Here is a 55,497-nt window from a genome sequence, read left to right as displayed (position 1 = left end):
TTCGTGACGGCGGCCTGGAAGTCCAGGCTGGCGACGATGGCGCCACCGGCTTCATCAAGCGTTCGGACCTCGGCCGCGACCGCGACGAGCAGCGCCCCGACCGCTTCCAGGTCGGCCAGAAGCTCGACGCCATGGTCACCGGTTTCGACCGTTCCAAGAAGCCGAACTTCTCGGTCAAGGCTCGCCAGCTTCACGAAGAAAAGGAAGCTGTCGAACAGTACGGTTCGTCGGACTCGGGCGCTTCGCTCGGCGACATCCTTGGCGAAGCTCTCAAGAACCGTTCGTAAGAACGTTCAGAGCTTCACCGCACGGTGAACACGTAGAGGCCCGCCCGGAGCGATCCGGGCGGGCCTTTGCTTTTGGGCGCGCGCGAATCCAATCCCCTTCCCCTCACCACGCCGAGCGCCTAGATCCCTTCGCAAGGAGAGATCCCATGCTCGAAGTCCACCAGTTCCCATGCCTCAGCGACAACTACGGCTACCTGCTCCACGATCCGGCGAGCGGCCAGACCGCCTGCATCGACACGCCCGATGCCGACGAATATCTGCGCCAGGCCGCGCACAAGGGCTGGCAGATCACCCAGATCTGGAACACCCACTGGCACCCCGACCACGCGGGCGGCAACGGCGCCATCAAGGCCGCCACCGGCTGCACGGTCATTGCCCCCGAAGGCGATGCCGGGAAGATCGCAGGCGTGGACCGCACCGTCGAGCAAGGCGACGTGGCGTTGCTGGGCGACTGGAAAGCCCATGTCCTCGACGTAGGCGGCCATACCATGGGCCACTGCGCCTACCACCTTCCCGAAGCACAGATCGCCTTCGTCGGCGATTCGGTCTTCGCGCTGGGCTGCGGGCGCATGTTCGAAGGGCAGCCTGCGCAGTTCTGGGAAAGCCTTCAGCGCATCAAGGCCCTGCCGGTCGATACCATGCTCTACTGCGCGCACGAGTATACGGCCGCGAATGCCAAATTCGCGCTTCATGCCGATCCCGAGAACGAAGAACTCGCCGCTTATGCCGACGATATCGCCCGCGCGCGCGCAGCGGGCCTGCCGACCGTCCCGACCAAGCTCGGCCGGGAACTTCTGACCAATCCGTTCCTGCGCGCCGACGATCCGGCGATCCAGGCACGCTGGGCGCCCGAAGGCGCGCGCGGCGACGCCGTGGCGACATTCGCGGCACTGCGCGAGGCCAAGAACAGCTTCTGAAAAGCAATGAGGCGGGCGCCGCTAGCCCCCGCCTCATTCGATCATTCGTAGACGATGCGGACCTTGCCCGCCGCCTCGGCCGCGACGCGGCGCGCGGTGTCGGTATCGTCCGCGAGTGTCAGAGCGACGCCCATGCGACGATAGGGACGCGTCACGGGCTTCGCGAAGACCCTCAGGTCCACTTCCGCGCCCGGTGTCGCCAAAGCCTCTGCCTGCCCCTCATAGGCGAAGGAATCGCTGTCCCGGTCGGCCAGGATCACCGCCGAGGCGCTCGCACCGTGCAGGACCACTTGCGGGATCGGCAGGCCGAGGATCGCCCGGGCATGGAGATCGAATTCTGAGAAATTTTGCGAGATCAGCGTGACCATCCCGGTATCGTGCGGACGCGGGGAGAGTTCGGAGAAGATCACTTCCTCGCCCTTCACGAAGAACTCCACGCCGAACAGGCCGTAGCCGCCGAGATCGTCGACCACCTTGCGCGCCATGTCCTGCGCCGCGGCAATGGCGGCGGGCGCCATCGGCGTCGGCTGCCAGGATTCCTGATAGTCGCCGCGTTCCTGCCGGTGGCCGATCGGCGGGCAGAACGACACGCCTTCGCGGCTTCGCACGGTGAGCAACGTGATCTCGTAGTCGAAAGCGACGAATTCCTCGACGATCACGCGCTTGCGGTCGCCGCGCATGTTGGCGACGGCGTAGTCCCAGGCCTTCTCCAGATCGGCGGCATCGCGCACCGTGCTCTGGCCCTTGCCGGACGAGGACATGACCGGCTTGATGACGCAGGGCAGGCCCGTGTGCTCGGCGCCCGCCAGCACTTCATCGAGGCTTTCCGCATAGCGATAGCGCGAGGTGCGCAGGCCTAGGTCGACGGCCGCCACTTCGCGGATGGCGTCGCGGTTCATGGTCATCTGCGTGGCCCGCGCAGAGGGCACGACGCAGAAGCCTTCCGCCTCGACTTCGGCCAGCACTTCGGTGCGGATGGCCTCGACTTCGGGAACGATGAAGTCCGGCTTGTGCTTCTCGATGGCCGCGCGCAGACGTTCGCCGTCCAGCATCGAGAAGACCTCGAAACGGTCCGCCACCTGCATCGCGGGAGCGCCCTCGTAAGCGTCGCAGGCAATGACTTCGCAGCCGAGCCGCTTGGCCGAGATCACGAATTCACGCCCCAGTTCGCCCGAACCGAGCAGCAGGATCTTCGCGGTGAATGCCATGGCGGCGCTCCTTTCGTTTGATTGCCCGGCCCTAGAGCAATGTCCCCGAGAGTATGGCAAGGGCGATAGTGAAATAAATGACGAGGCCGGTGACATCCACCAAGGTCGCCACGAAGGGCGCCGAGGCGCTGGCCGGATCGAAGCCCAGCTTCTGGAGCAGGAAGGGCAGCATCGAGCCCGCCAGCGATCCGAAGGTCACGATCCCCACCAGCCCCGCCGAAACGGTGGTGGCGATCAGGACCCAGTGGCTTCCGTAGTCGTAAAAGCCCAGCGCCTGCCAGGCGGCGATACGCACAAATCCGACCGTGCCGAGTATCGCCCCCAGCACCATGCCCGCAGGCAGTTCGCGCAGTGCCACGCGCCACCAGTCGCGCAGGCGCACTTGGCCCACCGCCAGCGCCCGGATGATCAGCGAGGTCGCCTGGCTGCCGCTGTTTCCGCCCGAACTCATGATGAGCGGGATGAACAGGGTCAGCACAACCGCGCGGGCCAGTTCGTCCTCGAAGTGCTGCATGGCACTGGCCGTCAGCATTTCGGAGAGAAACAGCACGCTCAGCCACCCTGCCCGCTTGCGGATCATCGCCAGGAAACCGGTTTCGAGGTAAGGCTTGTCGAACGCCTCCACGCCGCCGAACTTCTGCACGCCTTCGGTATGTTCCTCGACCAGCGCGTCGAGCACATCGTCCACGGTAACGATGCCGATCGGGCACCTGTTCCGGTCAACGACCGGCAATGCGAGCAGATCGTGGCGGCGAATCAGGTCGGCCACTTCCTTGCGATCCGTCTCCGGCGCGACAGCCACCGGGTCGCGGCCGCGTCCGAGATCGAGCGCAAGGTCATCGGGTTCGGCAGCAATCAGCCGCCGAAGCGAAATCGTCGCTTCGAGCCTGCCTTCACGGCCGACGAGGAACACCGAATAGACCGTCTCGCGGCTGCGCTCCACGGTGCGGATCAGGCGCAGAACCTCGCCCACGCTGGCATAGGAAGGGGCAGCGACGAACTCGGTCGTCATCATGCCGCCCGCGCTGTCTTCCGGCCAGGCGAGCAGGCTGGAAAGCGACGTGCGCACATCAGGCGCCAGCGCCGCCAGGAAGCGGTCCGCCGTATCCTCGTCCATTTCCGCCAGGACGTCGGCCGCCCGGTCTTCCGCCATTTGCGATACCAGCTGTACCGCGCGCGGGAACGGCAGCATCTCCAGCACATCGGGGGCGCTGGCGAATTCGGGCCGATCGAGGGCCGCCACGGCGCGCACATCCGCCATGCGACCGAGCTTTGCTGCGGCCTCCGCGGGAGACAGCGCCTCCAGCTTCTCGACGATATCGGCAATATAGAGCCCGCGCGAGACGGGCTGGGGACCGGCGATCACGCCGGCGAGCAGGTCGTTCACCATCTTCAAACCTTTCGTCCGCACGACCCCGGCGGACGATGGCCAGCGAGAACTAGCCAGCGCCCTTGGGGCGTGCGGTCCTACTGGTACTGTCGCTTGACATGTCCTCGCTTCCTGAAACACCGCAGCAACAAAGGCTGCGCGGCCGCCCTGTGATCCCGAACGCGGCCAAGGTCAACACCCGATTGCAGTTGCCCCTTTCCGGCACACAAAAAAGCCCCCGTGCAGCGCACGGAGGCCTCTTTGCTTTGCGGCAGATCCGAAAGGATCAGATGCCGGCGATCGCCTGATCGACCAGTGCCTTGTCGGCATCGGCCGAGTGGTTGGCCTTGATCAGCCCGCTGGCGGCGGCGGCAGCGGCCGCAGCAGCCTGCTGGCGCAGTTCGGTCACGGCAGCGCGTTCGACGGCGCCGATCTTGTCCTGTGCCATCTTCTCGCGGCGGGCGATGACGTCGGTCGTGTCGGCCTGAGCCTTGGCGACGATCGTCTCCGCTTCGTGGCGAGCATGCTCGAGCAGAGCAGCGGCGTCCTTTTCGGCGCCGGCGATCTTGTCGGCATATTCCTTGCGCAGGGCTTCCGCCTCGGCGCGCAGGACTTTCGCCTCTTCGAGCTGGGCCTTGATCTCGGCGATCTTGCTGTCGAGACCGCCGGAGATCATCTTCGGCAGGCCCTTCCAGACCATGATCGCGATGAGCACCAGCATCGAGGCGCTGACGACCGCAACCGGCGGGGCGACGCCCAGCAGCAGCGGTTCGGCGTGATGCTCGACCGAGGCGTGTTCCTGCGTTCCAGCCATCTCGGCAGCCTCGTGGGACGTGCCCTCGGATACGGCGGCGTCGGCAGCGGTCAGCTCAGTGTTCTCAGCCATGGACCAGGTTCTCCTTCACGGCGGAACGAACCGCGCCGTCGTCGAGCGTCAGGCCGGCAATGCGGCTGACGATCTCGCGCGTGGCATCGGCGGCGACGTCCTCGATCTCGGCGGCGGCCGAACGGCGCGCCTGGGAGATGCGGGTTTCGGCTTCCGCGAGCGTGGCGTCGATCGCAACCTGGGCGGTCGCGAGACGCTCGGTCGTGACGGCAGCGGCCTGGGCGCGGGCTTCCGCGATCAGGGCCTGCGCCTCGGCGCGGTTGGCGTTCTCACGCGTGCGCCAGGCTTCCTCTTCCGCATCGGCCTGGGCGCGGGCGCGCTCGGCAGCGGCGAGGTCGTCGGCAATCTGCTTGTCGCGCTGCGCAACTGTATCCATGACCTTCGGCACCATGCCCCGTCCGACGACGAAGAAGGTGAAGCCGAAAAAGATCAGCATCCAGAAGATCTGGCTGGAATAAGTCGCGGCTAGCTGTGCGATCTGAGGCATGGGTCAGCCCTGTCTCGAAGTGGCCGGTAGAATTCTTGCGTCCTCTCCGGCCGCCCAACCAAAGGGTTCGGGCAGCCGGAGGGGATCAGTGCGCGCGATCAGGCGAAGATCAGCAGCGCGGCAACGACGAACGACAGCAGGCCGAGAAGTTCGGCGCCGGCGAAGCCGATGAAGAGGCGGCCCTGCTGGGCGTCAGCGGCGCCCGGGTTGCGCAGCGCGCCTTCGAGGAACTTGGCGAAAACGCTACCCACGCCGATCGAGGCGAGGCCGCAACCGATAGCAGCGAGACCGGCACCAAGCAGCTTTGCAGCTTCTGCGTCCATTTCAAAAACTCCCTTTGGAAAACTCGAGTGAGACTGAAAATCAGTGAAGGTTCTCTGCGTCGTTCAGATAGACGCAAGTGAGAAGAGCGAAAACATAGGCCTGGATGCCGGCGACGAGCAGCTCGAGAGCGCAGATGCCGACCATCAGGATGAAGCTGGGCAGACCGGCGATGGCGAAGAGGCCGATGCCGGCATTGCCGGAGCTGATGACGAAGCTCGAAAGAACCTCAAGAAGGACGTGGCCGGCCATCATCGCGACGAAGAGACGCAGGCCGAGGCTGAACGGGCGCACCAGGAAGGAGATCAGTTCCACGCAGAAGATCAGCGGGATCATGATCACCGGGGTGCCGTGCGGCACGAACAGCGAGAAGAAGTGCAGCTTGTGCTTCGCGAAACCGACGATGAGGACGATTGCGAAGGAAAGCACCGCGAGAACGCCCGTGGCCGAGAAGTGGCTGGTGAAGGTGAAGGCGTGGAGGCCGATCACACCCAGCGGCAGCAGGCCGAGGAAGTTCGCGAAAAGAATGAACATGAACAGCGAGAAAATGTACGGAACGTACTTCTTGCCGCCGGGGCCGACGTTGGCGGCCAGCATGCCGTCGATGAAGCCGGTGAAGCTTTCGACGGCCATCTGCCAGCGACCGGGCACGAGCTGGCGCTTCATGCCGCCTGCGACGAAGAACGCCAGCGTCACGGCGGCGATCGCCATCCACAGCGTGCTGTTGGTGAAGGCGATGTTGTAACCGGCGATGCTCCAGCCTTCCGAGCCGAACAACGGCTGGATGCTGAACTGGTGCATCGGATCGACCTTCGCTTCGGCTGCCACGCGAATATCCCTGTCGCCAATGAACGACAGCGCCCCTGCTTATCCCTTTCGGGTCAATCCGGGCGCCGGTTCGAATTCCTGATAATGTTCCTGAAGGCGACGAATATTCCTGCGAACAGCATCACCATCAGACCCCAGGGCGATGTTCCGGCGAAGTGATCGATCACCCAGCCAAGAAACAGACCACCGGCAACCCCACCGAGCAAGTCGGCCAGGACGCGGTTACCGGCACGATAGGCATCGTCGGTTTCCGCACCCGCGACCGGCTTCTGACGCTGCGCTTCCCGCTCGCGAAGGGCTTTCAGCCGATCGTCCAGCGAATCGAGGCGCGCATCCTCGCCGACAGGGTCCCGTGCGGACGGCTCGTCGTTCATGTCAGGGCTCCTCCTCAATCGAATAGGAACGAATGACGCGTTCAACGGCTGCCCGCCGAGGGCGCCGACCCCTTAGGGTGGGGGCCTTCCCGAGTCAACCATGGCAGGAAACGCACGGCCACAGTTGTTCACACGCCAAGCCGTGTGTCCAAGTGCCCGTCAGCGCTTCGAAAGTGGTAATGCTCCGACAATACCGCAAGGACGATGGCGAAGAAAAATCGTCGCCAGGCGCCCCGCCATCGATCGCCGCGTCAAGCTCCGGGGCGCCTCGTCGATTTCCGGTCATCGGTGCGTCAGGCTTTTGACATACAAAAGGAGCGGCCGGAAATTCCGACCGCTCCTTATTCAAACTTGCATTGATCGCCTGCCCGAAGTCTCGAAAAGTGGGCCGGGCCGGGAAACAGCTTGTCAGGGACAACGCGCGTCCCGCTCCGGCGCGCCGGCGCCGCGGGTCTTCCAGGAGCCGTCGGGTGCCTGGTACTTTTCGCCGGGCTGGGTCTGGGCGATCAGGCGGCAGGCCGTTGCGAAGGCATATTCCTCGATCGTGCTCTTGCCCGCGGCCTTTTCGGTAAAGATGGCGCGGCGGCGGTTGTTGATGTCGCGCACCATGGCGCGGACTTCGGCGGACGGGCTGCCGATCACGCCGAGATAGCCGTCCTTCTGTTCACCGACCTGCCCCGCCGCGCGCGCGGCGGCATAGGCCGGATCGCGGCCCTCCTGCGCCACCGCGCCGCCGCTGGCCGCCATCGTCAGGACCACCGCGCCGAGAACGGCCACCGGGTAACTGAAAAGGATCTTGGTCATCAGAATACGCCTTCGTTTTGCTTGATCGTGTTCTCCGCGTCCTGGGAGAGCCGATAGATCACTTCCTGCCTGATGTTGATGTTGAGTTCGATGACGATCGGCTTGTCCGGGGCGGATACGTTCACGCATCCTCCGAGGGCCGATCCGAAACCCAACGCCAGCATCGCGGCGCAAACGGCGCGCCCACCGAACCGGAAACCCTCGTGCTGCGGGTCGTGCTGTGCCTGGCTCATCATGGCCGGGCTTGTCGCAGCCGGAACGTTTCCGGTCAATTCCAGGGCCTTCATGGATTATTCTCGCTGACTGGAGGCTGAATGGTGTCTGGCACGGGACGAGCCGTTTCCGCCTTGCCCGAATTCATGCCTGAGGGAGATCCCGGCACGACCAGCGGCACACCTTTGTCGATGCCGAGCGCGCGGGGATCGGTAACGTATGTGGGATCATAGAGCGACCGCATCGAGCCGAACAGGCTGAAGAACGGCGCCTTGATCTTGACGACGAAGCGGATCGGCAGCTTGGCGATCTGCCGGGTAAGGAAGTTGCGCTGTGCCGTATCGCCCTGGCTCAGCCCGTCGAACGCCAGGCGCGTGAAGATATCGCCCGAGAGCGAACCGCCCAGGCCGATTTCCATGTGCCTGTAATCGACCGACTTGAGCGCCCCGAAGGCGAAGTTACCCATCGCCGACAGGTCCTTGTAGGTAAGCGCGCCGAGATAGCTGACGTTTCCGCCAGGATCGCGCGAGGCAAGGTAGCCGTCGACGATCCGTCCGCCCTGCTCGTCGAACACGATCGGCACCTCTCCGTCGAAAACGCCGGTGGCACTGATATTGGTCAGTTCGAGATGCTGCACGAAAGTCGCCGCATCGAGGCCGCTGACGTTGAGCTTGTAGTTCCGCGTCTCGGTAGCGCCGATTCGCATCGTCGCGGGGTCGAGCGTCAGCGTGCCGGACATGAAGGGCCAGCGCGCGCCGTTTATACGCAGCAGATAGCCCGGTTCCATCTGGAACCCGAGCACGCCGTCGTTCACTTCGATGCCGGGATTGACCGAGGCGATCCTGAGCTGCTGGTCCGGGGCCGTGACGAAACCGAGCAGGTCGGTGAAAACGACCTCGCCGCTCAGCCCTTTCACCGGGCCGAAGGCAGCTGCGAAATCCAGTCCTTCAGATGCGAACCGGCCATTGCTGGTCACCCCGCGCACGTTCCAGTCGATGCGCCCCTTGCCGTGCAACGAACCGCGCAAGTCCGAGACGATGCCAAGCAGCAGGGGCGAAAGGGTTTCCGCCTGCACGTCCTTGTCGAAAGTGACACCGGCAACGGCAAGATCGGCATGCCCGCTGGCGTCGCCCAGGTCATGGACGATATCTGCGCGCACCACCTCCCGGTCGCTTTTCGGCTCACGCAGCAGCGCCTCGGCGGTGATCACGTTGTTTTCCAGCCTGAGGGTAGCGTCGCGCGCGACGAGAGGCTGGAAACGCGGCACCTGCTGGCGGTCCACGAGCGTGAAATGCGCCTGGACGATCCGCAGCACGCCACCGCGATAGCTCCAGTTCCCGGCCGTCTGCCGCAGATCGAGGGGAACGGCGGCCAGGCCGATATCCGCCTCGTCGAAGGTCCCGGCGATTTCCTTGCCCACTTGCGCGTCGAGCCTTGCCAGCCGGAATCGCGAAGGCGCCTCGTCCGGTCCGAGCGCAACATCCACCGTCTTGGCCGTGAGACTGCCGGGGCGCCCAGCCAATTGGGCATAGCCCAGCGGCCCGCTGGCGATTCGGATCGGCGTTTCGCCGAGGCGCCCCGAAAGATCGAGCCCGGGAATGCCGAAGGCGATGTCGATACCGCTGCCCCGGCTGCGCAGGACCGCCCCGCCGGGTGCGGGACAGACCTGCAGGCTGCGGCGGTCCAGCGTGAGATTGGCCAGGGCGAGCCGTTCGAAACCGACCTTGGTGCAGGCGCTCCAGACGGCCAGCGCACCGTCGGCACCCCAGCGCCCGTCGATCGGCAGGACCAGCCCTTTCGCGCCGCCGCCCGGCAAGGCGCCGGATATCCGGGTTTCTCCGGTGAAGCGCATGGCGCCGTCCGGCGACTGGGTAAGCGCAAGGCGCGGCACCGCGAGGCGCGAATCGCCCGCCGCATATTCCTGCATCTCGACCTGAAGCGCGAGATGCCCCAGCGCATCGCTTTCCATGCGGCCCGAGACTTGCGGCAGCCCCTGCCCGCCGCTGGCGAAATTACCAGTCACGACGGCCCGGTTGCGGCCCTTTCCGCTAGCCAGCTGGGCCTGGACCCGGGAGAACGACAGCAGGGATGCGCCGCTGGTGCCTTTCACGTTGCCGCGCGGGACGACCAGCGACAGGCCTTCATCGCCGCGGCGCAGGACAAGGTTCGCATCGAGCGTGCTGCCGCGCGTTTCCCGCGCCAGGGCACTGCGGAATTGCCGCAGGAGCGGCGAAGCCAGTGTCCCCTCGCCGGTCCTGCTCCATTCGGCCAGCAGCGAATCGGTCGATTCGCCCGTCGTCAGCTGCTTGCCGGTCACATCGCCGTCGAGATCGAATCGCGCGAAACCATGGCTGGAGCGCATGCGCCCTTCGAACCCGATCACGCCCACGCGCACCTGATCCGTCACGACGCCATTGGCACCGACCCGGAAATTGGCGTTGAGAGCATCGCGGCGATAGGAAAACCGTCCCGACCCGGCGAGACTCTTGAGGGCATTGCGGCCCAGACGCGCCGCCCCGGTGTCGAGACCGATCCCGCCCTCGCCCCCGTCGAGCCGTCGATCCAGCGTGACATCGATCTGCGCGCTGCCCGCAGCAAGCCGCAAGTCCTGCTCTCGGCAATGCAGCGACGCCGTCCGCAGCGGCCCCTGCAAGCGGGGGCGGCCGCTCGAAACCGAGAGCTTGCCGTAAAGCGTCGTGCGTCCCGCCTCGCAGCCCGCAGCGGCCAGCCGGGGCGAGACGACCGCCAGTTCGCCGCCGAAACCTTCGGCCCCGAAGCCGCCGACGGAATCGCCTCGCAAGGCACCTGCACCCGTGAGGCTTGCAGCCAGTCGGCCATAGTCGCTTTCGATCAGCGCGCGGCCGTCGACAATCGCCAGATCCAGGTCCGGCAGGGCATAGTCCTTGTCCCCGCCCCCGCCTTCGAGCGCCTTGTCGAGTACCCCCAGTCGCAGTTTGCCGTCGTGGAACGAGCCGAACAGGCGCGGGCGAATCACCGTGATCCGCCCGATGACCGGCCATCCCCAGTTCAGCCGCGTTGCGATGTGCAGTTCTTCGATAGTGAGATCGGGCCGCTTCGGATCGCCGATCACCAGATTGCGGATCACCTGCTGCGAAGGTCCGATCTGGACGATCTCGTAACGCGCCGGAATCCCCAGCTTGCGCAGTTCTCCGGCGATCAGGTTTTCTGCAATGTCCTTGCGCAGAGCCCAGGCACCGGCAAGGCTGATCGCGACCAGTCCCAGCGCGCCAAGCGCCAACACGCGCCGCCTGCTGCGACGATCCGGCTGCTGCGGCATATCCGCCGAGGGGGTAGGCTGCTCATGATCCTGCGACATCCGGTCCATCACTTGCGCTTGCCTTCCGGGAAAGGCAATTGTCTGCGGGCGTTATGCCCGATCAGGACCGACTCTTCGATGAACCCGCCGAAGCGGGCACGCCCGTTGCCGGCGAGCCGGTTCCCGGCAAGGATGCCGGCAACGACCCCAGCGGCCATCGCGCACGCCTTCGCAAGAGGCTGATCGAAGGCGGGGCGGAAGCCCTGGCCGATCACGAGGTGGTTGAACTCCTGCTGATGCAAGCCGTTCCCCGCAGGGACATGAAACCGTTGGCCCGCAGCCTGATCCACCGATTCGGCTCGCTCGCAGGCGTGCTGCAAGCCGACCCCCATGCACTGGGCGGCCATCCCGGCATGGGCGAGGCAACCGTGGCGGCCTTGCGCGTGGTCACCGTCGCCGCCACCCGGCTCGCCCGCCAAAAAGTGCGCGAGGCACCGGTGATCGGCTCGTGGCAGGCGCTGATCGACTACCTGACGATCGACATGGCCCACCTCACGCTGGAACGCGTGCGCGTGCTCTATCTCAACACGTAAAAACGGGTTGTGCTGACACACGAAAGAAGCGCAATTGCGGGGGAAAGGAGCCTTCCGCAAATGCCATATGCTGTTCGCTATCACCGCTTTTCCACAAAGCGCCAGGACAAGGGTGTGTCGCTAGATCGGCAAAACGAACTGACCGCAGCCCTCTGCGAAAAGAATGGTTGGACGATCATCGACACCCTTGAGGACAAGGGCCGCTCCGCGTGGAAGGGCGACCACCTGAGAGTTGGTGAACTCGGGAAGTTCAAAGTCCGTGTTGATGCCGGAGAGTTCGAACACGGCACCTTCCTCGTCATCGAAAATCTCGATCGCCTCTCACGTCAGGATGTGAAATTAGCTCGGCGTTGGATCGAGGACATCACTGACCACGGCATCAAGGTGGCGGTTTGCTCACCGGAAATCGTTCTCGACTCGGAAGCCCTTTCCGGCAGCAACATCGTATCTATGGTGCAATATCTGCTCGAAGCGCAGCGCAGCACAGGCGAGTCGAGCCGCAAAAGCCAGATGTCGCAAAAGAACGTCGCTGAAAGCCTAAGAAAGGCACGAAACGGGATTGTCTACTCGGCGCGCGCACCAATGTGGCTGCGCGGCACCAAGGGCACTAAGTTCGAGGTCATCGAAGAACGAGCCGCACTCGTGCGGCAGATTTACGAATGGTCTGCCTCTGGGCTTGGCTATCACGCGATAGCTTCCAGATTAAACGGCAGCGTCGAACCATGGACAAAGGCCAGCAAGAAGGGAGATGGATGGAAGGTCGGGTATATCCGGGACATTCTGCTGCTTCCTGCCGCCGAAGGCGAATATCACGTTGAGGAAGGCGGGAAGCGAACGGGCGAGGTCATCCTAGCATACTATCCCCGGATCGTTGACGCCGATCTTGTGCAACGCGCGCGTGACGCGATTAGGCGACGAGATGGAACTGGCGGCGCCGGACGGCGTGAGGCGCGCAATTTGTTCGCAGGCCGTGTAAAGTGCGGTCACTGCGGCGACGGTATGGTGAGGATCGTTCAGCGCAACCGACAAAAAACTCAATATGAGTATCTGAAATGCACCCGGTTCAATGCTGCGGGTGCGCCGAAACCCGAGGACGATACTGCTGCTCGCAAGCGGCGCTGCACCAACGCCACGATGTTTCGTTATGACCTATTCGAAAAAGCTGCGCTGAAAGAAATCCTGCACCTTGCGTTGGACAACAGCTTTTTCATCAAGACTGACGATATAAGCCCGCTCGCCGGTAAGGTGGCCGATCTCAGCAAAACCGTCGAACTTAAAGAAGCAGAGCAGCGGAGGCTTCTCGCCTTCATTATGAAGGTGGATGACGCACCAGAGGCCGAAGAAATGCTCGAACAGCTACGGCCCGAGTTGCGGAAGCTAAAGGCAGAATTGGAAGCGGCTCAGCAGGACCTCGATGCAGCCAAAGGCAAGGTAAGCCCGGACGAGCATCTGCGCCGCGTCCTTGAGGTCAAGGAAGCGATCTACAGCAAAGACCCTGAGGAGCAGGAGCAAGCCCGTCGTAAGGTGCGTGACGCCATTCAATCCGTCGTTACTTCGGTCGTTTGCTACTCACGCCCTCCCCTCCCTGGCGTCAAGAGACCGGAGCGAGAAATTCAGATGGCGCTTGCGGGCGGCTACCTTGCTTATCAGTTCGATGGAGAAGGAAATCTCCTCAAGAAGATCAGCTTACAAGGCATACCTGACATGATGCGAGGCATCGCGGCGACTGACGGCGGCGCCTTGGTAGAGACTATTCGCCAGCGGCGCTTGCAAGCGGCTGATGCAGAAACGGGGCAATGATGCCCCGGCCCTGCCCACTCCGATAGGTTTCTCTTAGGGACAAATTAGATGCGGGGCAGGAACACCACGTCATCTTCGTGACCTACTTCGACCCGGAACTCATCGCGATAGCGTTCGACGTAGCAACGAACACCGCTGAATGTGACTGCGAACTGGTCATCTTCGTATTCAGCCGAGCAATCAATCTCACAAACAAGATAATCTGCGAGTGCGCTAAGTTCGGTGTTGTTAAGCAGCATCGTCGGGCTCCGTTGTCTTCGTTGCCCGCTCTATCAATAGCCAAGTGACAGCCGCGTCATCCTGTTTCTTGTCTGCCGAACCGCCTTTTATCTAATCTATTAACCCCTCTGTTCTTGCTCTTCTTGTCTAACGGCTTTTGATGCTCTTGGGCCACAACAAGGAGTTGGCTCATGATAGAGAGTTACCAAGCTGCTAGTCTTGAGACAGCAGCGTGTATTTGGGAGCATGTGCTCGACGTGCTTCACAACGGTGCTGGCTCTAAGGGCCTACGAGGGCAAGCAGAACGCATCCGCGAGGAAATGGGCACCAGCGCCCTCCGCATCACTGCAATCGGCTGGACGGCCCTTGCAGACGCAGATTGGGGATTGGTGAAGGACGACTACGACCAGCCGTTTGATTGGGCGTTCATTCCCGCTTGGGTGCGCGCCAACGTGGATTGGTCAGGTTGCACGCCCGAAGTGCGTTCCACTCGCCTCATTCCAGGGAGGGACGTATGACCGATTGGACGGAACTGCTCCGACCCGAGACGCGTATCCAGCTGCTCAAGAACCATAAGGAACAGGAGCCGCGCAAAGGCCGCGATGAGATCGACTTCAATCCTGTTGCGAAGCTGTTTGTGCCTTGGGGAGCGGCTACCTTCCTCATCAGCGAGTGTGATGGTGATGGCCTTGCGTTCGGGTTGTCGGACCTAGGGTTCGGAAGTCCAGAACTCGGATACATCTCGCTCGATGAGCTGGCCGAAATCACTGGGCCAGGAGGCTTGAGGGTCGAAGAGGACATTCACTTCCGCGCCGATAAGCCGCTGAGCAAGTATGCAGAGGATGCGAGGGCTCATGGCCGCATAAGGGCATAAGCTAAATAGGCAGATGCCCCGGTAGGTTTCTCCCTCCTACCGGGGCTTTGTCATGTCAGGCCTTTTTCTTGTCAGCACGGCGCTTGTATGCGGCGTCGATGTCTTCCTTGGTGAAGCCTTCCTTGAGCAATGCTTCACGGATTTCCTTTTCCGACTTGGGATTTGCGCCACGGCTCAGGCCGTTGATCTTGAAGCTGGCCTTCGTCACATTGTCGTAGACCCGCGCAGTGCCCGACTTGGTAGCCGACCTAGCAGGAGTAGCGGCTACAGGCCTCGTGCCCTCGTATGCTGCTTCGATCTGGTCGTCATAAGCACCAGCTTCCACGGCGGCGGTGAACTGCTCGACCAGAGCACCAAACTGCTGGGTGGTCGTCGGGAAATAGTCCGTCTTCTGAGCCGGGGAAACACGGATGGGCTTGCCATTCAGAACTGGCTTGTAGCGGATGCGCCCCTCGTGACCGATCACCCAATCTGGCTCACCACGAACGCCTACTTCTTTGTTCACCTGTCTAAGCGAACGAGCGGCATTCTTTACGAGGGTTGCGCGCCCCTCGCTGGGATCAAAAGGCTTGAAGTCAAACAATGCGTCTTCGCTCTCGTCCAGCATCAATGCGTCTAGGGGATTTGCCTGCTGTTCAGCCATTGATTGTCTCCTTGGGAATTTGGCGCTTGTTTACCGTGCTTCCGTTAACAAAGCTACACAGATAGCACAGACAAAGAAAAGGAGCCCCGAAGGGCTCCTGAGGGTGTTTGAGGTGTCCCGCTTTAAGCGGAGGGCTTTTCCTTTGCAGCCTTGTTCGCTGCCCGAGTAGCCTTCAATTTGGTCCGTCGAGCGGTAATCGCCTTGTCGGCATCCGCAAGCTGCGCGTCGAACGCTCCCTTTTCGATCTCGGCCTTGTAGTGGGTCATCGCCGCCTCGAAATGCTCATTCGGGACAGTGACCTTCGTTTCTTCACCGACGATCTTAATGGGCTTGTTGTTGACGCGGAGCGAAATAGCCGTCTCCTCCTTACCGACGACAAACCACCGCTTGCCCTCTGCCTTCACGTCCTTGCTTAGCTCAATCTGGCGTTTGATGCCGTCGATGAGGATGGTCTTTGCAGTCCGCTTTTCATCAGGGGTCGCGTTGAACTCCTTCGACTTGCTGGCGGGAACAATCATCGACGGGTTGAAGGGCTTGGTCATAGTCTGCTCCGATCTTTGTCGGGGCAAATTACCTCCGACTTCAATCGTCTGTTTCCAGACTATTCAAAGGACAAGAGTTGATTTGATCAAGGCCGCCAGCTTGGCTCAGGGCTATTTGACATTCTCACTTCGGCCTCGTCCGCTGCCGTGAATGCAACGCGAGTGACGTTGTTATTGGCCATGCCGCGCATCGCGTCCCAATGCCCATATATAAGGCGATGCCGCTTGAAGCGCCGGTTCGCATCAGCGTTCGGGAACTGGCTATCGTTAATCGTCCAGATGCTGTTTGAGAACTCTTGCTCGGAAACGTCCAGCACCTTGCTTTCGATGCCGTTCACGTAGAACCTCGCAAGCGTCAACCAGTGCTTTAAGTTCGCTTCCCAGTTTGCGTTGACGTTCTCCCAGCTGAACCAACCTGCCTGATCGTAGGAACCGCCCAAGTTGAGCTTGGCGTAAAGCGTTTCGGCATCTGCTTCCAACTTCGCCTCAAGTTCGAACATGTCCTCGCGAGCCCCAATGGCGTGAAGAGAATGTAGAACACGGCCATGCTGCTTCTCGACCTGTGCCTTCAGCTTCGCCAGATCGGCCTTGTTGATCTCGCCATCGACGCGCACAAGTTCGAGCTTTTGGGCGAACTGGTCGGTCTCCGCGGACGGCAAAGCAGGCGTCAGCGGCGCTTGAACTGGGACGTTGCGGCGAACGTAATCGAACAGCCCGGCGACCAACACCGCCTGTAGAACCAGTAGCCAACCCCACCAAGGCAAGAGGTTGCCGCTCGCGCCGAACAGCTTCCCCAGCTTGGGAAATCCAAACTGGCTGTCGAACGCATCGTAAAGCGGAACGAATGCGAAGATGGGCGTGACAATTCGCACCCAAACCGGCCGGAAGAATTCTTTGATTTGTGCCCCGATCATTCGGGAGGAATATCAAACAGCCTTTGTGCCGCAAAGGTCAGCCAGCTTAGATCCCTGCGAAATCCCCAGGGAACCGCGCCATCAGGTTGAGGTCCTATCCGTAGATCGCGGTCGCGAGCATCGCCGGGGTAGAGGACAGGTAGTGCGCCGTGGTGGCGAGATTGCTGTGGCCGAGAAAATCCTGGATCACCTTCATGCTGATCCCCCGGTCAACCATCTTGGTAGCCGCCGTTCTGCGTCCGCAATAAGCGGAGCCCGTTACGCCAGCGAGGCGGTAGATGCGCCTAATAGCCTCACTGATGCCGTCCCGTGTGAAATCTGCCCTTCGCGCTGTCGTGAACACTCGCCCGGTCGCGCCCTGCATATGCGCCTCGAACGCTTCAAGCAGTTCCGCGCTAAGCGGAAGGGTGCGTGAGGCATTGCCCTTGGAAGAGCCCTGAGGAATGCGGAGTTCGGAATGCCGGACCCAGCTGCTTTCCATGTTTGCTAGTTCGACAGGGCGCAAGCCGAGACGCTGAGTGAGAAGCAGCATAAGCCGATACATAGCGGGGCGCTCCCGCTGCGCGACGAATGCGTAGAGCTTATCGAATTGTTCGTCTGCGAGGATGGGGGCTTTCATGTGGGCTGTCCTTGTCTCTTTACTCTTCCATTCAACAGCCAGAACCAGACCAGAGCAACCAAAGACTATCCAGAGTGAGAACGCTTGGTCGCTCTCCTCGACTGACGAAACGGTCGTCCGAAAGGATAAGTAGATCGATAAGGGTTTTGAAGGGAGAAGTAGCTTGAAAAGCCCATCAGTTGTGGCTCAACACCCTCATGCTTGGATGGCCGTCGAAAGCCGATGGCTTTGCGACGGGGATATTTTCACGTTGAACGATTGGCTTCGTGGCATGACCAAGGAGGAATATGACATCACGGGTGGGAGACACACTCCCAACTGCGTCGTCGTCTATTTCGCCAGCAACGCCGACGCGATGTGGTTCAAGTTAGCATGGGGTGGCGCATGAGCACCGTCCTTCGCTCAAACCTGGCAGCTCGTTGGAACACTGGCGAACATCCACTAGATGATGCTCATAACTGCATCTGCCCACGAAGCTAGGGTTTCGGCGGCGCTTTGAGTGGTGGCTATGATTTCCGCCTGATGCCTTTCAACATACTCAAATGCTTTCTCACCCACTTTACTGAAAAAGCCTTCTGCTGTGGCGGTTACAGCGAAGCCGACCCCCGCTGCAAGAACCCCGCCGACCCAGCTAAACAGTTGCCTGAACCGTCCTTCTGCGCGCTGCACCACTTCGACGTTGGCAGTTACCTCGCGATCAGGCTTGGCAAGTTCGGCCTTAACCTCTTCGATACTCGCGAGGACATCTGCCAAAGACAAGACGTCTTCGTCAGGCGGTGGACCATTATGCCCAATCCCAGCCGGTTTTTTCTCGTCCTCCGCCTGCAAGGCCAAGATCGCTTCGACATGACTACGGACAGTGTCTAGCTGACCTGCAAGTTGATCCAATCGGATGCCGAGAGGGCGCCGCAGATTAAGGTATTCCTCTTCGTCGTAATCGTCATCAGGATAAAGAACTCGGCTTCCATTCGGAGCATAGTCCGGGCCGTCGGCGTCTAATTGATCGATGGCTGCCTGGTGCTCATCCTCAGATGCGTCGGGGAAAGCATATGGAATAAAATCCTGAGCCTCGAAGGGGCCGCCATGGATATAAAGATAGCCACCTTCCCGGCTGTTGTAAGGCGTCTCATTCACAGGGTCTTCGAAGTTCTCGAGGAACCATGTGACCATAGTTTCGACGCGCTCGTCGTAATCCATGCCTTCCAGCGAAGGTGCGTCAGAAAGCGGAGCCAAACCATCGTTTGCCATGCGAATTGTCCTCAATCCTACCGATCGCAAGCGCCAAGGAAAACGAGAATGCTGGCCGTCTGGTGAAGCTGGAAGGCCGCAAGGTGTTCAGGAATATCATTCGCCTGGTTGCCGGCTCCATGCCCGCCCTGCTTGTTCCGGGTAGTAGGAACACTGCTTTCCAGCATCGTTCTTAAGGCCCCAAACTGGGTCTGCATGTAGTCGGGGATGAATTTGTGCGTGAACGCCGCAGCTATCAGTTTGCTAGCTGGATCAGTCTCCTTGATTTCCCAACCGCGCTCGCCGCCTATTACCTTCAACACACTCTCAAGGGCTTTGCAGCAATCAACTAGGCAGTCAGCATAAGACCCAGCCCGGAACTCATCGAATGCTTTGCGGAACTCATCGTTGGCAGTGGCGAAACGAGATTTTGACAAGAGGTTCAGTGCTGGAACTACCGCCCCTTCATGAATGAACTCGTTAGCTGTTTTGACAACCCATTGATCAATAAACTGATATCCCACGCCAGCTTCTTTAAAGCGAGCATTGAGACGACTGACGATACTGTCACAATTTATAACGATAGCATCATACATTCTATGAGCAGAGTAGTAAGTCATCCGCAGATACAACTCGATGGCGTCGAGAGCCTCATCAGTGCTTGATTGCGCGGGATCTGAAAACCAGTTGTAGAGCTCTTCAAGTGTGTTTTGCGGATAGCCGCGACCGAGGGTCAGAACGCCAAGTTCCTCACGCATGATCTCGCACACGCCAGAAGCAATATCGCTATTTGAGCCAATCGCCTTCTGAAGGTCTGCGAAGATAAACAAGGTCTGGTGGCGCAGCTTCGGCGGGATAGATTCATACTGAAAAACGTCCTGGACGCCTGATGCCAATCGTTTGCGGCGTGACCAAATATCAGGAAGCGACATGCAAACTCACCAAATGTATTTCACAGACTGTGACTTTCTCGAAGCTCTAGGACTAGAGCAAGCCCGCCATAGCGGTTGTTTCAATTAATCCCCGGCGGTGTGCTGCTAAGACGCTCTATCAGAGCAGAACCGTTCTACTATGGGACGTAAACTGCGCCGCTGTTTGCGTTCACTGCTCCCACGCGGCCTTGACGGGAAGCCACCGCCTCTCAATCCACAGCGGGCGGTTCCTAAACTCGGCAGCGTCATTGGCGGGGATGACGAGACGAGCCCCGCCAATTGTTGAGACTTCCAGCCAGAGGTAATTCCGCTTAAAGACGTAGCCAATGACCTTGTTAAACCACCAAGCCTTCTTCAAGCACTTCTCCATCAGAGACGTTGATAAAGGAAACGATGTTGCTTCCTTTGCCTCTATTTTGAGTGGGAAGTTGCCGTCCGTGGGCTCAACGTATGAGAACGCATAGCGAGAGGCCTCAGTCTTCAAGAAATTACCCGTGAGTATTCGAGCTCTTTTAATATATGCGGGCATATCAGACCGGTTATGGACGGTTAGGTGTGGCTCCTCATTTAGTTGTCCATAATAATCGTGCACCCATTGCCACGTGACCGACCCATGTAGGGGTTCCTTGGACTTAAAATGATAAGTCACCAAAGCAATCACGGAGGCGATCACCGATGGGAAAATCAGTTGAGCGACCTTGGAGTTGGCAAGTGGCGTCAACACGTCAACAGTCTCTTTGAGCATCAGATCACCATTGCTGACGTAGTGGTATGTTGGAAACGTGGATGATAGGCGTTTCAAAGCCCATGCTGACCAGCTGATCCCTGAAAGCACGGAAGACAGTCTCGGGATAAAGGCAAGGCCCAATGATGATCCCAGCCAGTATGTCCTTCAAGTCCAGCTGAGGAAGATCGAATAGCGGACCCTTGTCGGGGTTGTGGAATGGCACCTCGTAGATGAACTGCGGAATGCCGCCCAGGGTGATGGTCTGCTGAACCACGTGAGCAGAGGCATATTCATAGGGGCGATGAATGAGCCGCCATTCCTGCTCCTCTGCAAAGCCAGGATGCTTGATCGACAAGGTAGCCATCTGCATTGCAGTCGAACAGCAATTAAGGACTAGGTCAGGATCGAGGGAGCCGAGGAATTCCTTCTCCGCCTCCAGCTTCTCAACCATCTCTGTGAACTCGGCACGGAAATCAGGTGTGTGACCATAGAGCACCGGACTTGCGTTGACGTTCAGGTCTATCTCAAGCTCAGTGGTGATGACGCTGTTCTTAAAGATAAGCGCGACGCCAGCGACGGGGCCACCATAAGCCCTCCACATAGACAGCCGCCCGAGAGTGTCGTCTTTGTCATGCTCGCATAGAGAAGACATGAAGACAGTTTCACGAGCGTGGGCGACATGGTTAGTATGACGCTGGAAGAACTCACGCGAGAGGCCTGCCTTTAAGCTATCGAGAATGGCAAAGAGCCGGTCGCCAATTTCCTCTGACATGACTGGTGCGATGACATCACGGCCGTATGCAACTTCCGAGTAGTCGTTCATGACAGCTGCATTGCGAAGCCAGAGGCACCTGTTGGTCAATATCTTCATGGCAGTGTCGGCAGTAGTGTAATGAGCAAGGAGCCTACCGCTATCTAGGATAGCGTCTGTGCGCTTCGCATCATAGCTGAACATCAGGCGCAACAGCTTCTTAGTATTCTCGTCTAACGCCACTCGTGCCCCCACGGGAATATACCGGTCGGTCAGTAACTCAGATATCTATGAACTTACCTGCAAAGGCTGTGGCTGCTTCGTCATCCTCAATGAAGACGAAGAAATCCCCTAACACCATTTCAGCCGTTTGCGTGAGTAAGCGAAACTCGATACCGTTCTCGATTAGCCACTCATGTTCTGGCGATGCTTCAAACGCCATGGCGCCAGCATCGGTCCAGGTTTGTCCGGTCTCCGCGTTGTAGTCGCTAACGTCAGGGAAGACTTGGAAGAGGTGTCCAGAGCCAAAGGCCAGTGGTGCAGCGATCATTAGGGAAGTTCTCGCGTTCGACAAACTGGCAGGTAGCCAGCCTACAACGATGCGGTCAACAGACTAAATGAAGGACACCCGATGCGCGAACTCGATGTAAATACAGTTACCTATGGCACAGAAAAAGCAAAAACCACTCTCCGCCAGTGAGAAGATCAGCCTGACCATGAAGGCGAAACATCGCGAGCAGATCGCCGCAATTGCCGAGGAAGCGGACAGGAACCTGCAACTCAAGCCTACTGAGACGTGGCGCACATTGACGGAGGAGCACAAGGAGACGGTTCTGTTCCGATGCTACGGTGGCGATAGCGTTAAGCAGGTCTGCAACGAACTCGGCATCAGCCCTGGCCTCATCAACATGGCCGCTTATCGCGATCCCGAGGGCTTCGGAAAAGAACTCGCCCTAGCGCGTGAGCACGGGGCTCATACCCAGGCAGATAGCTTGCTCGATATTCCGTTCAGGACGGACATGAGCGATGCCAGCAAGAAACTGCTTTTCGAGGGCATTAAGTTCCTCGTGAGCCGCCGCAGCCGCGACACCTATACCGAACACCTAAAGGTCGACCAGAACGTCACCGTGCAACCGGTCGCGATGCCGGATTGGTCATTCGGTCAGGTGATCGACGTGACGCCGGGCGAGGATGATCCCGATAAGGCCGAGTGACCTACGGCCTATAATCCGGGTGATCCTTGTATAGCTGGTAGGTTTCTGACCTGAACTCTGCGTGCTTCCGGCACCTAGCCCGATGATCCGAAAACACCATTGCTCCGCTAAGGACGACGACAATTGCAGCAGCCGCCCACCAAGGCACCAGCGTTTGCAGCCAATCGTTCGCTATCAGCGCCAATAGCACGCCGAGCGCAGCCTTCGTGCCCACCACACCCGAGGCATCCTCCGGCATGGGCCATCGTTCGTTGGCGGCCTTCTGCGCCATCTGCCAGGCTTTGTCGTTGATCTTCTCGCTCATAGAGCACGATCTAAAGTCAAGATCGTGTTTCTGCTACCCTGAGCTATATTCTTCCCTGTAGGCCCTGTAAGACCCTTACAGGGCATCTGTGACCCTATCTATGTTCTGGCTTAGACATCAGCTCGTTCCGCTAGATGCGACTGGTTAGCAGGTAGCTCTAGGTTGCCAGGGTATTCTATTCCCGACCGTGCAACTCAGTATGTCCATTTGCTTCGCTAGGTTCGTTATCGGCATGGCCTCTAACTCACCAGTAAAATCAGTTTCGCTTTGCTGCTTCACAGATTTTACTAGAGAGATAGATGACACGTCAATAAAGAACCTAGAGAAGACAAAACTCTTTGGCGAGTTCACTCACTCTCGTTCGTTCACCACGCCAGAGTGAGTTTTGACAAGGCCGTTGTCCTGGCCTCCGCCAGAACAATCGTCCTGCGGGCAGCCAACGCTTCGCTTCTCCCCAGGAGGTGTTGAGTGAATGGCGGCTGCGCCGAGGAAAACGGGCGGCGGTTCGATCCGGCATTCAGCACCTCGTTAGGCGCCGCTATCCCGCACTTTACTGATAACACCGCTAGACAACAGAGCAACCAGAAAGGTAAAGAAAAGCCATCTTTCTGACTTCCATTCAGCACCTTCGTTGGCGTTCGCACTTCCCCATTATAGTGATAGCATCATGAGACAACAGAGCGAGCAAAGAGGCAACGGCTCGTCGCTTTCTCTAGCCATTCAGCTCGCTGACTTCTACTCATCCTCCCACGCATAGACGGTAGCATCACTAACTGCCTAATCAACCAGAAAGGCTTGGTCTGGTTAATGTAGGAAAACCAGTCCTAAGACCACGCGGTTGACCACAAGAAAAAAGGTGTCAAGAGCCAAAGAAAGGTCGCTCTTTGACAGACAGATTGTAACGTGTGATTGTGGGAGAGCATCCAGAAGACAACAGCCAGATTGGCAACCCATCCACCACAGAAAGACCCGTCAACCTAAAAGAAATATCTTTTCTCCTTTCTTTGGTAGATTAGGCGATAACAGGTGCTACAGTGACAATGAGGGATAACCACCTTTCACCAGGCGGAAGGTAGGGTATACCCCCTTTCCTGTGCGGGCGGGTGGTTCTCAGGATTTCTACTCGAGGGTTTCAAAATGCCAGCCTAGTTAGACCGAGCTATTAAGCAGGTAGAAGTTCATCGGGGACATCGAAGCACCCTCGACGAGATACGAGGCATCCACCACACCCCGGTTCGACCCGGCTGCTATCTCTGGATCGCCCGCCTTGTGCTCGTTCACACTCTGCACAAACAGCGGAATTCCACGCTCCTGGCCATAAACCAGGCTGAATGCGGCAGCCCCAAGATGCTGGGCGTGGCTGATCGCAAAGTCCTCCGGTAGCTCACCCATCACGCGCGCTACTAACCCTAGTAGATAGCCCCGTGATCGTGCCGAGACTATGCTGCCTGTATTTGGAACCACGCCATATTCCAGCTTGAGCATTTCAAGTTGTGGATTGAGCACGTCCCCAACTATCTTGCTCGCGTAATCGACACGTTGTTTAGTTTCTGCGTCGATCTCGCTGCTATCACCCCTGAACAGGCTGACGAGCTTTCGGACAAACCTCAAAGCATATTCTCCCTTTCGCCACCGACAATGTAGCACGAACGCGTTAACGGGCGACTAATTGGATATCCAGCGCCTAGCCAGCTAAGTAGATACGCAAAAGGCTGTCGCATCTCCTTTCAGGTCCGTTTGTCGCGGGATCGTTCAGGCTTGTGCTGCTCCACACAGTTCTTCCCCGAAGCGAAATCATAGGACTGGACGGAGTTAACGCCGGGCGGCACGCCGCATGGGGGAAGATCCGGTTAAGCACATGAAAGACACAAAGAGCCGGGATCACTCCCGGCTCTTTTGCTTGTCGGCAGTCTTACTCCTTAGAGCAGCGTCACGCCCACCGCCAGAGCCACCACGACAACCACCTCAATCATCCTCATCCGGGGCATGTTCGCATACATAGCTTGTCTCCTTCCATGCTAAGCTATGTCCTCGCGGGGGTCGCGTCATCCGAAGACTAATGAGTGTCGCAGGCTAAGACACCTTCGGTAAGTATGGGATGAGCAAGACATTCATCCCGAACCCCAAGCAGCTGAAGCTAACGAACATCGCTTGGCAAGACCCGCTAGTTGATAATCTACTTGCGTTTGGTCCATCTCGTTCCGGCAAGTCTGCTATCTTGACTGCCCTCACGGTGGCTCGTGCCTTTGCTTTTCCTGGCACAAAACACGCGATCTTCCGTCTCACCCTACGTAGCTGCCACAGTCACCTTCTCCACGGCACATTCCCTGAAATCATGGGGATGCTCTATCCGGGTTATCTGGAACGCTCGGACGTCCGCGTTGCTAAGAATGACAACGTGGTCGAATTTCACAACGGCTCGAAGATCTACTTCGAAGGCCTGGACCCGACCCGCATTGATAAGGTGCTGGGCGCGCAATACGCTACTGCCTGGATCAACGAGTGCAACGAAATTGATGATTACGAGATCGTCCAGCAGTTGGCTTCTCGTATGGCCGACACTGCACAGATGGTCGGCAGCGATGGCAGTCCCGTCATGGGGCCTGATGGTCTACCGGTCATGTGCCGCCCGCTCATGCTCTTTGACTGCAATCCAGACGTAAAGACCGATTGGGAATATCAGACATTCGTTGAAAAGCAGCATCCAACGTCAGGCAAGCCGTTCTCGCCAGAAGAAGCCCGAACTTGGCGTCGTGTCTTTCTTCCTGCTCACGAGAACGCCAATAACATCGCTGCTGGCTATCTGGATAAGCTCGCTGCTCGCTACGATGGTTCGCCCAACATGGCCTCTCGTTTCCTTGAGGGTCGCTGGAGAGATGACAATCCGAATGCACTGTTCCGCAAGGACATGTTCAAGTATCGCGTTGCTCCTGACAACGGCTTCGTTCGCATCGTAGTCGCGGTTGACCCTGCGGGCACGTCAGGCAACAGGAGCGACCAGACCGGTATCGTGGTTGTCGGGCTTGGCTGGGATGGCAACGCCTACGTCCTGCAAGATGCCTCCACGAGCGCCAATCCAGAAGAATGGTCCAAGAAGGTCGCGAACCTCTACGACTTCTGGGAAGCTGACCTTGTTGTCGCAGAGAAGAACTATGGCGGCGAAATGGTGGAGCACACGATCCGCACTCATCGTCGCAACATGCCAATCAAGCTAGTCACCGCCACGCGCGGTAAGCTGGTTCGCGCCCAGCCTGTGCAGCAACTCTATCTTGCAGGCAAGGTCTTCCACACTGAGGGCTTCAAGGAACTTGAGGCGCAGATGTGCAGCTACAAGGAAGACACCAAGAAGTCCCCTGATCGCATGGACGCACTTGTCTGGGGCCTTACTGAACTGATGAAGCTATCAGGGGGAAACAGCGGCGGCCTGACAGTCAAGCAAGCGCGTGGGTTCGGGCGAGCATAGGGGCGCAAATAAATACTCGCATTGGAATATGCGAGGCCTTTGAATGGACATCAACAAACCACATGCAAGCATCGCTTGTGAACACGAGCGTTGGAATATCAATGCTGATGTCATCGCGGGCCACTACGCTGTTAAAAGGCGCGGAGTAAAGTATCTACCAAAGGCGTTCAGCGATCAGGAGGCCAAGGACTACAAGGCTTTCAAGGATCACGTCTCGTTCTACCCAGCCGCCAACCGAACGCTGACCGGCCTGCTGGGGCTGATGTTCCGTCGCGCTCCTGTCTTGGAGAACGAGGGCATTGTCGAAGCGCAGCTAAAAGATGTCATCACCCGCGACGGCAAGACGATCAACGAACTGGCGAAGGAAGTGTGTAAGGCATACCTGACAACCGCATTCTACGGCTTGCTTGTCGATCACCCCTCAGGAACCGCTACGAGCGCCGGGGAAGCTATCGCAGAGGGCATCCGTCCCTATGTGCTGCAATACCCCTCCCATAGCATCCTTGAAGTTCGAAGGGGCGTCGTAGGGGCTCGCAGGGCTCTGACGTATGTGCGCGTGCTTGATGACGAGGACACCGTGCGCGTCCTCGAACTCGTCGGCGGGATCTACCAAGTTTCGATTTGGACGAAGGAAGCCGAAGGCTGGCAGCCAGGTCCGACGATTACGCCGCGCCGCAACGGCCAGCCATTCCGTGAAATCCCGTTCGTCCTTCTCAGTGAGGACGACATGCTCTGCCCGCAACCGGCGATCATGGATCACGTTGTTCAGCTGAACCTCGATCATTACCGCGTTCAGGGCCTCCTCACGTCCTGCCATATGTTCATCTCCACCCCCATGCTGTTCGCGAAGGGCTTGGAAAAGGGCGCGGAGGACAAGCTAACCGTTTCACCCGGCGCGATCATCGCCGCTGAGGGCGAGAATGCCGACCTCAAATGGGTCGCTCCCTCCGGTGACGGTATCCCCTCGCTGGAAAGGCAATTGGAACGCACGGAGGATAAGCTGGCCGTGGTCGCAAGCCGCATCCTTGCGCGCCAGAAGGCTGTCGCGGAGGCCGCAGAGACGGAAGCGTTGCGTCAGGGCGCTGAGAACTCCGTCCTAGCGTCCATTGCCAACCACATCAGCGCCAAGATCACCCAGGCGTTGCAGCTTGTCGCGCTTTGGACGGATGGCAGCACGGTCAACTACCAGCTGAACACTGACTACCTGCCCGCTAAGATGGACGCGAGCGAGATTTCCGCCCTGTTTACCGTCTACCAGGGTGGCGGAATGTCCTTCGAGAGCTTCTTCTTCGCCCTGCGTGACAGAGGTGTCCACAATGAGACGCTAACGCTTAAGGAAGAGGAAAAGCGCATCGAAGCTGACGCGGACAGGCGCGCTGGGGTAGCTCCCGTTACAGTTGTTTCAGGACAACCCGCACCTTTTTCGCCAATTCAAGAAAGCGGAGAGCGTCCGTCTCCGTGACTTCCTTGGCATGTGCAGCCGCATTGCGAACCTGCCGCATTTCGATCAGCCAATTCGCGACGGTAGGCTCAAGGACATTCATCGCCGTCAGCTTTTGGGAAATGTGATTGGCTGAACGCGCCAAAATCGTTCCCGGCACACCGTGACGGGTCCCAAGTTCGCGCAACATCCCCTCTATATCCTCCCATGCGCGGATGACTGCCATCGCCGGGGATTGGGGTAGCCACTTCACATATTCCTGCTCGGCAATGTCTGGGACCGTGTTCGCGTATGCAGGGGGCACCTGAACCGGGTCCAGACCCGCATGTGCTCTCGGTGGCTGGTTTCGCGTTGGTTCTGGGACTGTCACCTCGCGGCTCGCTTGCTCGGCCTCGTCCAACTTCTGATGCATCAGGACCGAAGTATCGCCCCACTTCGCTTCCTTGATATTCGCAATCAGCTTTGAAATCGGCTGACGAAACACCAGCACAATTGTCAACACCACCGCAGGCCACGCCAGCGAACCAATCAACGATGATATAAACTCCATCCAGCCCATGCCATCGTCACCACTGCTGAAAGTGAACTTCACCGCACTTATCCGCGCAAGAAGATGGAAACAGCAGCCGCGATGGCAGCTATCCACACAGGTGTCATCAGCTTGTTGAGAACTTCCCTGACACCGTTAATCCCACGCATAGTTTCGATATGCTCTGGGCTAGGTTCACGTTCAATCCGACGCTTTTCGGGCTTGGAGAGCTGGAAGGAATCGGTTTCGGAAGACCAATCGCCACTCTTCCAAACAATCCCGGCAGAGGTAACTGGAAGTTGCCCTTCACCATTCCAGCTTATCTTTCGCCCAACCATTCGGGACGTGACCGATCCCTCAGGGAACTCGATTGAAAGACCGACCTCCACACCTCTGAGATCATTTCGGCGGACCGCGTCACTCAACAGCGCGAAATTGTCTCGCCCGACGCCGACCCAAATTGTCACCGTAGGCCACTTGTCGTTGACTACCCCATCGCCCGAATTGATAGGCTTCCAATAATTTAGGCGACCGACGATAGGTTTTCCGTCGTTCTTTTCGGCCATCTCAGCAAGCGCAGCTTCGTCGATAGGCCGGAACGAAACCATGATGGCACACGAACTAAGCCGCCATCCAACTTCCTCCTCCCGGTCCTGTTCCTCGTCGCCGTTGAACAGGGGCAAAGCCAAGTGCTTCTCGTCTCCTATGACGATCGATGTGTGGAACAGCTCTGTGAAGCCGGTGAGGCTGCATTTCAGTTCCACCGCCGAACCGTTGAGATTGTCCGATGTTGGAGTTTCCAAGAACACGCGACCACCAAGAACGCGGAGCGGAAGGCCCACACTGCGCTCAAGATCGGATAGTCGGCTTCCTGCTTCGCTCATGATCTGCCCCCCTGCTTCGCATTGCTCGTAGCAGCAAAGACCGGAGCATTTCCATACCCCCGCTAAATACTTCGCACCGGTCCCGCCGGTGCAAGCCGCAGTCCCGCTGCACCCCTTTTGAGGGCTCCCGGCCCAGAGGTTAACATGACGAAGACAATCGAAGAGCTGCAGGCCGACCTCGACAAGGCGTTTGGCTCGATCTCCCGCCTCGAAGCAAAGAATTCCGAACTCATTGATCGCGAGAAGGCAGAGCGCACCCGCGCAGAAGCTGCCGAGAAGTTGGCCGACGAAGCAGAGGCCAACGCCGCCGCAGGCAACGAACTGAAAACCCTACAACGTGATTACAAGAAGCTAGAGACTGCTCTGGCATCGATCACCAGTGAGCGCGACACCCTCGCAGGTGAACTCAAGACAACGCGCGTAGACAGCGCCATCAGCGCAGCAATCGCTTCCGGCAACGTCCGCCCTGAGATGGTCGAGGCTGTTGAAGCACTCATGCACCGCAGGGTTGAATACGCAGATGGCGAAGCCTCCATCGCGGGCAAGTCCATCGCAGACTACGCCAAAGGCTTCTTTGCCAAGGACGGCGCTCATTACGTGCGCGCCGCCGACAACAGCGGTGCTGATAGCCAGGGTAACAACGGCTCCAAGGCATCCGGCCACGGCTTCACAAAGGAAACCTACAATCACGGTGCCTACGCGGGTGTCTACATCGAAGAAGGTGTCGAAGTAGCAAACGCAATTGCTGATGAAGTTGGAAGACCAGACCTGAAGACTGACGCCTAAGTCAGCACACTATACCGCCTGAATAAATAACGGACGGCAGCGAACTGCCGTCCGGCTCCTCTTTGCGGGTCGGCTTGTCCCAATAAGAGGAGCCAACGATACATGGCATATACTCGTTCTTCGGTTCTTACCCTAGAGGACTTCGCCAAGCTGCCAACCAGCACTGTCTGGGGCGCAATTGACGAAGCCTACAATGCAGGCACCAATCCTTTCCGCGCTGCTGGCGTTCTTACCAGCTCTCCCCTGATCTCTCGTTCGCTGACCGCTGGCGAAGGCATCCGCACTGAGGTTCAGTCGTGGAATGACCTCGAATACGTCGAAAGCAACATCTCCAACGACGATCCTACCGACAGCGCAACTCCACTGAAGATGGACACGAAGCTGTGGGACGCTGTTCGCACTCACCGTAACGTGGGTGTGTCGGGCATGAACCTCGTCACTGACTTCGCGGCTGTCGATCCCTTGGCTGTCCTCTCGGGCCGCGTGGCAAATTACAAGAACACCGACGAGGTAAACCACCTCTTTGCTGTTCTGAACGGCATTGTTGCCGGTGACGCCACTGCGAAGAAGTTCACCCACGAAATGACCGGCGGCTTCGACATCAAGGAAGTGCTCAAGGCCGTTCAGGCTAAGAAGGGCGACAATGCTGGTATTGTCACGACCCTCGGCATGTCCTCGGCTCACTACCTCGAACTACAGCTTGCCAACCTCGTTGACACTGTTCCTGCTTCGGAGGCGAACACCGCGTTCCAGACCGTTGCAGGCCGCCGCATCGTCGTTGATGACCGCTTTGGTGCAAACATCGTGGGCCTTGGCGCTGGTCTGTTCCACTTCGGCACTGCGCCTCAGGCACGTAAGAGCGTCGAAGTTGAGAGCGCCGCGTCGGCAGGTAACGGTTCGGGACAGGAAACCATCTGGTTCCGTTGGAAGTCCATCGTTCACCCAATGGGCTTTGATTACACTGGCACCTTCGCTGCTAAGGGCGGTCCTTCGTTCGCGGAATTGAACGCGGCTTCGGCATACGCCACTGCCACCGACGAGAAGAAAATCCCTCTCGTGGTCATCAAGCCAGCTGCCTAATCGGCACTGACAGACAAGCAAGCCCTGGCCGGAAGGCCGGGGCTTCGCCGTCTCTGCATAAGTAATGCTATGCAGATCACCGTCACAGAGGCAGATGCCTATCACGCACTCAGGGGGAACGAGGATTGGCAGTATTTCGGTTCTGATACCGAGAAGCTGTCAGCACTCTATCGCGCCTCTGACTTCATCCGCGCAAGCTACAGGACAGTAGACACCGAAACCGCTGCTTCTCTCATCCGCGAAGCCACTATCCAGCTTGCTCCAATGATCGACAACCTAACCACGCTGCGCCAAGCATCCGCGATCAAGACAAAGAAGGAAAGTCTGGACGGCGTTGTTTCCGAAGAAACAACCTACTTTGACAACGTAGCAACCTCAGACCCATTCCCTGACATCACCGCTTTGCTCTCACCCGTCACTGTCACCGGGAGCAACGGCAAAGGCCTGAACGTCATCAAGGTGGTCCGCTAATGGACCTCAAGAAGATGAAGGCGACAGCCGATAGGTTGCTGGCGAAGGTCGCAAAGCCTGCCACCATCACCGTCAGGAGCGATGTTCTCGGGGTGGCCGACCGGACGGCGAACGTATTTGCGCGCGTGCTCAGTGCGAGCCGTAAGCCGGAAGAGCCAGCCGCGATCCAATGCCTCATCGGCGCAACACCCTTCCCGATCCGTGGAGGCCAGCTGACGCAGAACGGCGTGACCTACGACATCGTAGAAGTCGTGGAAAATGGCGTGGGTGCTGACCAGTTCGCCCAGAAGGCGGTGCTGCATGAGCGTTAAGGGCTTTGATGAAGCAATCGGCAAGGTCGATGCCATTCTACGTCAGATGCAGAATGCCCCTGCGGACGCTGCTAAGGCGTGGCTGGAAGAGGACTTTAAGCCTTACGCAAAGAGCATCGTCCCGGTTCAGACAGGCGCTCTGAGGGATAGCATTGACGGGCGCGTTACGCCTGCCGGTGTGGAGGTGTTCGCTACTGCCCCTCATGCCCGCTTCGTCGAAGAGGGAACCAGCAAGCAACCCGCACAGCCCTTCATGGCCGTCGCGTGGGCAGCAACGATCCACAAACTCTACGAGCGGACCAGCAAGGTGCTCAGGAAGGCCATGCGATGAGCATCAAGGCGCTAATCACGCACATTCAGGAACTCGTCTCCGCTCAAAGCGGACTAGCCGGATTGAACCTCGGGCTGGTCAACTATGGCGTCCCGACAAAGCTGCCTGCGATCTACATCGATGGACTGACGTTCCTTGACGACAAGCTAAACAGTCACACATTCAATCTCTGCTACGTCACCACAGACCTAAGCATCGAGCAGCTTGATTATGCAAAGCTGATCCTCGCTGCTCTCCAGGGTAGTCCCTGCGTCCAGGCGCAACAGCTTCTTCCTCGCCCAGAGCCAGAGAACAAGCGAAACCGCTGGATCATCCCATGTGTGTTCTTCCCTCGCGCTCTCAAAGCCTGACTAGCCCGAGCCGTCAATAAATACCTTCGGTTATAACCATAAACGGAGGTAAGCCAAACATGGCTACTGAAAACATCAAGCTAGGTTCCAAGTGCCGTGTTTACATCGGCAAGACCCAGACTGCCGATCCTGAGGCAGCGGACGCGATCACGAACGGCTTTGAGCTAATCGAGAACGAAAACGAATTCACTCTCTCTTACAGCGTTGACGCTCAGGAGATTGATACGAAGTCGGCAGGTAAAATCTCGATGCCCGGCACTGAGAGCTGGGAACTCACTTTTACGACCAACGCGGCGCTAACTGATGCCGCTGATACTCTGCTTCGTCAGGCACGCAACAAGTCGTGGTCTTACCTGATTGTCGAAGACGGCACCAAGAAGCTGTTCTCGGGCAACTTCCTCATGACCGGCGTTGAAATCACCGCAGGCGCAACTGGCGTCCGTGAGGGTTCCTACACACTCTCGAATTCGGGTGAAGTCACCCAGTATGACGAGACTGCGCCAGTCACACCTTGATTAAATACGTGAGCGGGAGCGATCCCGCTCACACTGCCTGATAAGGAGAACAATAATGGCACTCAAGAGCCGTCTCGGGACTGGTGTTTTCCAGTTCGATGATAACGAAATTAAGCTACTGCCTAGTCTAGACCGCTTGAAGAACCTCTCGGAGGCGACCGGCGAAGAAGCCCTAGATTACATGGCGAACTGCGGTCATCCCATGCGCCTCACGGAACTCTTCTTCCACTTGCAAACAGGCTCGGCTTACACCCGCGAAGAAATCTACGCTGCGTTTTTCGGCAAGCTAGGCAACTTCGAGGATGAGGAGTTCAACGCTGCACTTATGACCCTGTTTAGTCAGATGGCAGGCAAGGATTTGGCCGAAGCCATCAAGCCAGCGACAGACACCCAAAAAAAGTAACTACTCTCAAGTTCGCGTATCAGATTGCATACACGAACCTGTTTAATCACGGCACACCGCCATCAGAGATTTGGGACATGACATGGCCTGAATATCTGTTGGCGGTGATCGCGTGGCAGAGCGAGCAAGAAGATGAGAAAGGTAGCGATGAACCGGTCTCCGGTTCGGAGGCGATGGAGCGCATTCGCCGTGCCAGGGATAGTGTGACCTTCACTAAATAACCGACACTATGGAGGCGCCTATCGCATGAGTGAAAACCTATCTTTTGCGGCTACATTCGATGGCGACCGCGCCTTTCGAGGACTGCAACAGCTACGCAGTCTACTCAATACGACCAAGACTGCCGCGATTGATAGCACGAGTGCAATTCAGAGTAGCTTCGCTGGTCTGGGCCGCACTCCCGTCCGCATCCAGGGCCTTGAAGAACTGGTGCGCCAGATGGAGCGCGCTCGCTCCGAGACAACCCGCGCCACCGATGAAATGCGAAAGGCCATTGAGGCTCTACCTGCTCCTATCAGCCGCTCATCCATTGCGATGGGTAGCTTCGCGGGAACGCTGGGCGCGCTGACTTTCCAGTCGGCTATCAACGGACTGAAAGAGCTTACCTCTTCCTTCACTGGCTTCAGCGATAAGGCAGGTGAAATTCAAGCGAAGCTGACACTCGCGACCGCGAAGTTCGGTGACTACGCACAGGCGCAAAAAGACGTTGTAGCCATCGCGAACGCCAGCCGTTCCGATCTTGGCTCCGTCGCAGACCTCTACGCCACCATGGCGCGCAATGCTTCCACGCTGGGCATCACTCAGAAGCAGGTTGCAGCCGCAACGCAAACCGTAGGCATGGCGCTCAAGATCGGTGGCGCTGGCGCAAACCAGGCATCGGCGGCGATCCTTCAGCTCTCGCAGGCTATGGCGGCGGGCAAGTTGGCCGGTGACGAGTTCAGCAGCATCAACGAGAACGCTCCTCGTTTGATGGACCTCTTTGCCGAAGCAATCGGTAAACCGCGTGGCGAACTGAAGAAGCTGGCAAGTGACGGCAAGATCACGGCCCAGGTGATCGCGAAAGCTCTAACCGATCCGAAGCTGGTTGCAGGGATCGAGAAGGAATTCGGCAAAATCCCCGTTAGCTTCGCGGACATCAAGACCGCAGCAAGCAACACCTTCACCCTCATTGCAGGCAGCTTCGCCAAGGGCTTTGGCATCAGCGATAGCCTCGCCGTCATCGTCGCAAAGGTGCAGTCCTGGGGCACGTCAATGCTGCCGACGTTCGAGCAGATCGGCAAGGCCATGCGTCAGGTTTTCGACCAACTGGCTCCTGTCCTGACCACACTTAAAGAAATCGGCGGGCAGGCCATCGCGTTCCTGCTCGACAACATGACCGGGCTGGTTGCGGTCGCAAAGGCCGCTGCCGCGTCGTTCCTGGCCTTCAAGGCCGCCGCATCCGTCTCGTGGATCATGACCACGGTAAAGAGCATCGTCGCACTGGAAACGGCGCTTGGTGCTTCGGGCACTGCATCTGCCCTGTTCAGCGCGGGCATGAAGATGGCGCAGAATGCGGTCAATGGCTTGATGGCTTCGCTTCTCGCCAACCCGTTCACGGCACTAGCTGTTGCCCTCACGGCGACGATCACACTGCTTTACCAGTTCCGTGACAGCATCATGATCGGCGGCGGTTCGATTGCCAGCATTGGTGACGTGGGCCGCGCCGCATTCGAGATGCTAGGCGAAGCTGCATCCTCGGCATGGGACGCGATTTCAGGCTTTGCATCTGACGTAGGCAGCTGGTTCTCCGAGACGTTCAGCGGGCTTGGTGACTTCGCCCGCGATACCTTCGGCAGCATCGGTGATTGGTTCGCTGACACGTTCAGCGGCATGATAGACGCCGCAGGCGAGTTCTTCGACGGTATCGACTTCTCACTTCTCGGCATGGCTCGCCTCGTGGCGCGCACCGTCGACGTGGTGCTGGGTCACTGGCGTGGTATGGCAAACGCGATGGTTTCCGTGCTTACCGGACTACCAAAGGCCCTGAGCACGATCTTTGCCAACGCCTTCAATGGCGCGATCACCATCGTTGAGAACTTCATCAATCGTGCCGTGCGCGGCATCAACTCCGTTTTGGAATTCGCCAACAGCCTCGGGGCTGGCTTCGGCAAGATGCAGGAGGTGACGTTCGGGCGTATGGCCGGAGGCGGAATGGTCACGCTCGGAGCGGACGCTGGTAGAGCTTACGCATCCGGCTTCACGAAGCCTGTTGAGACTGCGCTCAATGGGTTGGTAAAGCGCGCCGATCAGAAAGCCAGAGAACGTCAGGCCCAGGCCAAGAAGGACGAGGAAGCAGCCGCCAAGGGGAAACAGCCGACTAAGACGGCAAAGCCTAGTGCCGCCAATGATAACAAGAAGGGCAAGGGAGATAGCGACGCTGAGAAGGCAGCAAAGAAATATGCCGACGCTGTTGCTAACCTCAACGCCCGCATCAAAGACCTGACGCTTACTCAGGAGCAGAAGGCGCTTGCTGATGAACTTGAGCGCGCAGGGCTTGGCCGTGACATCACTCAGATTAATGCCAAAGCGAATGAGATCAAGCGTCTCTTCAAGGTGCTTCGCGACGGACAGCAGGAAGCCAAGGTAACTGAAATCCTCAAAGACTTTAATGAGAAGTTCCGTGAGTTGCAGTATAGCCAAGAGCAGCTTGCGATGGTCGAGGCTCGTCGTCGTGCAGGTCTTGAAACTGACCTCGCGGTTACGACGGAGCAGACAAAGCGCGTCGATGCTCAGGCGGCTGCTTACTACCGCCTACAGAAGGCCAAGGAAAACGCGCAGGCAGTCAAGGACTTGGAGCGCGACCAGAAGGAGCGCGGCGAAGACCTAGCTATCGACCAGCGCGGACGCATGAACCCTGACAAGGCAGACGATGAACGCGCTGTCCTGCAAATCCAGCGCGAGCGTGACGCCAATATCGAGAAGATCAGGCAGCTGGAAGGCATCAGCGAAGCCAAACGGGCAGAACTGATCCTCAATGAGGAGAACCTAGCGAAGATCGCAGAGCAAGGCGTTGCCATGGACAGGCAGCTTGAGACTGTCAGCAAGTTCGCCAGCTTCCTCTCCTCGCTTTGGGAGAACCCCAAGCAGGCTTTCAAATCCTTCATCGGTGACGTCTTGGCCGGTTTGCTGGAAGCTATCGCGAAAGCCGTCATTCTTGGTGAAAAGCTGGGCGGCAAGGGCGGTATCGGTGGCCTGCTTACCAGCGTCATCAGCGGCGCAATCGGCGGTGGTGGCGTATCCGGCGCTCGCGCAGCGGGCGGGTCCATCAAGGGCGGTGGCACTTACCTCGTTGGCGAGCACGGCCCTGAACTGATGAAGTTCGGCGCAGCTGGCACGATCATCAATAATCGCACGGCGCGTAAGGCTGTCGGCGCTGGCGCTGGCGGCAACGTCACCATCGGCGGAACCAGCATCATCATTCAGGGCAGCGCGTCCAACGACAGCTTGGCGCAGATGAAGGCTCAGCTGGCGGCGCACGAACGCAACATGCGCGCGATGGTGCGCGACGAACTCAAGAACCAGAAGGCGAGTTAAACATGCCCGCACTACCTTATCAGGAAAAGCTACTCGTCCCGATTGATTGGAATATCGCTCCGATCAAGCAGACCATGCAGGCGGGCGCCTACACCATGAGCGGCACCGTAGGATGGCGACCATGGACAGAAACGGCGACACTGACCTTTGCGATGTCGAAGGAGGAGGCTCGGGATTTCCTCGCCCGGCTTAAAGCGGGCATGTTCAACGCGGTCTACGACTACGAGTGCAGCGTGCGCGGCCCGGTCAGGGTCCGTCCAACCGACTCCTTTGGTTTCGGTGAGACCTATGGGAGCCTGCATGTCACCGTAACGCTCAACGTCGAGGTGGTCAGTGGCTAACCTCAACAAGAGCACATTCGACCGGCTGATTGAATTCGTGCAGCTGGACGCGACAGCATGGGGCGAGCGCGAGCCGTTCCGCTTCGTCAACACCAGCACGTTTGCAACCGATCATCCCGACCTTGGCGTCGTGCAGTTCAACGGCGTAGCATGGACGCCGATGGCCTTCACGGCTTCGGGCTGGCAGCGCGGCGGTGAAAATCTCGTCCAGCCCACCATCGACGTTCCTGACTTCGGCGGTGCGCTGGCTGTCACTCTGGCGAAATACGATGACGCGCCGGGGGCACCTGTGACACGGTATCTCGCGCTCGCTGAAGACGTGATCGCCAACAATCCGCAGGCGGCATTCCAGACTGAACGCTACCTCCTCGATAGTGTCGCATCCGATGGCCAGGTCCTGACGCTGACCCTTGCGACACATGCGGATTTCCGCCGTGCGAAGTTCCCGAACTTCAAAATGGGCCGCGAGCATTACCCCGGATTGGGCAGCAACCTGCTGAGGTAAGTCGGCCACTAGTAACCGTAACTAGAAGTAAAACGACTAAGGGTTGCGGCTGAGACAGGGCTGTGACAAATCCCGGGTGCCGCCACTTCCGCGCGGTGTCCAAGGAGATTTATGACAACTCTTACCATCCTTCTAACTCTAACACCTGCGATCTTAGTGAGTATTGGCACATGCTGTAAGGGCATTGCGCCGCTTGTCTGGGCGTTCCGCCGTCCCGCGAAATAAATCGCAGAAGAAGCTATGATGCCTATCTGGCGGGCTTTGTCCGTCCGCCAGATAGTTTATCTCTCGCCATAAACGCGGTCATAATCAGGCATTTTTTCAGCGCCGCTCCGCTACTCACCGCAGACGATTTAACTCCTCAGACTTCGCTCTTAGCAAACCTGCCTGTGCGGTGGCGGTAAAGCGGTGCTGTCCCATTGTGCGGATACCAGAGATGGGCATCTCCGCTGCGTCGGCCAGCTGGCGCAGAGCGACGAAAAGCTGTGCATTTGTCCCGGCGAAGTTCTGCAAGCTCGCCAACTGTTGGCGCTGAACGTCGATCGCCTCCCGATAATCATTCAAATCGTATGGTTCCATGTCAGCAAACGTCTGAGCTTGTGACAGAGCCTGATACTTGTCGACGATCTGGGCGGTAATGCGCTGGGCCTCATCGATGGCGGCTCCGCGCTGAACGGCCTCCGTGTCAGCTTGAATTTCCTCAAGCCGATTAGCCCGTTTGCGTTCGTTCACCGCAATCCACCCCGTCGCACCGATCGACAGCAATCCTCCGATGCCGGCAATCCAGTCCGGCACACTGCCCCAATCCATTCGTTGCTCACCCCTCTAAATACGGTAATGCGACCTACCGACGATCTTTGGCAGGAAATCAAGCCTGTCTTCCTGCGAGCCTGGCCCCGAGAAGCCATCGTCGCAATCTGGCCGGATGGCAGTTGGCGCGAATGCACCAACGTGCATCCAGAGCCCACGACAGCGTTCTCCCTGTCCCATGAGGACAACGCTACGCTTCTCGCAAAACGTCCGGCCCTGTTTCTCCATAGCCACCCTCACGGATCGGCCGAGCCCAGCGACCGCGACACAGAGCAACAGCTTGCGACGGGTTGGACGTGGGGCATAGTGCCTGTCTACGGCAATCTCTCCGGCGTCTATGACATCGGGCGCCCCGAAGTGTGGGGGCCTGAGAAGCCCTACGAGCCCCTACTAGGGCGAACATACCTCTGGGGCGTGCGTGACTGCTGGACGCTCTGCGAGGATTACTACAGGGCATCCGGTCGCGTTCTCGACCCTATCCCGCGCGTGAGAGAGCCCGGCGCGCACCATGCTCATGCGCGTGGGCGGGATCCGTTCCGCTATTGGCCTCCCCGGCTCGGCTTCGTGCCGATCGATCGCGACCAGCGGCAGCCCGGCGATCTCGCAATCATGTTCTGGAACAGCCCGATTGCCAATCACTGCGCCGTCTATTTGGGCGAAGGCAAATACCTGCACCAATTGATCGAACGGCACTCCGAAGAGTGGCGTCCACAACATGAGGAACGCGCCATCGAAAAATATGCAATGCAATTCTGGAGGCTGACATAATGGCCATCAAGGTAGTTCTACACGGCGCATTTAAGGACAAGCTGCCCAAGGGTTATAAGCGCGGCATCACCGTTCATGCTCGGACCGCCAAGGAAGCCGTTCAAGCACTTGAACAGCTTCTCCCTATTCGTCGCATGATTGAGGTTTCGCCCGCTGAGTTCCGCGTCGGCACCTCATGGAAGAACAGCACCAGCCTGACTGGGCAGCAGGTATCCGAAAACTGGTCGCTGGCTGACGGCGCGACCCTGCATATCGGCCCACATGCGAACGGCCACGAAATCACGTCGGCCATGCTCATCACGGCGCTTATCTCGACCGCCGTAGGTATCGCCGTCAACTTGCTGCTCAACCTGCTGATGCCCACGCCGCAGACGCAGAACGACAAGCGAAAGTCGGCCCTCTACCAGAACGGTCTTAACACCCAGACCGAGGGTGCGGTCCTGGCCTACATCGCGGGCGACCGTGTTCTGTGCGGAAGCAACATCCTAGAGGCTGACGTGGATTACACGAGCAGCGGCTCTGCCTCGACCAATCTCATCGACAAGATGCTGGGTAAGAGCGGCGGCACAGGTGCAGTCCACTTCTCCGACAGCGAGCTTTCCGGTCAGAAGGGTGGCGGCAAAACGATGTCGAACACCACCTACAGCGATGCCACCCTCAGGCTTACCGCCGCGCTTGGTGCTGGTGAAATCGGTGGCATCGTAGGCGACACGACAGAGGAGAAGGAAAAGAACATCCTCGTCAACGAAGTGCCTCTCCGCGACCGTGGCACGAACCAGCTGAATTACAACGGCATCAGCTGGGCGGAGCGATACGGCATTCCCGGACAGAGCGCAGTTCCGATCACTCCCGGCATTCCGTCCAACTTCGAGGCCAGTGTTGAGATGACCAAGAGCGCAGCAGGCGGCGGCGGTCAATTCTACGTCACCAACACGACGACCGACGCAGATGTTAGCCGCGTCAAGGTCCGCATCGCGTTCAACGCCCTCATGCGGACCAGCAAGAAGGGGAACCAGAAGGTCACAGACGTCGGCGGCGGTTTCGAGGTCAAACGACTGTCCGCATCCACATGGCAACCCGCCGGCACTTGGTATGCGAGCGAGAAGTCCAGCGATGCGTTCGTGCGCGATTACACGCTCTACGCCCCGGCGAAGACCGCAGGTAATGACGCTGATCCTTGGATGTTCAGGGTTTACCGCACGACGCCTGACAGCACCGACGACAAGACGCAGAACGACACCGCGTTCAACGGCTGGGTCGAATATCACGATCAGGAACTGGCCTATGACGGCAGCGGCGGCGAAGTGCCGACCGCATTGTTCAGCGCAATGATCGACCTATCGCAGTTCGAACTTGGCAGCAGCCCCGAGATTGCTGTCATCGTGCGCGGCCAGAAGGTGCGCGTTCCTGACAACTACGATCCGGTGGCGAAGACCTACGCGGGGTTCTGGAACGGCGCATGGAAGTATGCCGTCACCAGCAATCCTGTCTGGCATTGGTATCACATTGCCAGCGACAAGCTGATGGGTTGTGGCTTCCCGGAGGAGTTCTTCAACAAGTTCGCCTTGCTGGATACCGCGAAGTATTGCGACGAAAACGTGCATGGCCGCTCGCGCTTCACGCTCAACAAGCAGTTCACCGACGAGGTAGATGGCTGGCAGGGGCTGATCGATCTCGCCCAGACCTTCCGCGCCTATCCCTACTTCAACGGCTCCGAAATCGTGCTGATGCAGGACCGCCCGCAGGTAGCCGTCGATCATTACGTGAACAACGCTGCGGTTGCCGATGGCAAGTTCAAGTATGGCAGCGCGCCGGTTCAGGATCGTCTCAACGAGGTGGTCGTCGAATGGGATGACCCGGACGATTATTTCCGCAAGGCGACTGTCGTTTACCGAGATGACGCCAGCATCGCGCGCAACAAGGCTCTTGGCCTCGCCAACAGCGGCGTCGTTTCCACCACAGTCTACAAGACCGGCTGCACGAACAGGCAGGAAGCCTACGACTTCGCTCGCATCCTTGTGTTCTGCGCGCAGAAGGAATTCCAGACGGTCGAGTTCGACACCATGCTTGCCGCAGCAGGTTACGCTCCTGGCCAGTTGATCGAAGTGGACGACTGGACGCGCTCCGGCAAAGTCCCGCATGGCCGCGTGAAAGCGATCCTTGGCCCGACACAACTCATGCTCGATAATGCCACTCCGCTTAAAGCGGGGACCGCATACGTCGCGCACATGACGATTGGAAATGGCCTGGACACCCGCCCCATTGCGATGGTTGCTCAGGACACGGAAACTACGATCATAAACGTGGATACCACCGACCTTGAAGCCGATACACCAATCGGCATCGTGGAGGCGGCAGCTGGCGCGGTTAAGCCTCGCGCGTTCAGGATCAAGGACATCGTTGAGAGCGGCCAGGGCCGTTACACCGTTAAGGGCACCATCCATTACGAGGGCAAGTTCGCGTTCTTTGATGACAACGTGCCGGTCAACTACGACCCATGGACCCAGCTGAACCCCATCACGCCTAAGCCGACCGGCCTTCGCGCAACGCCTCGCTCCTACACAGACGAACAGCTTGGCCGTCAGCACGTCTTCGATGTCACATGGGACGCTATCGATACCAGCGGCCCAGATGGCTACCGCCTCTTGTTCCAAGGCTACCTGCTTGAAGTCCAGCGCCCCGGCTCTGGTGCTTGGGAGGAAGTCTATCGCGGACAGAACACGTTCGCGACCCTGACTGGCGTTGAACCGGGCGACTACACGTTCAGTCTCCGCTCACTAAATACCCTTGGTAAGTCCAGCCCAGCTACGACGCTTAAAGTGACGTTCGCTTACTCCAACACTGGAAAGACCGTCTATCCACCTGTGTTTGTGAGGCTCGACTGATGGCTTATGTAGACTTCACTGGTCATGATGTCGTTGTCTGGTTCGAAGAGAACCCGGCGAACGAACAAGAGTGGGCCTACCGCGTCAGGTATGAATGTGCCAATGAACAGGTTGTCCACTACGTTATCCACAATCAGCAGCAAAGCACAAAGCCTGACGAGATGCGCGTCTACAAGGACGTGCTCACATTCGAGGAGAACCGCGCAGCCGGTCTAACCCGCGCCCCGAAAATCTACCTATCTACCCAGCTTGCGGGTCAAGATGACTGGTCCGATGAGTTGTTGATTGAGGCCCTGAACCCGGCACCACCCGTTCCACCCCTTAGCTACATGAACGGCTATGACTTCGTGCAGTTCGACTTCACGAAGCCGAAAGACAACGATTGGGCCGGGTTTGTCCTCTGGGCTGACACAGTCAATCCGCCGCGCAAGACGGACGCAACGAAGCGTTACGAAGGGCCGAACAACAGCGTTCAGGTCTCGCTTGCTCCCGGCACTCATTATTATGTGACTTACGCGGCATACGATGCTTTCGGCACGGACATCCTGAACGAGAACACCATCCCGCTCATGACGATGACAAAGGAGAGTTTGCTTCTCCCTGTCCTGAATAAGCCCATCGAAGCGGTCAAGGCTCTGGCGTTTGAGCAAAGCGATGCTCTCACAAAGCTGAACAAGGCCTACAGCGTAAAGGCCGAGCGCGACGTTCTTAGGGCAGAGGAACGTCTGGGGACGCGCATCGACGACAAGACGGGCGAACTGGTCGCATACTTCTCCCGAGAACTGACCGCCGCTAAGAACGGTATCTATGCTGACCTGACGGTTGAGCAGGAAGCCCGCATTTCCGAAGACGCGGCAATCGTGCGTTCGGTGGAAACGCTCAACACCGCAGTCGAGACGGATCGCGGCACGTTCCAAGCCGCCCTACAGACCGAACGCACCGCACGTTCCACAAGGGACGAGGCGCTTGCACAGGAAATCGTGCTGCTCGGCGCGAAGTTGACCACGGACACCGGCACTGCCGTCGAAACCGCCATCGTGGAGGAGAGGACCGCCCGCGTCACCGCAGACGAGGCGCTGACCCTCAGGCTCGATCAACAGGCCAGCAAAATCGGCCAGAACGAGGCCAACTTCAGCGACCAGATCAAGACCCTCGTGGATGCCGATAGTTCGCTTTCGACGCGCATCACCAATCAGCAAGCCCAGTGGGAGAGCTTCACGAACGGCAAGGTGACGGCAATCGACCGCAGCATCCGGGAAGTCATCGCGGATGGGGATACCGCGCTAGGCCAACGCATCGACACCCTGAGCGCGCAGGTTGGTGGTGCTGATGGCTGGCAGGCAGCTTTGCAGGAGGAGCGTCGCGTCCGCGCAGAGCAGGACGGCTCCTTGAGCCAGCAGATCGTGAATGCGACCGCTGGATACGGCAACCGCTTTGTCGCCATTGAGCAGAACATCGGCGCGCAGGCAAACGCCATCGGCGGACTGAACGCGCAATATACCATCCGCATCAACAACGAGGGGCGCATTGCCGGCTTTGGCCTGGCAAGCAACAATGGCGTTAGTGAATTCGCAGTTGCCGCTGACAGGTTTCTTGTCGCCGCCCCCGGCTATGCTGAGCCAGTGTTTGAGATTGTAGGCGGTCAGGTTCGCATGAGGCAGGCCATCGTTGACCGTCTCACTGTCGATCAAGGCCAGATCAGGAACTTGCAAGTCGACACTCTGCAAATTCGTGGTGGCGCTGTCACGATCATGCACGTTCTCACCGCAGGCGATACTTACGTGGCGGCGAACACGGCGGTTAACGTCTTTGAAACCGGCTGGCTTACCATCGGTGATGGAGTGTTTGGCACGGCAAAGGTAGACGTGGAATTCACACTAGACGGCACTCTCGCCTACGACACTGCCTGCCGCTTCTTCCTGTTCGTTGACACGGGCGGCGGCTTTTATCAGGCAAAGAGTAAGACGCTAGGTGTGTCGACAAGCAACGGTAACACCTACTTCCGCATGGATGGCTCTTTGTCGCACATCGTTGACGGCGCTGCCGTGCGCGTGGCTCTCAGGGCAAACCCGGCTGCTTGGCTCCCCAACTCGGTCGCTCGTAACGTGTGGGTCCGCGACATTGGTATCACTATTGACGGAGCAAAGCGATAATGCCCTTCGCCTATTTTAGAAACGGCGCTGTCTTGTCAGTAGCCAGCAAGTATGTCGATTATCAAGACGATGCTGTCATGGAGATTGAGGTTCCCAACGGCACTGAGGCCAACTCAATCTACCTCGATCCAGAGACAAACGAGGTTCTGCCGAGAAAGCAATTCAACCTCGCTATTTCCTACAACCAGGTCTCTGCAATTCCAGTTGGCACGATGGTCACCGACGCAGACGGGCAGGATATTGTTCAGGATGGTGTGATGGATTTCGAAGCAGATGTTCCAGGCACGATTTGGCTCTGCTTCGATCACCCACACTATGTCTCTACCTGGGTCAGTGTGGAGACAGGACCGGAGGACGCATGAAAAAGAATGTCAAGCAGGGTTATAAGAAGCAGCGCGCCCATGAGTATCCAAGTTGGGAGGAGCAAATGGATTACCTGTTTCACCACGGCTACGACGCTTGGAAGGCTCTCATTCAGAGCATCAAGGACAAGTATCCAAAGGATGGCTCCGCTCTAAGCGGGGAGTAGTCAGGGCTCACTAAATACTCCGTATTATAGGAGTGTCCTAGCCCATGGCATCTTGGTTTAAGAACGGAACAATCAGCGTAACGAATGGCTCTGACCTCGTTACCGGCTTCAACACTGGTTTCAACAGCTCAATTAAGCGCGGCGACACTCTCGTTGTCAGAGGCTTGAACTACGAAATCGATGGTGTCGTGAACGGCAGTCAGTTGAAACTAGTCTTGCCCTTCGAAGGTCCTACGGCTTCTAATCTCTCCTACGGCATCAAGCCTGAGAACGTGGTTGCGGACGAGATTATCGCAACGGGCACAACCCTCATCGACCGCATTGCAGATTTGATTGAAAGCGGTGGTGGCGGATCAGGTGGCGCAGGCACTCCCGGCAAGTCCGCTTATCAGATTTGGCTAGATGCCGGTAACATCGGCACACAGCAGGATTTCCTTAACAGCCTCAAGGGTGCTGACGGCGAAGACGGTCAGGACGGCGTAGGCGGTGAAGTGGAACTAGGCGCTCTGGTTGATGTCACAGAACTCGCCGGAACTCCCGTGGGCGGCACTGCTCGCTTCCTTGTTCTTCCCGTTGCAGAGGGCGTCCCCAACGTCACGCTCACGCAGTCCAGCACGGTCATGATCCCCAAGGACACGACGAGCATGGGGGCGGCGCTCTACCTCAGTTCCACCGCATCGAATTGGGTAATCACGCTCGGGCTGATGAATGTGCCGACGCCGCAGCCTGAGGTTCCGCAGCAGCCAATCGATCTTTCTGGCGAAAGCACGCTCTACGCCAGCTTCAACGCCATCACGCCGTTGGGCATCACCCTGAACGGCGCTACCGGCAGCTTCGTTCTAAGCCGCAACTTCAACGACGCTCAGCTGAAAGTCCGCCGTAAGTGGGACACAGACATCGTGACCGTTCGTGGTGCGACGTGGCAGACCGGCGCAACCGGTTCTCCTTATCCCGTCACCGGCACGGCGCTCCCTTCAGCGATGGTTCTCAACGGCGCTGGTGAAGGCACTCGAAGCTATGCCAATGGCCGCATCACTCTGGGCAAACACGCTTACCTGAAATCCCCTGCGCTTGGCTTGGAGTTCAAGTCGTCCAGCAATCCGGAAACGACACAGACGCCCCCAAGCGTCAGGCTGCATTTCACCGGGAACGCGCCAGCAGCTACCCTTCGCGGCATTATGATTGGCCGCTTGCAGGCATGGGGCGGCGGCGCTGCAACTCACTCGATCCATTGGAACGAGAAGTCCATCGAGTTCTACTATGCCCGTGAGGGCGGCGGCAGCCAGAGTGTCCTCAGTGACGAACTTGAAACCCTGACAGGCCGCGATCTCACAATCGAAACGGAATGGGTTGACGACGCGAGCGGTCCAGGTGGCACGGTTACGTTCTTCGTGAACGGCGCTCAGTATGGCGCAGCAAAGCCGACCGAATGGAAGCCGCGTATCACCCCAGCGGCTGACTTCCAGGTCAACGCTTCGGTCGATAACACCGCCGACAGTGCGGACGGCCTTGTTGTGCAGAGCGTAGGCATGACGATTGGTTTCCCGGACGTTCTCACGACCTACACCACGATTGCAGATGGTGCAGTCTCGGCCGCTGACATCGAGAACCTCGTCCTTGATGCGACAGGTGTGACGACGCAGCAACCGGAATATACGCTGTCCTATGTCGCAAACGGCAACCAACAATTCGACCTCAAGCTAATCGTCGGCGAGATGGTTTTGCCCGCAGGCCGTGCCTACAAGGCGGTCCTGGAGGATTGGTCCACCGGCATTGCCGTGCCTCATGCGCGCGAACTAATCATGACGCGCCCAGCAGCCCAGAACTGCCGCTTCGAAGACACGACCCTCTTTAGCGCACAGGGGTCATGGACCGAAGTTGTGCCGCAGGGTCCGGCACCGATCATCGACGGCATCCGCTACGGCTGCGAAGGCATCCGTCAGGGCAACTACGTCATGTTCCAGTTCGTCTACTCGCAGGATTATCCTGCTTCGCCGTTCGGTGATCCGACGGGGCTGAACACATACATGCGTCCGCATAAGTGGATGATCTACGATAACGCGGGCACGTTGATCGCCCGCGTCGAGAAACCAAACGGTGAGCCCCTGAACGCGGCCAGCACCAAGCCTGTATGGGAAGGCCAGTATGATGGCCGCTCAGTTCCTCAGATCACCGACAACAACCGCTGGTATCCGCATGGCACCGTCCGTTCGTCAGTCATTTGGCGCAGTCACGATCCTGTGGCCTATGGGCAGGCGTTCATCAATCAGCATCTGCCCGTCTTTGACAACCGTGCGAAAGACATCGCCGCCCACACCGGCTTCTCTGTCAACGGCTTCGATCCGCGCATCTTCACTGGCTCTGCTGGTGGCGATGGTCAGTCTAACGGTTTTGCCAATCACAAGGTGATGCCGTGGAATTGGGGTGAATACAACTACGAGACGATCAAGCAGTATGCGGCCAATACCAAAGACCCATACAAGAACCTCTACACCGACATTTCGGTCACGCCGAATGCCGCCCTCTGGCTGAAATACACTCCGTTTAACACCATGGGGCGCTCGCCGGTTGTCGGTCCAGGCGGAACGCGCGATGACCGCCAGATCATTCCTGAGATTGTGGCTCGCTACATGCGTGATGTGACTTCCGTTCGCGCTCACGATGAAAGGCCCATGCTGGACCTCTGCGTCAGTTATCTCACCGGCTATGCCAGCGACCCGTTCAATTCCGTGGTGAATGGCAAGATCACGCCGCTCTACAGGGGTAATGCCCGCCGCAACATCACCATGCGTAACCACTACTACGGCCCCGGCGAGGCAACGACCCCAGCCGATCAGGCCTGGTATGCACAGCTGGGGCGCCTGAGCGAATGGACCACCGGCCAGAACCCATTGCGTTGCGGCGTTCCGGGCAACGGCAAGACAGCTGACCGACCTTACTTCGGCGGCTTTGAAATCGACGCTCTCCACGCCCACCAATTCCCGCATTGGGGCTCGTTGCTCTTCCAGACCCCCGAGTTTGCGATGATCGGCGTGAACTTCACCGATCAGGTCCGCATGTATGACAACAGCATCCTACAGTCTGGCTGGGGACCGACCGGCTTTTCAGCACGTGAGCAGGCATGGAAGTTCCTACATGCTGCGCTGCTCTGGAAGACGGCTTCCTCCAATTCCACGCGCCTATACAGCCGCGCCGAAGCGGAGGATTGGTTCATCTGGGATTTGGAACTGTTCTACGATCAGTGGCTAAACAGCGACCCCGGCTTCTTGCGTCCACCTACCAACGTGATGAACAGCGATGGGTCGGTAAACGGCAACCTCGCTACTCTCGCTGGCGCAGCTAAATTCGGCCCCTGCTACTACACTGACGGCACGGGCCTTGAACTATCGGAGTTTCAGGCAGGTTACTGGCTGTCTGCAATCCATGCGGCCCATAAGCTGGGCTTCCTGAATGCGATGTCTGCCAAGTCTGAAAAGGTGGCAGCGGTTATCAACTGGCTCAAGATCATGCACAAGAAGCACATCATCGGACGCATCAACGATGCAATCGACATGAACATGGCTGGATCCGACTATCAGGTGCTTTACTGGAAGAACGCAGACGTGGTTGCTGCGGGTGGTGACGTTTCGAAGCTGCCACAGAGCATCAAGGCTGCGGCGGACAAATATGGTCGCGCTCCCAGCTGGGACACGTTCACGATCACCGAAAACGGCACCACCCGCCCTTACAGTCGCGATGGACAGGCAATGGACGCCCTGCTGGCTGGTGCAGCACTTCTGGTAGACATGGGCATGAGTGGCGATGGCCTTGAGGAAGCTGTCATCAAATCTGAGCAGCTGTTCCAGCAGAAGCTAACAAGCGAGACTGCCAAAGGATACGCGACAGCCGGTGACAGCTGGTTCAAGTATCATCAGACCACAAACAACAGGCCGTATAAGCCGTAAGCATGTGAGACAAGGCCCGCTCAATAAATACCGGACAAGGTATTTGGAGGGCGCGCCCGCGTGGCTGAAAACAAATCAATCGAAGTCCGCTACACGGTCCTTGCTCCCAATGAAGCAACGGCATTCGTCGCGGCTTATCAACTGCACCTAGATGGCGCAGTTATCACCGGGACTGTCACAGACGCCGGTTTCCATATCAACGACATTGAGACAGGCCGCAAGCAATATCTAACGCTCACGCTAGGTAATGGCTTGACGTGGAATGACAGTGACAAGGTGCTCACCGTCGTGATCCTCAATGAGCAGGTGTCCTTTGTTCGTAGGGACGCTGATTACCACTACGAAGCATTCGTAGTTATTAACAACAAGACGGAGACAATCCGCGAGGGCACGGTAACAGCCGTGAGGGTGGGCTAATGCCAGACATTGAAGTAGTCGAACTAACAAGCGGCATTGTGCCAATCCCCGGCCCAAAGGGTGACAAGGGGGACAAAGGCGAAAGCGGCCCTGCCGGTGCTACCGGCGCAGCCGGTCCTCAAGGGCAGAAAGGCGATGTTGGTCCAGCAGGTCCGCAAGGAGCGGAGGGGCCTCGCGGGGCACAGGGCCTTACCGGCCCAATCGGTGCCACCGGCCCTAAGGGCGACAAGGGTGATCGCGGAGACGCAGGGGCGTCCGGAGCCCCAGGCCTGACTGGTCCTCAGGGTCCGAAGGGTGATCGCGGCGATACTGGACCTCAGGGGCCTGCTGGTCCCGCTGGCTCGCCAGGCGCAGCCGCTAACGGCGTCTACGACTTCCGCGCCGATGCGAATGTCCTTACCATCGAGCTGACCGACGGCACTGAGCTTGAAGCAATTCTTGATGGAGTTGGTGGCGGCACTGGCCCAGCTGGTGAAGACGGAACGAGCGTCGATAGCCTGAGCATCGATGCCAACGGCCACCTTATCACCACGTTCACGGACGGACGCACTCAGGACAGCGGCTATGCCCGTGGCGACACTGGCCCTCAGGGACCAAAGGGCGACAAGGGCGATATTGGCCCTGCTGGCGCAGCTTCGACTGTGGCTGGCCCTCAAGGTCCGAAAGGCGAAACTGGCGGCGTAGGCCCTGCTGGTCCTGCGGGCGCGGATGCGATCGTGGACTATGACCTTATTCGTCAGATCGTCGCTGAGATGATTGAGGAAGCCAACAACGGTGGCGGCGGCACCGATCCAGAACCGGAAGAACCAGAAGTGCCGGTTGATCCCAGCGGCATGACGACTGTTCGCTGGACGCCAAATGGCGTGGTTTCGCCGATCCCTGCCAGCGTGTCTGGATGGAACGCAGGCGCTATCGCGGGTGATCTCGCGCCGACTGCGAACGGCACGACGCTCATTCTCGACCGAGACAGCTTCATCGATTTCGGCACAGTCGCGTTCAATCTACCGGAAACCGCCAGCTATCTGACAACACAGATTCCGTCCGTGCTTCGCATGGCTTTCAAGGGCGTCCTTTCGGCAGAAGCTGGGCGCGTCTTCGACTTCACACATTGGGCAAACTGCGACTTCAAGTTCAGCGTCCCGTGGATGGCTGACCGTCTTGTGCTTGGATACCATCGCGGCGCTGAGGGACAGCCGGAAGTTGGTGAGGACCTGAACTGTATCGCAGACTTCAAGTTGGGCGAGAACCACCTCTACGAGATCATTTGGACCAACGATGCTGCCGGTGCTGGCGGCGAGGCGAGGTTTTATATCGATGGCGTTCAAACCGGGCCGACTGTGGCGTCCGCATACAAGCTTCGCGCGTCCAACAACATGCTGATGAACTGTAACGCATCGATGGGCAACACCAGCGACGGTCGCAGGCTGGAAGTCGAATACCTCGAGATTGGGTTCAAGGCATGACCCGGGCGGCTATCAAATCTGCCCTGCAAGGGCTCGTAGAGCGCGCAAAGCGATGCGCGGGATACGTGAGCGCCCGAGCCAGCGAAGGCTCTACGTGGGCCGGTATCACAACAGCGATCATGGGCGCTGCCGCTTTGGAGAAGCCCTACAGCTATATGGCGATTGCGGCTGGTGTGATCGGCGTCTTCGCAAAAACGAAGAAGGAGGGATCGCCCGATGGTGAGTGAAACCAACGACCTGAAGAACGTCATCGACATCGTGAGCGCGGGAGTGGCCTTCGGCACCATGGCGCAGGTGCTGCCCACAGTCGCCGCCGTCGCATCACTTGTCTGGACGCTGATCCGCATCGGCGAATGGGCTTACGCGAAGTGGCAGAAGAGGCAGTTCAACCCGCTCGACCACTAAGCTCTACGTTCCGCCCGTTCGCGTCGGAAACACCGGCCCATGCACTGTCATCTTAGAGGCATCATAGGGCTGTTGCAGCGCAACCACGTCATGGTAGGTGCCGCGCAGCCAGGTATCCACGTCCTCTGGCTCTAGGATCGTAATCATCGCCCTCGGGTGGATCGGCTTCACCAATTCGTTCGGTTCGCACGTCACCATCGTGAAGCCGTTGCCTTCCGCCGTCCGCTGCCAGAACCCGGCGACCGGGAACACTGGCTGGTCCGTGACACTGAACCACATCTCGCCTTTCAGCGGCGGCTTCCCATCATTCAGATCGTGCTTGTCGGGGGTGAACTCGCAGAACTCGGTCAAGGGCACGATGCAGCGGTTTTCAGGCTTTTCGGCCAGTCTGCGCCACTGAGGTCGGCTCAGCTGCCGCACGTTCGTCATCGGCCATTTAGCCTGACCGCCAAGCACGTCCCACGTCATCACGTCCCAAGCGCGGTTGTCGTCCTGTTCCCGGATCACATAGCTGCGGCTCTTAGGCCGCAACTCGACGGGATCGAACCGATTGTGGCGTGGTCGCTCGCTGAACAATTTGGCAGCGGAGCCCCACAGCGTCTCGGGCTCGCCTCTCATTCGTGCTCGATTACACATAAGGCCTGCCAAATCTCCGGTTGCGCGCTATACGCTCTCAGCGTATATATAGGAATGACGGACAAGAACACCATTGCAGAAACGCAGGCTTACTTGAAGCAGGCCGACAAGCTGGGCATTTCCCCGGAGGATAGAGCAGCAATCAAGCTGTTCCTTTCGGAAAACCCCGAAGCCGGCGACATCATCAAGGGTAGCGGCGGCGTCCGCAAGGTGCGCTTTGCAGTCGGCAACAAAGGGAAGAGCGGCGGGCTGCGACTGTCCACGTTCTACTGGTCGTCGGATTACCCGCTCTACCTGCTGACGGTGATCGCGAAGTCCCGAAATGAAAACCTGACCGACGCTCAGGTGGCGGTGCTGGCGCAGATTGTGAAGGAGTTGAAAGATGGACGATGAGGATTTCGCAGGGCTGGTCGACGGCCTCCAAGAAGCCGTCACCGACATCAAATCTCGTCAGGCGGCTTATGTGAAAGACGTTCGCGCGAAGACGCAGCTAAGTCAGGCGGCGTTTGCACGGCGTTACCATCTGAACGTCCGCACGTTGCAGAATTGGGAGGGCGGAAAGCCTGTCGATAAAGTGGGGCAGGTATTGCTACGGTTGATTGAACGCGATCCTGTGGCCGTTGATCGGATGCTGAACACCTAAACGGCAGCCCTGACACGGTCTGAACTCAAGATCGTGTGAGCCCTGGGTTGCGCCGAGGGATGGAACCGTCACTGTTGCATGCCGACGGCCTCGATTGCCACTACCAGGGTGACGTTGGTCCACGGCACTTCGCATCGTGCGCGCACGCGATGCGGACTTAGACGGGCGTCAAATCCACATGATATGCGTGTGTCCGATTTACGGGACGCATCGTCGTGCGTTAAACAGATTGTAAATTGCGAGGACTACACAGTTGAAACCGCCCCAAAAACTCTACAAGTATAGCCCTCTTGGGGTCTACAGCCTTCGCGCGATCTGTCAGTCTGAGGTGCATCACACTTCGCCACGGAACTTCAACGATCCTTTGGACTGCAATCCAACAATTCAAATAGACCTAAATAATACGCAGCTCGCTGAATTAGCTAGCGTGATGATGCGCGAAGTGGTGAGCGAGGATGCAATAGAGAAATGGCTAGAAGGCATAGAATCTCCTGAAAATGATCAAGACGAAAAAATAGTCCAGCAAGAGGTTCTAGCCAAAATACGCAACTTGCTCGACCTTGATTTTGGAAAGCAGGGCGTTCTTTCTCTAAGTGAAAAATGGGATGAACCTCTTCTATGGAGCCATTACGCCGACCAGCATCGCGGTATCTGTATCGAATACGACGCAGCCGCTGCAAACACGTCGGGGTTAGGTAAAGTCGATTATCGCGCGCCTCGTGCTCTACGAGCCAACGATCTTTATCAATGGAAGGTGAACGGTGATGCGGCAGCGCGTAAGCGCGCCTACGACGGATACTTTTTCGCGAAGGCGGATGATTGGGAGTATGAGCGTGAGTGGCGTGACATCGCGGAGCAGGCGGGCTTGAACCCGTCGCCTTTCAAGATAAGCGCAATTTATATCGGCATGCGCTGCGATGAGGTTTGGGTAAATCTACTGAAGCCATACCTGAAGGAGAAACGTATCAGTCTCCGAAAGATAATCGTTAACGATCATACATTCGCGCTCGCAAGCGAACCTCTGAACAGCGATGACTTAGAGCTACCCACCGTAAAGACGCCTTCCGGTAAGGTGTCGGGTGGTATCTATCATGCTTTACCTAATTCAGAAACGGTTCCGAATTGGGCGAACTTGATGGCTATAGGACAGATTGCTCAAAAGCTAGGCCCTTTGATAGGTGATGCAGTCAAAAACTACCATCCAACGATTGCGGAATTAAGTAAACTATCAACGCAGCAGGTTGGGGCTATGCCAGGTATCGACCCCTCTGTGAGCCTGGCCCTTTCTTCAAAGATCAAGTGAGCATCAGCCCGCGCTCCCTTCCCCTCCCAACTTCTCTTTCCTTGTCCTGGCTGAGTTGGAGACGAAGCCAGGCAAGGCGAATAGGCTAGTTCTGGCTGGAGGACCGAACGGACCTGGGGCGAGCGACGCGCAGAGCATCAAGCGTTGCGTCGCTCGCCGTATTCTATCTTACTCTATTCTATACTATAGAGCGTCAAAACTCGCTCAAGACTGCGGGTTCTAGGGTCATTTTTCCACTGAATGCCCACTGAGTGCCCACTAAACGCCCACTGATTGACCACTAAATGCCCACTAAGTGAGCGTGCCAATTCAATCAGTGGTTTCTGCCACTGATTGAATATGCCGCATGGACTTCCGCCATGTGCTCCTCGGAGTGCATGTTAGATGGGAAACGCTTCTGGTGGGGGAAGCGCGCCATGATGTCATCCAGAATAGGATTTGGTATCAGCGGCTTCTCGGGCTCGATTTCCATGACTTCTTCGACTTCTTCAGCCTGAGCCGCGTCTGGATCAAAAGCGGCAATGTGTGCCTGGAATGCTGCCAGTTTGTCGCTGTCCGACCAGTCGAATGTGTCCAGTTTGGCCGTGACCACCTCCATGAGGCACTGGCTGATGGTGCTGCGCTTGCGCGTGACCCTAGTGAACCGCTCCATGCGCTTGAACTTCCGTTCGTCCTCCATCTGCTTCTGAGTGAGGGCAATCGGGCCATTCCAGGAGAAGTTGGCCTTCCCCCTCACGCGCTTTCGAACGCTGTCAATGAAGTTGGTTGCCTGTCGCGGAGACAACGGCTTCCCCGCCATCATCACGTCCAGCCAGGATAGTGCGCGCTTGAAGGTCTCGTCGTTTGTGTAGGCGTTGTTCTCGATGTCAGCCTCGCAGCTTTCCAGGACGCTGCGGAGTAGGGGAAGCCAACGGGGTGACTGCTCGCGCTTCTCACTCATGCTGCGCCTCCCCAAGTCAGCTTAGCCAGAACGGACAAGCTCTCATTTGGCAGGAAGATGAACATCTCTGACGTTTCATTGTCAAATGTCATGTCCCACTCGCCGGGGCTCAGTTGGTGCAGCCAAGCCTGGATTTCGTTCTCGTTGTGGCGATGGTGATCGACCTTGATCGCCAAGGCGTGAGGGTAGTGTTCCGACTGTCTCGGATCGTATGTCATCGTGTAAACTCCTGATACGAATAAACCCGCTTGTGCGGGTCCAATGCACAAGCGGGTCGAGTTCATTCGCGATAGGAGGTGTGAACTAGGTCCGCTGTCATGAGCGACAGCTTTTGGACCCTGTGCTCACATCCCTATTTATGCGCTCTGCCCCTAAACCGCGTCATTAAAGAAGCGCGTTTCTTGATCGCGACACACCGACTGCCTTGAAAGCAACTTGGCCGCCTAGAGTGACGCAAATAACTTCGCGTGGCGCTTCACATGTCCAAGCGGATTGTTGTGCCGAAATGCCGTCCGCAACACGTTGTAGGCTGTGACGATGCGAGATGGCGCAAGCTGGGCCGCGTAGTGCGAAGGCATCTCCAAGATCGAATTGGCTTCATCGAAAGCTGACAGCATCGCGTCTAGGTTGTGGTTCACCACAATTGCCTCCGCCAGAGCGTCCCACGCACTGTTTCGGCCAGCCGACGGATGGGCGCAAAGATCGCCTATTGTCAGGCGCTCACTGATGCGGCTGCTCTTGATCGGCAAGCTGCGCTGATCGTTTTGGGAGTGATCCGCGCTTGTCGGCGTTTTGTAAGTCGTGTGGACGAACGCTCCTTCCTTGCCGCCGCTATCAGGTGTGATGCGCGGGCGACCATACATCTGACCGAAAGCCATGACCTGAGACGGGTTGGATGTGTCGAAGGTAATCTGGAAATCCTGCTCGCCGGGAAGTTCGGCAAAGGACTTCTGAATGGCCGACAACATGACACCCTGCGTCAGCGAACTAGTGCCCAGCACGTGAAGCCGATTCCGCTCGCCGGTAAGGCCATACGCACGGAGCCGGGTCAGCAGTTCGACCAGCCAGAGGAAGTTGAGCCGCATGTCGCCGCCGACTGCCCAGCCCTCAAATGGCAGCACCCTCACGGTATCAAGCCATGTGATTGCCTCGTTCCAGTTGCGGCCTTGTAGGACGCTCAGGAACCGAGTGTCGCCCGTCCGATGCTTGGTGAAGTATTGATTGTTCGTAAGCGCGAAATTCCGGGCACCTGTTCGGTTGAGTGCCGCAGTGTGAAGGATGTGTCCAC

Annotated in this window: 61 protein-coding genes and 1 pseudogene (1 of these 62 only partly in view); 33 read left to right on the top strand and 29 right to left on the bottom strand. The window is 58.4% G+C overall.

All coding sequences use genetic code 11. The annotated features are described in order from the left end of the window. Positions 1 to 287, top strand: the final stretch of a protein-coding gene (gene rpsA, locus NTCA1_RS00310) for a 30S ribosomal protein S1 (RefSeq protein ID WP_086493421.1). The gene continues 1,426 nt to the left of window position 1, outside the view; only the last 287 of its 1,713 coding nucleotides appear in the window; its start codon lies off the left edge, out of view; it ends in the stop codon at positions 285 to 287. Between the two features lie 146 nt (positions 288 to 433). Then, positions 434 to 1,204 (top strand): hydroxyacylglutathione hydrolase, encoded by a 771-nt coding sequence (gene gloB, locus NTCA1_RS00305; RefSeq protein ID WP_159827139.1) that lies wholly within the window; start codon positions 434 to 436, stop codon positions 1,202 to 1,204. Positions 1,205 to 1,245: 41 nt separating this feature from the next. Here gloB and purT read toward each other — a convergent pair whose 3' ends face one another. From purT to NTCA1_RS00255, 10 genes are all read right to left on the bottom strand, one after another. Then, on the bottom strand, positions 1,246 to 2,412 hold the full coding sequence (gene purT / locus NTCA1_RS00300; protein WP_159827136.1) for a formate-dependent phosphoribosylglycinamide formyltransferase: 1,167 nt from the start codon (positions 2,410 to 2,412) through the stop codon (positions 1,246 to 1,248). 31 nt (positions 2,413 to 2,443) lie between these two features. Then, entirely contained in the window at positions 2,444 to 3,802 is a 1,359-nt protein-coding gene (mgtE, locus tag NTCA1_RS00295) for a magnesium transporter (RefSeq protein ID WP_159827133.1), read from the bottom strand. 265 nt (positions 3,803 to 4,067) lie between these two features. Next, a complete protein-coding gene (locus NTCA1_RS00290) occupies positions 4,068 to 4,667 on the bottom strand; it encodes a hypothetical protein (protein ID WP_236549018.1) in 600 nt (199 codons plus the stop codon). After that, positions 4,660 to 5,154 carry an ATPase gene (locus NTCA1_RS00285; protein WP_086493425.1) on the bottom strand — a complete coding sequence of 165 codons (495 nt, stop codon included), beginning with the start codon at positions 5,152 to 5,154 and terminating at the stop codon, positions 4,660 to 4,662. Before NTCA1_RS00285 ends, NTCA1_RS00290 begins: the two co-directional genes overlap by 8 nt. A 98-nt stretch (positions 5,155 to 5,252) precedes the next feature. Beyond that, positions 5,253 to 5,477, bottom strand: coding sequence for a F0F1 ATP synthase subunit C (locus NTCA1_RS00280; protein WP_007013775.1), 225 nt, complete (start codon positions 5,475 to 5,477; stop codon positions 5,253 to 5,255). A gap of 40 nt (positions 5,478 to 5,517) precedes the next feature. Beyond that, positions 5,518 to 6,303, bottom strand: coding sequence for a F0F1 ATP synthase subunit A (locus NTCA1_RS00275; protein WP_021233351.1), 786 nt, complete (start codon positions 6,301 to 6,303; stop codon positions 5,518 to 5,520). A 53-nt stretch (positions 6,304 to 6,356) separates the two neighbouring features. Then, positions 6,357 to 6,677, bottom strand: coding sequence for an AtpZ/AtpI family protein (locus tag NTCA1_RS00270; RefSeq protein WP_086493426.1), 321 nt, complete (start codon positions 6,675 to 6,677; stop codon positions 6,357 to 6,359). Between the two features lie 408 nt (positions 6,678 to 7,085). Continuing rightward, on the bottom strand, positions 7,086 to 7,481 hold the full coding sequence (locus NTCA1_RS00265; RefSeq protein WP_159827130.1) for a YdbL family protein: 396 nt from the start codon (positions 7,479 to 7,481) through the stop codon (positions 7,086 to 7,088). Then, a complete protein-coding gene (locus NTCA1_RS00260; RefSeq protein ID WP_086493428.1) occupies positions 7,481 to 7,768 on the bottom strand; it encodes a YnbE family lipoprotein in 288 nt (95 codons plus the stop codon). Before NTCA1_RS00260 ends, NTCA1_RS00265 begins: the two co-directional genes overlap by 1 nt. Then, entirely contained in the window at positions 7,765 to 11,040 is a 3,276-nt protein-coding gene (locus NTCA1_RS00255) for a YdbH domain-containing protein (protein ID WP_236549017.1), read from the bottom strand. Before NTCA1_RS00255 ends, NTCA1_RS00260 begins: the two co-directional genes overlap by 4 nt. A gap of 44 nt (positions 11,041 to 11,084) precedes the next feature. On the opposite strand from NTCA1_RS00255, the pseudogene NTCA1_RS00250 reads away from it, so the two are divergent. After that, positions 11,085 to 11,558, top strand: a pseudogene (locus NTCA1_RS00250) (RadC family protein); the annotation flags it as partial. A gap of 66 nt (positions 11,559 to 11,624) precedes the next feature. After that, on the top strand, positions 11,625 to 13,364 hold the full coding sequence (locus NTCA1_RS00245) for a recombinase family protein (protein WP_159827127.1): 1,740 nt from the start codon (positions 11,625 to 11,627) through the stop codon (positions 13,362 to 13,364). 44 nt (positions 13,365 to 13,408) lie between these two features. Here the strand turns inward: NTCA1_RS00245 and NTCA1_RS00240 are convergent, their stop codons facing one another. Further along, entirely contained in the window at positions 13,409 to 13,603 is a 195-nt protein-coding gene (locus tag NTCA1_RS00240) for a hypothetical protein (RefSeq protein ID WP_159827124.1), read from the bottom strand. Positions 13,604 to 13,774: 171 nt separating this feature from the next. Here NTCA1_RS00240 and NTCA1_RS00235 point away from each other — a divergent pair, with 171 nt between their 5' ends. Further along, complete coding sequence (locus tag NTCA1_RS00235) at positions 13,775 to 14,101, top strand: hypothetical protein (RefSeq protein ID WP_159827121.1); 327 nt, start codon at positions 13,775 to 13,777, stop codon at positions 14,099 to 14,101. Then, positions 14,098 to 14,457, top strand: coding sequence for a DUF2958 domain-containing protein (locus tag NTCA1_RS00230; RefSeq protein ID WP_159827118.1), 360 nt, complete (start codon positions 14,098 to 14,100; stop codon positions 14,455 to 14,457). Before NTCA1_RS00235 ends, NTCA1_RS00230 begins: the two co-directional genes overlap by 4 nt. A 55-nt stretch (positions 14,458 to 14,512) precedes the next feature. Here NTCA1_RS00230 and NTCA1_RS00225 read toward each other — a convergent pair whose 3' ends face one another. The 9 genes from NTCA1_RS00225 to NTCA1_RS00185 form a co-directional block, all read right to left on the bottom strand. Next, complete coding sequence (locus NTCA1_RS00225) at positions 14,513 to 15,100, bottom strand: hypothetical protein (RefSeq protein ID WP_159827115.1); 588 nt, start codon at positions 15,098 to 15,100, stop codon at positions 14,513 to 14,515. A gap of 122 nt (positions 15,101 to 15,222) precedes the next feature. Then, a complete protein-coding gene (locus NTCA1_RS00220) occupies positions 15,223 to 15,642 on the bottom strand; it encodes a hypothetical protein (protein WP_159827112.1) in 420 nt (139 codons plus the stop codon). An 86-nt stretch (positions 15,643 to 15,728) separates the two neighbouring features. Beyond that, on the bottom strand, positions 15,729 to 16,556 hold the full coding sequence (locus NTCA1_RS00215) for a hypothetical protein (RefSeq protein WP_159827109.1): 828 nt from the start codon (positions 16,554 to 16,556) through the stop codon (positions 15,729 to 15,731). 94 nt (positions 16,557 to 16,650) lie between these two features. Beyond that, positions 16,651 to 17,175, bottom strand: coding sequence for a tyrosine-type recombinase/integrase (locus NTCA1_RS00210; protein ID WP_159827106.1), 525 nt, complete (start codon positions 17,173 to 17,175; stop codon positions 16,651 to 16,653). 441 nt (positions 17,176 to 17,616) lie between these two features. Beyond that, entirely contained in the window at positions 17,617 to 18,423 is an 807-nt protein-coding gene (locus tag NTCA1_RS00205) for a hypothetical protein (protein ID WP_159827103.1), read from the bottom strand. Between the two features lie 17 nt (positions 18,424 to 18,440). Then, positions 18,441 to 19,334 (bottom strand): STM4504/CBY_0614 family protein, encoded by an 894-nt coding sequence (locus NTCA1_RS00200; RefSeq protein WP_159827100.1) that lies wholly within the window; start codon positions 19,332 to 19,334, stop codon positions 18,441 to 18,443. 169 nt (positions 19,335 to 19,503) lie between these two features. Continuing rightward, positions 19,504 to 20,079, bottom strand: coding sequence for a hypothetical protein (locus NTCA1_RS00195; RefSeq protein WP_159827097.1), 576 nt, complete (start codon positions 20,077 to 20,079; stop codon positions 19,504 to 19,506). A gap of 4 nt (positions 20,080 to 20,083) precedes the next feature. Next, positions 20,084 to 20,884 carry a DUF2971 domain-containing protein gene (locus tag NTCA1_RS00190; protein WP_236549016.1) on the bottom strand — a complete coding sequence of 267 codons (801 nt, stop codon included), beginning with the start codon at positions 20,882 to 20,884 and terminating at the stop codon, positions 20,084 to 20,086. Between the two features lie 208 nt (positions 20,885 to 21,092). After that, complete coding sequence (locus NTCA1_RS00185; RefSeq protein ID WP_159827091.1) at positions 21,093 to 21,362, bottom strand: hypothetical protein; 270 nt, start codon at positions 21,360 to 21,362, stop codon at positions 21,093 to 21,095. Positions 21,363 to 21,474: 112 nt separating this feature from the next. Here NTCA1_RS00185 and NTCA1_RS00180 point away from each other — a divergent pair, with 112 nt between their 5' ends. Continuing rightward, positions 21,475 to 22,026: a hypothetical protein gene (locus tag NTCA1_RS00180; RefSeq protein WP_159827088.1), complete on the top strand. Its 552-nt coding sequence runs from the start codon at positions 21,475 to 21,477 to the stop codon at positions 22,024 to 22,026. 1 nt (position 22,027) lies between these two features. Here the strand turns inward: NTCA1_RS00180 and NTCA1_RS00175 are convergent, their stop codons facing one another. After that, positions 22,028 to 22,330: a hypothetical protein gene (locus tag NTCA1_RS00175; protein ID WP_159827085.1), complete on the bottom strand. Its 303-nt coding sequence runs from the start codon at positions 22,328 to 22,330 to the stop codon at positions 22,028 to 22,030. A gap of 1,149 nt (positions 22,331 to 23,479) precedes the next feature. Then, on the bottom strand, positions 23,480 to 23,941 hold the full coding sequence (locus NTCA1_RS00170; protein ID WP_159827082.1) for a hypothetical protein: 462 nt from the start codon (positions 23,939 to 23,941) through the stop codon (positions 23,480 to 23,482). 487 nt (positions 23,942 to 24,428) lie between these two features. Here NTCA1_RS00170 and NTCA1_RS00165 point away from each other — a divergent pair, with 487 nt between their 5' ends. Next, a complete protein-coding gene (locus NTCA1_RS00165; RefSeq protein ID WP_159827079.1) occupies positions 24,429 to 25,793 on the top strand; it encodes a phage terminase large subunit in 1,365 nt (454 codons plus the stop codon). Between the two features lie 43 nt (positions 25,794 to 25,836). After that, entirely contained in the window at positions 25,837 to 27,255 is a 1,419-nt protein-coding gene (locus NTCA1_RS00160) for a DUF4055 domain-containing protein (RefSeq protein WP_159827076.1), read from the top strand. Here NTCA1_RS00160 and NTCA1_RS00155 read toward each other — a convergent pair. Continuing rightward, positions 27,185 to 27,826, bottom strand: a complete 642-nt coding sequence (locus NTCA1_RS00155) for a DUF4145 domain-containing protein (RefSeq protein WP_159827073.1) — start codon at positions 27,824 to 27,826, stop codon at positions 27,185 to 27,187. The genes NTCA1_RS00160 and NTCA1_RS00155 overlap by 71 nt on opposite strands. 5 nt (positions 27,827 to 27,831) lie before the next feature. Continuing rightward, positions 27,832 to 28,647, bottom strand: coding sequence for a hypothetical protein (locus NTCA1_RS00150; protein ID WP_159827070.1), 816 nt, complete (start codon positions 28,645 to 28,647; stop codon positions 27,832 to 27,834). 144 nt (positions 28,648 to 28,791) lie between these two features. Here NTCA1_RS00150 and NTCA1_RS00145 point away from each other — a divergent pair, with 144 nt between their 5' ends. The 12 genes from NTCA1_RS00145 to NTCA1_RS00090 all read left to right on the top strand — a co-directional run bounded on the left by NTCA1_RS00145 (position 28,792) and on the right by NTCA1_RS00090 (position 37,313). Beyond that, positions 28,792 to 29,433, top strand: coding sequence for a kinesin (locus NTCA1_RS00145; RefSeq protein ID WP_159827067.1), 642 nt, complete (start codon positions 28,792 to 28,794; stop codon positions 29,431 to 29,433). Positions 29,434 to 29,535: 102 nt separating this feature from the next. Next, positions 29,536 to 30,513, top strand: coding sequence for a hypothetical protein (locus tag NTCA1_RS00140; RefSeq protein WP_159827064.1), 978 nt, complete (start codon positions 29,536 to 29,538; stop codon positions 30,511 to 30,513). A gap of 69 nt (positions 30,514 to 30,582) precedes the next feature. Further along, positions 30,583 to 30,984, top strand: a complete 402-nt coding sequence (locus NTCA1_RS00135) for a hypothetical protein (protein WP_159827061.1) — start codon at positions 30,583 to 30,585, stop codon at positions 30,982 to 30,984. Further along, entirely contained in the window at positions 30,984 to 31,295 is a 312-nt protein-coding gene (locus NTCA1_RS00130) for a hypothetical protein (RefSeq protein ID WP_159827058.1), read from the top strand. The genes NTCA1_RS00135 and NTCA1_RS00130 overlap by 1 nt, the downstream gene beginning before the upstream one ends. Then, positions 31,285 to 31,626 carry an HK97-gp10 family putative phage morphogenesis protein gene (locus NTCA1_RS00125; RefSeq protein ID WP_159827055.1) on the top strand — a complete coding sequence of 114 codons (342 nt, stop codon included), beginning with the start codon at positions 31,285 to 31,287 and terminating at the stop codon, positions 31,624 to 31,626. Before NTCA1_RS00130 ends, NTCA1_RS00125 begins: the two co-directional genes overlap by 11 nt. Then, positions 31,623 to 31,976 carry a hypothetical protein gene (locus tag NTCA1_RS00120; protein WP_159827052.1) on the top strand — a complete coding sequence of 118 codons (354 nt, stop codon included), beginning with the start codon at positions 31,623 to 31,625 and terminating at the stop codon, positions 31,974 to 31,976. The genes NTCA1_RS00125 and NTCA1_RS00120 overlap by 4 nt, the downstream gene beginning before the upstream one ends. Positions 31,977 to 32,035: 59 nt before the next feature. Continuing rightward, on the top strand, positions 32,036 to 32,491 hold the full coding sequence (locus NTCA1_RS00115) for a hypothetical protein (protein WP_159827049.1): 456 nt from the start codon (positions 32,036 to 32,038) through the stop codon (positions 32,489 to 32,491). A 55-nt stretch (positions 32,492 to 32,546) separates the two neighbouring features. Continuing rightward, positions 32,547 to 32,894, top strand: a complete 348-nt coding sequence (locus NTCA1_RS00110) for a hypothetical protein (RefSeq protein ID WP_159827046.1) — start codon at positions 32,547 to 32,549, stop codon at positions 32,892 to 32,894. A 77-nt stretch (positions 32,895 to 32,971) separates the two neighbouring features. Then, positions 32,972 to 33,115: a hypothetical protein gene (locus tag NTCA1_RS00105; protein ID WP_159827043.1), complete on the top strand. Its 144-nt coding sequence runs from the start codon at positions 32,972 to 32,974 to the stop codon at positions 33,113 to 33,115. Between the two features lie 25 nt (positions 33,116 to 33,140). Further along, a complete protein-coding gene (locus NTCA1_RS00100) occupies positions 33,141 to 36,467 on the top strand; it encodes a tape measure protein (protein ID WP_159827040.1) in 3,327 nt (1,108 codons plus the stop codon). A gap of 2 nt (positions 36,468 to 36,469) precedes the next feature. After that, positions 36,470 to 36,808 (top strand): hypothetical protein, encoded by a 339-nt coding sequence (locus NTCA1_RS00095; RefSeq protein ID WP_159827037.1) that lies wholly within the window; start codon positions 36,470 to 36,472, stop codon positions 36,806 to 36,808. Then, entirely contained in the window at positions 36,801 to 37,313 is a 513-nt protein-coding gene (locus tag NTCA1_RS00090) for a hypothetical protein (protein ID WP_159827031.1), read from the top strand. Before NTCA1_RS00095 ends, NTCA1_RS00090 begins: the two co-directional genes overlap by 8 nt. 339 nt (positions 37,314 to 37,652) lie before the next feature. Here the strand turns inward: NTCA1_RS00090 and NTCA1_RS00085 are convergent, their stop codons facing one another. Then, positions 37,653 to 38,123 (bottom strand): hypothetical protein, encoded by a 471-nt coding sequence (locus NTCA1_RS00085; RefSeq protein WP_159827028.1) that lies wholly within the window; start codon positions 38,121 to 38,123, stop codon positions 37,653 to 37,655. Between the two features lie 27 nt (positions 38,124 to 38,150). Here NTCA1_RS00085 and NTCA1_RS00080 point away from each other — a divergent pair, with 27 nt between their 5' ends. The 9 genes from NTCA1_RS00080 to NTCA1_RS00040 all read left to right on the top strand — a co-directional run bounded on the left by NTCA1_RS00080 (position 38,151) and on the right by NTCA1_RS00040 (position 50,687). Then, positions 38,151 to 38,891, top strand: a complete 741-nt coding sequence (locus NTCA1_RS00080; RefSeq protein ID WP_159827025.1) for an NlpC/P60 family protein — start codon at positions 38,151 to 38,153, stop codon at positions 38,889 to 38,891. After that, positions 38,891 to 41,776, top strand: a complete 2,886-nt coding sequence (locus NTCA1_RS00075; RefSeq protein ID WP_159827022.1) for a phage tail protein — start codon at positions 38,891 to 38,893, stop codon at positions 41,774 to 41,776. Before NTCA1_RS00080 ends, NTCA1_RS00075 begins: the two co-directional genes overlap by 1 nt. Further along, positions 41,776 to 43,929 (top strand): DUF1983 domain-containing protein, encoded by a 2,154-nt coding sequence (locus tag NTCA1_RS00070; protein ID WP_159827019.1) that lies wholly within the window; start codon positions 41,776 to 41,778, stop codon positions 43,927 to 43,929. The genes NTCA1_RS00075 and NTCA1_RS00070 overlap by 1 nt, the downstream gene beginning before the upstream one ends. After that, the gene (locus tag NTCA1_RS00065; protein WP_159827016.1) at positions 43,929 to 44,291 is read left to right on the top strand and encodes a hypothetical protein; all 363 of its coding nucleotides are present in this window, start codon (positions 43,929 to 43,931) and stop codon (positions 44,289 to 44,291) included. The genes NTCA1_RS00070 and NTCA1_RS00065 overlap by 1 nt, the downstream gene beginning before the upstream one ends. Next, positions 44,288 to 44,458 carry a hypothetical protein gene (locus NTCA1_RS00060; RefSeq protein WP_159827013.1) on the top strand — a complete coding sequence of 57 codons (171 nt, stop codon included), beginning with the start codon at positions 44,288 to 44,290 and terminating at the stop codon, positions 44,456 to 44,458. Before NTCA1_RS00065 ends, NTCA1_RS00060 begins: the two co-directional genes overlap by 4 nt. Positions 44,459 to 44,502: 44 nt before the next feature. Beyond that, positions 44,503 to 48,402 carry a hypothetical protein gene (locus NTCA1_RS00055; protein ID WP_159827010.1) on the top strand — a complete coding sequence of 1,300 codons (3,900 nt, stop codon included), beginning with the start codon at positions 44,503 to 44,505 and terminating at the stop codon, positions 48,400 to 48,402. Between the two features lie 60 nt (positions 48,403 to 48,462). Further along, complete coding sequence (locus tag NTCA1_RS00050) at positions 48,463 to 48,819, top strand: hypothetical protein (protein WP_159827007.1); 357 nt, start codon at positions 48,463 to 48,465, stop codon at positions 48,817 to 48,819. A 716-nt stretch (positions 48,820 to 49,535) separates the two neighbouring features. Continuing rightward, complete coding sequence (locus NTCA1_RS28605; RefSeq protein ID WP_236549015.1) at positions 49,536 to 50,282, top strand: hypothetical protein; 747 nt, start codon at positions 49,536 to 49,538, stop codon at positions 50,280 to 50,282. 216 nt (positions 50,283 to 50,498) lie between these two features. Beyond that, positions 50,499 to 50,687: a hypothetical protein gene (locus NTCA1_RS00040; protein ID WP_159827001.1), complete on the top strand. Its 189-nt coding sequence runs from the start codon at positions 50,499 to 50,501 to the stop codon at positions 50,685 to 50,687. A gap of 3 nt (positions 50,688 to 50,690) precedes the next feature. Here the strand turns inward: NTCA1_RS00040 and NTCA1_RS00035 are convergent, their stop codons facing one another. Continuing rightward, positions 50,691 to 51,323: an SOS response-associated peptidase family protein gene (locus NTCA1_RS00035; protein WP_159826998.1), complete on the bottom strand. Its 633-nt coding sequence runs from the start codon at positions 51,321 to 51,323 to the stop codon at positions 50,691 to 50,693. A 54-nt stretch (positions 51,324 to 51,377) separates the two neighbouring features. On the opposite strand from NTCA1_RS00035, the gene NTCA1_RS00030 reads away from it, so the two are divergent. The 3 genes from NTCA1_RS00030 (at position 51,378) to NTCA1_RS00020 (ending at position 53,269) form a co-directional block, all read left to right on the top strand. Next, positions 51,378 to 51,716, top strand: a complete 339-nt coding sequence (locus tag NTCA1_RS00030; protein ID WP_159826995.1) for a hypothetical protein — start codon at positions 51,378 to 51,380, stop codon at positions 51,714 to 51,716. After that, positions 51,706 to 51,966, top strand: coding sequence for a DNA-binding transcriptional regulator (locus tag NTCA1_RS00025; protein WP_159826992.1), 261 nt, complete (start codon positions 51,706 to 51,708; stop codon positions 51,964 to 51,966). Before NTCA1_RS00030 ends, NTCA1_RS00025 begins: the two co-directional genes overlap by 11 nt. 253 nt (positions 51,967 to 52,219) lie before the next feature. Then, entirely contained in the window at positions 52,220 to 53,269 is a 1,050-nt protein-coding gene (locus tag NTCA1_RS00020; protein ID WP_159826989.1) for a DUF2971 domain-containing protein, read from the top strand. A 313-nt stretch (positions 53,270 to 53,582) separates the two neighbouring features. Here NTCA1_RS00020 and NTCA1_RS00015 read toward each other — a convergent pair whose 3' ends face one another. From NTCA1_RS00015 to NTCA1_RS00005, 3 genes are all read right to left on the bottom strand, one after another. After that, positions 53,583 to 54,209: a hypothetical protein gene (locus tag NTCA1_RS00015; RefSeq protein WP_159826986.1), complete on the bottom strand. Its 627-nt coding sequence runs from the start codon at positions 54,207 to 54,209 to the stop codon at positions 53,583 to 53,585. Next, positions 54,206 to 54,427, bottom strand: a complete 222-nt coding sequence (locus NTCA1_RS00010; RefSeq protein WP_159826983.1) for a hypothetical protein — start codon at positions 54,425 to 54,427, stop codon at positions 54,206 to 54,208. The genes NTCA1_RS00015 and NTCA1_RS00010 overlap by 4 nt, the downstream gene beginning before the upstream one ends. Positions 54,428 to 54,652: 225 nt before the next feature. After that, the coding region (locus tag NTCA1_RS00005; RefSeq protein ID WP_159826980.1) for a hypothetical protein at positions 54,653 to 55,497 on the bottom strand (845 nt) is incomplete at its 5' end.

The organism is Novosphingobium sp. TCA1, from assembly GCF_009811895.1.
GTDB lineage: Bacteria > Pseudomonadota > Alphaproteobacteria > Sphingomonadales > Sphingomonadaceae > Novosphingobium > Novosphingobium panipatense_A.
Note: the sequence above shows the minus strand (reverse complement) of the source record. Positions and strands in the feature narration are given on the sequence as shown.

Bases quoted from the DNA above. Each gene is read 5' to 3' on its own strand.
- NTCA1_RS00290 (WP_236549018.1), bottom strand. From the start codon at position 4,667: ATGGCTGAGAACACTGAGCTGACCGCTGCCGACGCCGCCGTATCCGAG.
- NTCA1_RS00085 (WP_159827028.1), bottom strand. From the start codon at position 38,123: ATGGATTGGGGCAGTGTGCCGGACTGGATTGCCGGCATCGGAGGATTG.
- NTCA1_RS00285 (WP_086493425.1), bottom strand. From the start codon at position 5,154: ATGCCTCAGATCGCACAGCTAGCCGCGACTTATTCCAGCCAGATCTTC.
- NTCA1_RS00265 (WP_159827130.1), bottom strand. From the start codon at position 7,481: ATGACCAAGATCCTTTTCAGTTACCCGGTGGCCGTTCTCGGCGCGGTG.
- NTCA1_RS00220 (WP_159827112.1), bottom strand. From the start codon at position 15,642: ATGACCAAGCCCTTCAACCCGTCGATGATTGTTCCCGCCAGCAAGTCG.
- NTCA1_RS00190 (WP_236549016.1), bottom strand. From the start codon at position 20,884: ATGAACGACTACTCGGAAGTTGCATACGGCCGTGATGTCATCGCACCA.
- NTCA1_RS00150 (WP_159827070.1), bottom strand. From the start codon at position 28,647: ATGAGCGAAGCAGGAAGCCGACTATCCGATCTTGAGCGCAGTGTGGGC.
- NTCA1_RS00145 (WP_159827067.1), top strand. From the start codon at position 28,792: ATGACGAAGACAATCGAAGAGCTGCAGGCCGACCTCGACAAGGCGTTT.
- NTCA1_RS00160 (WP_159827076.1), top strand. From the start codon at position 25,837: ATGGACATCAACAAACCACATGCAAGCATCGCTTGTGAACACGAGCGT.
- NTCA1_RS00180 (WP_159827088.1), top strand. From the start codon at position 21,475: ATGGCACAGAAAAAGCAAAAACCACTCTCCGCCAGTGAGAAGATCAGC.
- NTCA1_RS00135 (WP_159827061.1), top strand. From the start codon at position 30,583: ATGCAGATCACCGTCACAGAGGCAGATGCCTATCACGCACTCAGGGGG.
- NTCA1_RS00140 (WP_159827064.1), top strand. From the start codon at position 29,536: ATGGCATATACTCGTTCTTCGGTTCTTACCCTAGAGGACTTCGCCAAG.
- NTCA1_RS00040 (WP_159827001.1), top strand. From the start codon at position 50,499: ATGGTGAGTGAAACCAACGACCTGAAGAACGTCATCGACATCGTGAGC.
- NTCA1_RS00205 (WP_159827103.1), bottom strand. From the start codon at position 18,423: ATGGCAAACGATGGTTTGGCTCCGCTTTCTGACGCACCTTCGCTGGAA.
- NTCA1_RS00065 (WP_159827016.1), top strand. From the start codon at position 43,929: ATGCCCTTCGCCTATTTTAGAAACGGCGCTGTCTTGTCAGTAGCCAGC.
- NTCA1_RS00200 (WP_159827100.1), bottom strand. From the start codon at position 19,334: ATGTCGCTTCCTGATATTTGGTCACGCCGCAAACGATTGGCATCAGGC.
- NTCA1_RS00060 (WP_159827013.1), top strand. From the start codon at position 44,288: ATGAAAAAGAATGTCAAGCAGGGTTATAAGAAGCAGCGCGCCCATGAG.
- NTCA1_RS00175 (WP_159827085.1), bottom strand. From the start codon at position 22,330: ATGAGCGAGAAGATCAACGACAAAGCCTGGCAGATGGCGCAGAAGGCC.
- NTCA1_RS00030 (WP_159826995.1), top strand. From the start codon at position 51,378: ATGACGGACAAGAACACCATTGCAGAAACGCAGGCTTACTTGAAGCAG.
- NTCA1_RS00010 (WP_159826983.1), bottom strand. From the start codon at position 54,427: ATGACATACGATCCGAGACAGTCGGAACACTACCCTCACGCCTTGGCG.
- NTCA1_RS00120 (WP_159827052.1), top strand. From the start codon at position 31,623: ATGAGCATCAAGGCGCTAATCACGCACATTCAGGAACTCGTCTCCGCT.
- NTCA1_RS00225 (WP_159827115.1), bottom strand. From the start codon at position 15,100: ATGGCTGAACAGCAGGCAAATCCCCTAGACGCATTGATGCTGGACGAG.
- NTCA1_RS00110 (WP_159827046.1), top strand. From the start codon at position 32,547: ATGGCACTCAAGAGCCGTCTCGGGACTGGTGTTTTCCAGTTCGATGAT.
- NTCA1_RS00280 (WP_007013775.1), bottom strand. From the start codon at position 5,477: ATGGACGCAGAAGCTGCAAAGCTGCTTGGTGCCGGTCTCGCTGCTATC.
- NTCA1_RS00035 (WP_159826998.1), bottom strand. From the start codon at position 51,323: ATGTGTAATCGAGCACGAATGAGAGGCGAGCCCGAGACGCTGTGGGGC.
- NTCA1_RS00125 (WP_159827055.1), top strand. From the start codon at position 31,285: ATGAGCGTTAAGGGCTTTGATGAAGCAATCGGCAAGGTCGATGCCATT.
- NTCA1_RS00240 (WP_159827124.1), bottom strand. From the start codon at position 13,603: ATGCTGCTTAACAACACCGAACTTAGCGCACTCGCAGATTATCTTGTT.
- NTCA1_RS00130 (WP_159827058.1), top strand. From the start codon at position 30,984: ATGGACCTCAAGAAGATGAAGGCGACAGCCGATAGGTTGCTGGCGAAG.
- NTCA1_RS00185 (WP_159827091.1), bottom strand. From the start codon at position 21,362: ATGATCGCTGCACCACTGGCCTTTGGCTCTGGACACCTCTTCCAAGTC.
- NTCA1_RS00070 (WP_159827019.1), top strand. From the start codon at position 41,776: ATGGCTTATGTAGACTTCACTGGTCATGATGTCGTTGTCTGGTTCGAA.
- NTCA1_RS00215 (WP_159827109.1), bottom strand. From the start codon at position 16,556: ATGATCGGGGCACAAATCAAAGAATTCTTCCGGCCGGTTTGGGTGCGA.
- NTCA1_RS00095 (WP_159827037.1), top strand. From the start codon at position 36,470: ATGCCCGCACTACCTTATCAGGAAAAGCTACTCGTCCCGATTGATTGG.
- NTCA1_RS00255 (WP_236549017.1), bottom strand. From the start codon at position 11,040: ATGGACCGGATGTCGCAGGATCATGAGCAGCCTACCCCCTCGGCGGAT.
- purT (WP_159827136.1), bottom strand. From the start codon at position 2,412: ATGGCATTCACCGCGAAGATCCTGCTGCTCGGTTCGGGCGAACTGGGG.
- NTCA1_RS00100 (WP_159827040.1), top strand. From the start codon at position 33,141: ATGAGTGAAAACCTATCTTTTGCGGCTACATTCGATGGCGACCGCGCC.
- NTCA1_RS00165 (WP_159827079.1), top strand. From the start codon at position 24,429: ATGAGCAAGACATTCATCCCGAACCCCAAGCAGCTGAAGCTAACGAAC.
- NTCA1_RS00230 (WP_159827118.1), top strand. From the start codon at position 14,098: ATGACCGATTGGACGGAACTGCTCCGACCCGAGACGCGTATCCAGCTG.
- NTCA1_RS00260 (WP_086493428.1), bottom strand. From the start codon at position 7,768: ATGAAGGCCCTGGAATTGACCGGAAACGTTCCGGCTGCGACAAGCCCG.
- NTCA1_RS00105 (WP_159827043.1), top strand. From the start codon at position 32,972: ATGACATGGCCTGAATATCTGTTGGCGGTGATCGCGTGGCAGAGCGAG.
- NTCA1_RS00080 (WP_159827025.1), top strand. From the start codon at position 38,151: ATGCGACCTACCGACGATCTTTGGCAGGAAATCAAGCCTGTCTTCCTG.
- NTCA1_RS00270 (WP_086493426.1), bottom strand. From the start codon at position 6,677: ATGAACGACGAGCCGTCCGCACGGGACCCTGTCGGCGAGGATGCGCGC.
- NTCA1_RS00235 (WP_159827121.1), top strand. From the start codon at position 13,775: ATGATAGAGAGTTACCAAGCTGCTAGTCTTGAGACAGCAGCGTGTATT.
- NTCA1_RS00245 (WP_159827127.1), top strand. From the start codon at position 11,625: ATGCCATATGCTGTTCGCTATCACCGCTTTTCCACAAAGCGCCAGGAC.
- NTCA1_RS00015 (WP_159826986.1), bottom strand. From the start codon at position 54,209: ATGAGTGAGAAGCGCGAGCAGTCACCCCGTTGGCTTCCCCTACTCCGC.
- gloB (WP_159827139.1), top strand. From the start codon at position 434: ATGCTCGAAGTCCACCAGTTCCCATGCCTCAGCGACAACTACGGCTAC.
- NTCA1_RS00055 (WP_159827010.1), top strand. From the start codon at position 44,503: ATGGCATCTTGGTTTAAGAACGGAACAATCAGCGTAACGAATGGCTCT.
- NTCA1_RS00115 (WP_159827049.1), top strand. From the start codon at position 32,036: ATGGCTACTGAAAACATCAAGCTAGGTTCCAAGTGCCGTGTTTACATC.
- NTCA1_RS00195 (WP_159827097.1), bottom strand. From the start codon at position 20,079: ATGCTCAAAGAGACTGTTGACGTGTTGACGCCACTTGCCAACTCCAAG.
- NTCA1_RS00075 (WP_159827022.1), top strand. From the start codon at position 38,891: ATGGCCATCAAGGTAGTTCTACACGGCGCATTTAAGGACAAGCTGCCC.
- NTCA1_RS00210 (WP_159827106.1), bottom strand. From the start codon at position 17,175: ATGAAAGCCCCCATCCTCGCAGACGAACAATTCGATAAGCTCTACGCA.
- NTCA1_RS00025 (WP_159826992.1), top strand. From the start codon at position 51,706: ATGGACGATGAGGATTTCGCAGGGCTGGTCGACGGCCTCCAAGAAGCC.
- mgtE (WP_159827133.1), bottom strand. From the start codon at position 3,802: ATGGTGAACGACCTGCTCGCCGGCGTGATCGCCGGTCCCCAGCCCGTC.